The organism is Saccharothrix obliqua, from assembly GCF_019375475.1.
In the GTDB taxonomy this organism is placed as follows: Bacteria; Actinomycetota; Actinomycetes; order Mycobacteriales; family Pseudonocardiaceae; genus Actinosynnema; species Actinosynnema obliqua.
Genome location: NZ_JAHXGQ010000006.1, coordinates 285,193 through 340,943, shown reverse-complemented (window position 1 = coordinate 340,943; position 55,751 = coordinate 285,193). Strand labels below are relative to the sequence as shown.

Genomic DNA, 55,751 nt, shown 5'->3' with positions numbered 1-55,751 from the left:
CCTCATCGGCGGCGCACAGCTTGTCCTCCACGACGGGCCACGTGACCGAGTACCGGTCGAGTTCCGCAGGCCCGTTCGCCGCGCCCCACCCCGGACCCGCAACCCCGGCAACGAGAACGGGGCCTACCGGCGTTTCCGCTGGTAGGCCCCGTCTGAGCGGTGGCGGTGGGATTTGAACCCACGGAGGCTTGCACCTCACACGCTTTCGAGGCGTGCTCCTTCGGCCGCTCGGACACGCCACCGCCGAGAACAATACAAGACCGCCGCACCCCCGTGACAGGGGGGTCATCGCCACACGCGCATGGCCTCCGCCAGGCGCACACGGGCACGAGCCAGACGACCGCGGACGGACTCCTCGCTGGCGCCCACCACCAGGGCTATCTCGGCGTAGGTGAGGCCGTCGACCACGGCCAGCAGCCACACCGCCCGCTGCGGCTCGGGCAGGCGGCGCAGGGCCTGGCTCAAGGCCGTCACGGCGGCCAGGGTTTCGGCTACCGCGGACGGGTCACGGGGGCCTTGGCCGACGCCCACGGGGGTCACGCCCCAGTCCGGCAGGTCGCCCACCGGGTGGGTGCGGCAGCTCCGCAGCACGGCCAGGCACTGCCGGTACGCGACCCGGAACAGCCACGTCCGCACGGCCGCCGGCTCGGTCAACGAGTCCAGCCGCCGCCACGCGGTGGCGAAGACCTCCTGCGTGACGTCCTCCGCCTCGGCCCGGTCGCCGAGCACCCGGCACGCCAAGCCGAACACCCGACCGGAATACCGCCGCACGAGTGCTTCGAACGCGGCCAAGTCACCCCTGGCGACGCCGCCTGCCAGGACGGCGTCCGCGATCATCTCGACGGACACCGACCAAGCGTGGCAGCGGGTATGCCCACCCGCAGATCAGCGAGTTCACCCAGGCGGGCTAATTTCGCCCGGTAACGCGGCCTCGCCCGACCGCGCGGAGCAGTCACCCGACACCTCATCCACCGGACGGGGAAGAGGCCAGGGCCGCGGAGGCACCACCCACCCGAACCCGCCCCGCACGAGGACCGGCCGAGCACACGCGCCGGGGCCGGGCCCCGGCCGGTCACGCGGCGGGACCCGGCCCCGGCCGGGGGTGGGCTCAGTTGCCCGAGAACTTGTCCTTGGTGTCCTGCACCGCGCCCGCGGCCTTGTCCCGCAGGTCGTGGCCGGTTTCCTTGACTTCCCCCACGGTCTGGTCCTTCTGACCGGACGCCTCGAGGTCTTCGTTGTCGGTCTTCTGGCCGACCTTCTCCTTGGCCTCACCGATCAGCTGCTGGGCCTTGTCCTTGGCCTGGTCGAAAACGCCCATCGTGAACTCCCCTCGGGGTCGGGCAGTTGGTCCTTCCACCCCTGGGATGCCTCGTCCGAACGGAGCATAACGCAATAGTGACGTGCGTCACACTCGACCGAAGAACGACGCCAGCAGCTCCGCGCACTCGGCCTCCAGCACACCGCCCACGACCTCGGGCCGGTGGTTGAGCCGCCGGTCGCGGACCACGTCCCACAGGGAACCGACCGCACCGGTCTTGGGCTCCCACGCCCCGAACACCACCCGGTCGACCCGCGCCAGCACCAGCGCGCCGGCGCACATCGTGCACGGCTCCACGGTCACCGCGAGCGTGCAACCACCCAACCGCCACCCGTCCCCGTGCACGGCCGCCGCCGCACGCAGCGCCAACACCTCCGCGTGGGCCGTCGGGTCGCCCGTGGCCTCACGGGCGTTGCAGGCCCGCGCCAGCTCCTCGCCACCGGGCCCGAACACGACGGCGCCGATCGGCACGTCACCGGTCCGGGGCGCACGACGGGCGACGTCGAGGGCCGCCCGCACGAGATCCTCGTCGCTCACGCCTGGATGGAGTCCAGCAGCTTGGTGAACTCGTCACCGAACCCGCACCGCTGCGCGACCATCTGCAACTGCTCGTCCGGGTACAGGTCGACCTCGTCCACGATCACCTGCAACTCGTGCTGCGGCATACCCAGGTCGGCCAGGACGGCGAGGTCGCCCTCGGGCCACAGCTCGTCGTCCTCCTCGTCGGGTGGGTCGACCCGCAGGAGGTCCAGCACGTCGGCGGCGATGTCGTAGTCCAGGGCCGCCGCCGCGTCGGACAGCAGCAACGCCACCCCGCCGGGCACGGGACGGAGGATGATGAAGAACTCGTCGTCCACCGCCAGCAGCCCGAAGACGGCACCCGTGGAGCGGAGTTGGCGGAGTTCGGTGATCGCCGCGTCGAGTTCGGACAACGCCGAGTTGTCCATCCTGCTGCACCGCCAGCGACCGTCCTCCCGGACCACCGCGACAGCGAAGCCGTTGACCGGCTCCTGGTGTGCCATGTGCACACCGTAGGGCCACGGGACCGCACCCGGTAGCACGGGGGCCTCGGCTCCGGGCGTCCGGGCTCCCGCGATGCCACTATCGAGGGATGAGCACAACTCTGCCGAACGCACACACGACCGCAGCCGAGCCCCGGTTCACCGGGTTGGCGGAGGCAGCCCGCGCACTCCAGCCCAGGACGGTGGCGTTGCGCCGGCAGGTGCACCGGCACCCGGAGCAGGGCCTCGACCTGCCGGCCACCCAGGCCGCCGTCCGGCACGCGCTGGAGGGCCTGCCGCTGGAGGTCACCACCGGGCGGTCCAGTTCGTCGGTCGTCGCGGTGCTGCGCGGGTCCCGGCCCGGACCGACCGTGCTGCTGCGCGGCGACATGGACGCGTTGCCGCTCCAGGAGGAGACCGGCCTGCCGTACGCGTCGGAGATCCCCGGCTCCATGCACGCGTGCGGCCACGACACGCACGTGGCGATGCTCGCGTCCGCCGCGCGGCTGCTGTCGTCACGCCGGGAAGCGCTGTGCGGGCAGGTCGTGTTCATGTTCCAGCCGGGCGAAGAGGGCGCGCACGGCGCGAAGCACATGCTCGACGAGGGCGTGCTGGACGCGGCCGGCACGCCCGTGGAGAAGGCGTTCGCCCTGCACATCACGTCGACCCTCCAGTCCGGGGTGGTCGTGTCCCGCCCCGGTCCGGCCATGGCGTCGGCGGACACCTTCCACATCACCGTCACCGGTCGCGGCGGGCACGGCGGGATGCCGCACGACGCCGTGGACCCGGTCCCGCCGGCCGCCGCGATGGTCGGCGCGCTCCAGACGATGGTGGCCCGCCGGGTGAGCGTCCACCAGCCCGCGGTGGTGTCGGTGACGCACGTCAAGGCCGGCACCACGACCAACATCATCCCGGAGAACGCCCTGGTGGAGGGGACGATCCGGACGTTGAGCGAGGAGGCCAGGGACCTCGTGCACCGCGAGCTGCGGCAGGTGTGCGAGCACGTCGCCGCCGCCCACGGCTGCACGGCGCGGGTGAAGATCGTCCCCGGTTACCCCGTGACGGTGAACGACGCCCGGGTCGGCCCGCACGTCCTCGACGTCACCGCCGCCGCGCTCGGCCACCGCTGGGCCGCGCCCATGGAGGACCCGCTGATGGGCGCGGAGGACTTCTCGTACGTGCTGCAACGGGTTCCGGGCGCGATCGCGTTCCTCGGCGCGTGCCCGCGTGGCGTCGACCTGGCGCAGGCCGAGCCGAACCACTCCGCGAAGGTGTTGTTCGACGAGGCCGCGATGGAGCACGGCGTCGTGGTCTACACGGCGTTCGCGTTGGACGCCCTGCGTTGAGCCGAGTCGCCACCGGTAGCCCGCGCGGCTACCGGTGGCGGCGGACGAACGCGGACTTGGCACGCGTGTAGTCGTCGTAGTCGGCGTCATGCGCGTGCGCCCGCGCCGCTTCCTCCTTCAGGTCCTGGTAGGCGCGCCGGACCGCCGGGTCGGCCCGCAGCAGGTCCCGGAACCGCACGGTTTCCGCCCACCACGGCGAGCCGAGCAGCCGGACGTGGAGGATCGCGGGCAGGCCGGGGTCGGGACGCACGTACAGGCGCTTGCGGTACGTGGAGTCCGGGGCGAGGCCGGGTCCGTCGTGGTGCACGCCCGGCGAGTCGGGACGCGCGCCCTCGGCGGGCCGGAACCCGGCGGCGGCGAGCACGTCGTCCGCGGCCGGGGTGGGCAGCGTGCCGACGCCGACCTGGAGGTCGACGAACGGCTTGGCGCGCAGGCCGGGCACGGCGGTCGAGCCGATGTGGTCGTAGGTCCAGGTGCCGTCGTCGTGGTCGCGCAGCCCGACGCGGAGCCGGTCCAGTAGTCGGGCGGCGGCGACCGGCAGCGCCGGGTCGTGGTCGTGCAGCACGGCCGGTCCGGGCGAGGTCGTCTCCAGGCCCGCGAACCGCCGCGCGAACGGCCCCAGCCGGTCTGCCCACAGCCGGGCGACCTGTCCCGGCAGGTCGGCGGGGTCGAGCACGACGTCCGCGTCGGGCGTCGGCGCGAACCCCACCACCAGGGCCGCCGGGCCGGGGCGTGCCGCGGTCACGACGTCGAGCAGGCCGGTGGGGTCGAGGCGGGTCAGGAGTCGGACGGTTTCCGGCGCGTGCGGGCCGGACAGCACTTCCACCCTCATGCCGAAGCGGACGTCCGGGCTCGCCGGCGGGTTGCGCGGGTGCGGGCGAGGCGCGCGGGACACGCCGGGCGGGTGCCGCACACCGAGCACCACCAAGGGCGCGGCCGGCCGAATTATCTTTCAGGGAGCCTGCCTGATAATTACCCAGCCAGACCACCCACCACGACGACAAGCCGCCCAGGACGCGCAGGCGCGCGAGAAACACCAGGTGGGAAGCGGGGGCAACCCCGCGCCGGTCCCGCACACCGACCACCACCAACGGCACGACAGCCGAAAATTATCTTTCAGGGAGCCTGCCTGAAAATTACCCAGCCGCACGCTGGAGCCGGGCAAGTGCCCGAGCGGCGGGTGAGAACGCAGGCGCGTGAGGGATGCGAAGGGCGCACCGGCGACTCGCGGTGGCGCTGGGGCTGCGCGCGGGCGAACTGCGCGGCAGATCCGCTACGCGGCGGGCGGACTGCCCGGCGGCGGACTGCGCGGCGCATGGGCTGCCGGCGGATGGGCTGCCCAGCAGGCGGACTGCGCGGCAGGCGACTGCGGCGGGCGAGCCGCCCAGCGGATGGCCCACACGGCAGGCGAGCCGCCCGGCAGGCGGACCGCGCGGCAGGCGGACCGCGGCGGGCGAGCCGCCCAGCGGATGGGTTGCCCGGCAGGCGGAACGCGCGGCAGGCGAGCCGCCCGGCAGGCGGACTGCCCGGCAAGCAGACCGCGGCGGGCGACCCGCCCAGCGGATGGCCCACACGGCAGGCGAGCCCCCGGCGGGGCGAGCCGCGCGGAGCGCTCGGTGCGCCGGACGGGTCGCATGGGGCCGAACCAGCCGCGCGCAAGCGCGCCAGGCGGGCCCGGCGGGTGTTCGCCGGCAGGATGTGATCCGTGCGGGACGTGTGCGTGATCGGGCTGGGGTTGATCGGCGGGTCGGTGTTGCGGGCCGCGGTGGCGGCTGGGCGGGTGGCCTGGGGGGCCACCGCCTCCGAGACCGACGCGGCGGCGGCGCGGGGGGACGGGTTCGAGGTGTCGGGCCTGCCGGCCGCGCTCGCCCGCGCCGCCGAGCGTGACGCGCTGGTGGTGATCGCCGTACCGCTACCCGCCGTGGAAGAAGTGCTGCGGTCCCTCCCCAGCGGTACGCGGTTGACCGACGTCGTCAGCGTCAAGGGTCCCGTGCGCGACCTGGTGGCGCGTGTCGCGCCCCACGCCCGCTACGTGGGCGGCCACCCGATGGCGGGCACGGCGGCGTCCGGGTGGGCGGCCGGCGGCCGAACCCTGTTCAACGGCGCGCCGTGGGTGGTGGCGACGGAAGACGGAATCGACCCGGACGTCCTGGTGGACGTGCTGGCACTCGCACTGGACACGGGCGCGCACGTCGTACCGACCACGGCCGACGAGCACGACGCCGCGGTGGCACGCATCTCGCACCTGCCGCACGTGCTGGCAGCCGTCCTGGCGAGCGTCGGCGCGGAAGGCGGCCCGCTGGCACTGGCCCTCGCGGCCGGTTCCTTCGGCGACGGCACGCGGGTCGCGGCCAGCAACCCCGACCTGGTCCGCGCGATGTGCGAGGGCAACCGGGCGGCACTCCTCACCGCCGTCGACGACGCGTTGGGCCGCCTCGGCGCGGCACGGGGATCGCTCGCCTCGACCGGCGGGCTGGCCAAGACGATCGACGCCGGGCGCGCGGCACGACGCGCGCTGGACGAGCGCGCCACGGACCGGGCGGAGATCACCGTCGACCTGACCTCCCCGGGAGCGCTCGCCGCGCTGCGTGCCGTTGGTGCACGCGGCGGGCAGGTGGTTGCCCTGAACGGCAGCACCGCGGTCGCGCGCACCTCGTAGTGTTCGACGGGTGGAGCGTCGGGGGCTCGTGGCGTGGCTCGGCGGCCTGGCGCTGGTCGCCGGCGCGGTGGTGGTGCTGCGCCAGGAGACCACGCCGCCCGAGCCGCCCCGGTTCCTGGACGGGCGGGTTCAGCTCGTCCCTGACGACGTGCCGCCCAAGCGGCCGTCGGAACTCCGGGTCGTGGCACCGGACCGGACCAGCCTGCGCGTCACCTGGACGGCGACCGACGGCGTCACCCACGACGGGTTCGAGGTCCGGTGGCCGGGCGGGGTGCGGCTGGTGCAGGCCGTCGAGGCGGAGCTGACCGACCTGGACCCGGACGCGGCGACCACCGTCGAGGTGCGGGCGGTGGACGCGCTCGGCCGGCGCTCGGAACCCGCCGCGGTGACGGCCGTGCCCAGCCTCGCGCTCGACACCGGGCCGGAGGTGCTGCGGCCGGTGGACGTGTTCGACGGCCCGGGATCGCTGGACCCGCGGCGCTGGCGGGTGTTCGGCGACGGCGGTTGCCTGGGCCTGCGCGGCAGGCGGCTGGAGGTGGGCTGCCACTCGCTCGACCTCCAGTCGAACGTGCCGCTGCGCCTGGGCCCGCCCGCCGCGGACGGCGCGCTGGGCCGCGTCGTGCTCACCACGGACGGCCCCGACTCGGGTGAGCTGTTCGTGGCGTTGCTGCCGGAACCGTGCCAGGACCTCGGCCGCCTGCTGCGCCCGTTCCCGCCGGACGTGCTGGCACTGCGCATCACGCCGCACGGCGCGAACTTCGAGACCGGACCGGGCGTGCCGACGACGTCCCGGGTGATCGACGTGGGTGGCACGGCCCCGCCGCCGACGCCGGGCGTGCGGCACCGCTGGGAGCTGCGGGTGCTGCCGGACGCGGTGGTGGCGTTGCGGGACGGCCAGGTGCTGGCCACGGCGTCGGTCGCGGTGCCGTGGCGGGTGGCCCGGCCACGCCTGGTGTTCCGGGGCGTGCGGCAGACGCGGCTCGACTCGTTCGCCGTGGGCGGCGCGCCGAGCGAGCCGGTGCCCGCGTCCGTGGTGCCGCTGGGTCCGGGCACGCGGGACGGCACGGTGACCGGGCTGGGCGGCGTGCCCCGGGAGCGCCTGGTCGGTGCCCGGACGGCCCGGGTCGTGGCGTCGGTGGTGGCGGTGAGCGGCAAGGCGCGGGACGTCCCGGTGGTGGTGGAGTTCGGCGACCGGACCGCGCCCGCCGCGTTCCTGCCGTCCGGCGACGACACCGAGAGCGTGCTGTACGCGGACTTCCCGCTGCCCGAGTCGTCGCCGTCGCCCGAGGTGCGGTTGCACGCCGAGCGGCAGCTCCTGGTCAACGCGGCCCACCTGGTGGTGGCCGACGGCGACGACGCGCCCCGCCGCCCGCTGCCCCGGTTGGCCGACCTGCGGCACCCGGAGGCGGAGCTGCCGAGACCGGACGTGGTGGTCGTGCACGAGTCCGCACCCGACGGCCCGTTCCCGCCCCGCGGGCGGGCGCGGCTGGTGGTCGCGTTACCCGCGGGCGCGGCACGCGAGGTGGCACCGGTGCGCGCCGTGGAGGTCGACCTGGACGGGCAGCGGCTGGTGGTGTTGCCGACCGGGGGCTCGGCGGGCGGTCGGCACGAGTTCCTGCTCGACGTCACCGGCCTGGCGGCGGGCGGGCACCGGGTGCAGGCCCGGGTGGTCCCGGTGGACCAGCGGGTCGGCGTCCAGTCGTCGGAGCGGGTGTTCGAGATCCGCCCCCGGTAGGTCTCGGGTGGGCAACGCCCGGTGACCCGCGTCACTTGGCGGCCTAGCTTGTCGCAATGGATCGTCGCCGGGTCATCGTCCTCGCCGCCGCGGTGGTGTTGTTCGGCGGAGTCGTGGCGGTGCTGCGCACGACCGGGGTCGACGACCCGTCGTCCCGGGCGACCACGACACCGCCGCCACCGACGTCCCTCGCGCCGTTCGCCGCGCCGGGCGTCCTGGCGCCGCCACCCGGGCAGCCGCCGCGCCCGCCGGCGGACCTGCGGGTGACGCCCGGCCCGCGCCGGCTCCAGGTCGCCTGGACCGACGACGCGCCGGGCCACGAGGTCCGCTGGGGCCGCGCGGGCGAACCGGACCGGACCCGGCTGGTCGTGGGCGCCGCGACCCAGTTGGACGGCTTGGCCGACGACGTGGCGCACCACGTGGAGGTCCGGGCCGTGGACGCGTTCGGGCAGCGCTCCGAGCCCGTGCGCGTCGAGGGCACGCCACGCGCCACGCGACTCGACGGCTACGCGCTGGTGGACGCGTTCGACCAGCCCGACGCGCCGGACCCGGCCCGGTGGCGACTCACGTCGAGGCCGAACTGCGCCCGCGCCCGCCCCGACGACGCGCGGCGGCTGGTGGTCGACGGTGGTTGTGCGGCACCCGTGACGTTGCGGTCGCGCACGCCGTTCGTGCCGCACGAGGGCGACGTGCTCGGCCGGTTCGCCGTGGACACCGACGCGCCCGGCCCGGACGGCGGGCTCGACCTGGACCTGGTGCCCGGCCCGGTGAGCGTGGTCGGCGACGTGCTGCCGCCGGGTGCGATCCGGTTGCGGGTGGCGACCGGCGGCGGGCACGCCACCGCCGAGGTGGTCACCGCCGACGGCGTGCCGACCGCGGCGGTGCGGCCCGTGCCGCCGCTGGAACCGGGCCTGACCCACCGCTGGGAACTGGTGCTGCGCCGGGACGGCACGCGCGTGCTGCTGGACGGCGAGCTGCTGGCGACGAGCCCGGCCGTGCCGCGCTGGGCGGAGGCGACCGCGCTGGTGTCGGTGTCCGGTCCGCCCGGTCGGCGGGTGGCGGTCAGCCTGGTGGCGTTCGACGCCACGCCCGCCACCCCGCCGCCGGTCACGGCCGCACCACCTGTGCGGGTGACAGTGGCTGCCGACGCGCCGCCGGCGACCGGCACACCGCTGCCGGGCGTGGCGGGCGCACGGCTGCGGTTGGCCCTCCTGCACGCCGACCCGTCACCCGCGCCGCCGGAGTTCACGCTCGCCGCGGGCGGGCAGCGGGTGCCGCTGCGCCCCGCCGCGGCGGACGCGCCGTGGCGGCCCGGCGTCGCGTACCCGCTGGTGGCCGACCTGCCGGCGGACGCGCTGGTCACTTCCGGCGACCACCTGGCGATGACCGTCCTGACCACCGTCCGGGCGCAGGTCACGCACGTCGACCTGGAGCCCGCGCCCGCGCCGGGCGCGCCGGTCGTGCGCCCACCCGCGCCCGCGCCGCCGCCCGCTCCCGTGCCGGTGCTGCCCCGCGTGGACGCGACGGTGCTGGACGCGGCCGGTCAACCGGTGCCCGCCGGCGCACCGGTCAAGCGCGGCCGGCTGGTGCTCGACCTGGTGCTGGACGGCCGGTCCGCGCAGCTCGGGCCGGGACCGGCCGGGCTCGCCGGGTTCACCGTGCGGCTGGACGAAGAACGGGTGGCGGCCGTGCCCACCGCCCTGGGCGGACCGGGCGTCGCGGGCTCCTACCGGCTGGCCCTGGACACCTCCGGGTTGTCCTTCGGACCGCACATGATCGAGGTCAAGCTGTTCGGCACGGCCGCGGACGTCCGCCCCACCACGGCGTTCGTGTCGTTCTTCGTCGGCTAACGGCAAACGTCAGGGCCGTGACAACCGCCCCGGCGGTGCGAAGATGGGTCCATGCGCCGTCCGCTGATCCTCGACGCCGCCCGCACCCCCTTCGGCCGCTACCGCGGCGGCCTGTCCGGGGTGCGCGTGGACGACCTGGCCGCGCTGCCGATCACGGAGCTGCTGCGCAGACACCGCTTCGACCCGGCCCGCGTGGACGACGTGGTGCTGGGCAACTCCAACGGCGCGGGCGAGGAGAACCGGGACGTCGGCCGGATGGCGGCGTTGCTCGCCGGGCTGCCGCCGACCGTGCCGGGCGTGGCGGTGAACCGGCTGTGCGCGTCCGGCGGCGAGGCCATCGTGCAGGCCGGCCGGACCGTGGCGATGGGTGACGGCGACCTGCTGGTGGCGGGTGGCGTGGAGGGCATGACGCGCGCGCCGTTCGTGGTGCCGCGGCCGGACCGGGCGTTCGCGGACCGGCTGGAACCGGTGTCCACGGCGTTGGGCTGGCGGCTGGTGAACCCCCGGATGCCCGCCGAGTGGACGGTGCCGCTGGGCCGCGCCGCCGAGGACGTGGCGGTCGGGCTCGGCATCACCCGCGAGCAGATGGACCTCTACGCGCTGCGCTCGCACCGCCGCGCGTCGGCCGCGTGGGACGCCGGTGTGCACGACGGGTTCGCGTTCCCGGTGCAGCTCCCGGACGGGTCGGCGGTGCGGCGGGACGAGTCGGTGCGCCCGGAGACGTCGCTGGAGAAGCTGGGCAGGCTCGCGTCGGCGTTCTCCGCGGCGGGTCCGGTCACGGCGGGCAACTCGTCACCGCTCAACGACGGCGCGGCGGCCGTCCTGGTGGGCACCGAGGCGGTGGCCGCCGAACTGGGCGTCGCGCCGCTGGCCGAGATCCTGGGCAGCGCGGTGACCGCCGCCGAGCCGCACCGGTTCACGCTCGCACCGGTGACGGCGATCCGGAAGCTGCTGACCCGCCTCCGGGTGACCCCCGAGGACGTCGACCTGTGGGAGGTCAACGAGGCGTTCGCGGCGATGGCGTTGTCCGTGCTGCACCACCTTCCGGAGGTCGACCGGGAGAAGGTCAACGTGCACGGCGGTGCGATCGCCTACGGTCACCCGCTGGGCGCGTCCATGCCGCGGGTCGTGGTGGACCTGTGCCGCCACCTGCGTGCTCGCGGCGGCGGGCTGGGCGTCGCCGCCGCGTGCGTCGGCGTCGGCCAGGGGCTGGCCATCGCGCTGCGCGTGTGACGGCCGTCAGATGCGGTGTGCGACGCCCGGGTAGTCGAGCACCAGGCCGTCGCGGTCGACGGTGATGTCCTGGCGGTAGTCGCCGCTCTCGTACGCCACCACGGACCGGTCCTCGCCCACCGACACCGTCCGGTACGCCTGGCGCAGCAGCCGGACCTCCAGGTCGGGCAACGACACGTACACCACCGGCAGCACGTGCTCACCCGGCTCGCGGTGCAGCCCGAGCCGCCGGATGGGGATGGCGTTGAACAACACGGCCGACTGCACGTCCACGTCCAGCGCGCCGTCGAAGTCGGCCCGCTCGGCGCCGGAGCCGGAGTCCACCAGCCACACGCCCTCCGACGAGCGGGACACCGAGATCTGCCGCTCCTCGGACACGGTGGCGGTGCGCAGCAGCAGGCGGGTGACCGCGCCGGTCTCGCCCACGGACACCTCGAACGACGCGCTGAACTGCTCGTCCGGGCCGGCGGCCACGATGCGGCCGGAGGCACGTGCCTTCCGCTCGGTCAGCAGGTACCTGACCTGCTCCAGCCGGGGCGCGTCGTAGCCGCGCCAGGTGACGATGCGCGCGGCCGGCGTGCGGGCCTCCCCGGTCGGGGTGGCCCGCTCGACCGCGTCCGAGGAGTTCACTCCCCACCCGGCAGGATGTCCTTGGCCTTCTCGGCCACGCCCTTCACCTGCTCCTCGTGCCCGAACCGGCCGGCGATGAAGTCGGCCGCCGCGTCGATGCCCTGGTCCACCTTCTCGTGGTTCTGCTCCAGCAGCTCGGACGCCTTGTTCTTGATCTCGTCGAAGTTCATCGCGCTCCTCCGCAGAATTTCCCGACGCAGGCTACCCGAACCGACCTCGCGTCCCCAGCGCTCAACGCTACCTCCGAAGCACGCCGCCGGCGTGCTGTCCACAACGGACAGCGAAAGGCCCCCTCGGGATTTCCCGAGGGGGCCTTCGCGTCAACGATCAGTTCACGCGGTGGTCTTCTTGCGGCGCACGATGATCAGGGCCGCCGCGCCCGCGCCGAGCAGGCCGAGGCCGATCAGCAGCGGCACGAAGATGGACGCACCGGTCGAGGCCAGCTCGTCCTCGTTGGCCACGGGCACCACGGCGGGGGTCGTCGTGGTGGTGGTCGGCGCGGCCGTCGTGGCCTCGGGCGAGGTCTCGGTGGTCGGCGCGGCGGAGGTGGTGGTCTCCACCTTGTCCGCGGTCCACTTGGCCTTCGCCTGGTCCTTCGCGTCCATCGGGTTGGAGGTCGCGATCACCAGGGACTGCGTCTTCTGGCGGCTGTCGCTGGCGATGAACAGGCGACCGCTGTTCAGCTGGGACGAGGCGTGGACGGTGAACTCGACCTCGCCGGGCGCGGCGTCGTCGGCGACCTTGACGAAGACCTCGCTGATGTTGAGGTCCGCCGACGCGGCCCGCGCCTCGGAGCCCTTGGCGACGGTCAGCTCCTTGCCGTCCTTGTCGGTGAACGTCACACCGGCCGGGACCTCGGCCTCGATCAGCACGCGACCCGAGGAGGTGGTGATGGTGAACGGCCCGATCAGCGAACCGGCCTTGCCCTCCTGGGACTTCGGCGTGACCTCCAGCGTCGGGGCGGGCGCCGCGTCCTCGCCGACGTTGTCCGGACCGGTCAGCTTCTTGTAGATGGCGAGGACGTCGGCGTCGACCTCGTCGCTCTTGTCACCGGTCGAGTCGTTCTCCCGCAGGGTCACGCCGTCGGTGTAGTGCCAGATGGCGGCCTGGGTCGCCGCGATCAGCGAGCTGCGGCCGGCGTTCGGCAGGCCGACGAACTCCTTGGCGTCCTTCTCGTCCAGCTTCGGGTAGCTGTGGTGGAGGATCCAGTTCACGTACTTCGCGTTCTGGGGGAACTGGGACTCCGGGTTGGGGTGCTCGCCCCACGGCGCTTCCTTGAGGGACGTGTTGTCCTCAAGGGGCGTGGGGAGTTCCACGCAGTAGGCGGTGGCCGTCTGGCTGTCGTTGCCGTCCTTGAACTTGACGCCGATCAGCTCGGTGTGGACCGGCTTGCCGTTCTTGACGGGCTTGCCGTCCTTGTCGAGCAGGTACACGCCCATGCCCGGCTGGTCGGCGCCGGGGAAGGGCTTGATCTCGACCGCGTCGGCGGCGGCGGGGAGCGCGGAAAGCAGCACGAGGGAGGCGCCGAGGACCGCAGCCCCCATGCGCTTCAGGGTCAACCGGGGTGCCATGTGTCTCCTTGAGGCTCGCGAGAAGCCCGTGGTCTGTTGCAAGGCGGCGGTCCTTGTCCGATCGGGCGGGCTGCGCCGGGTGGGCGCGCCGACACCTGATTCGGCAGGAATGCGCGGAACACTATCCGATCGGGTAAGCCCTGGACGTAGGAGGTGATCTCCCCCGGCGGCACCGCGTTGATCAGCTCATACCCGGCGGTACTGTCCACAGTGGATGATCAAAGGACCGTCCGGGGTGGCCCCCGGACGCCGCCGAACAGCCCTTCCAGGCAACGCCGAATAGTCGTAAACGGCCTTGAGACAAGCCAATAACCGCAGTTCAGAGCGGGTGCTTACCACGATAGGCGTAAAACTTCGACGTAAACCGTCGCCACACCGTTGCGGAACGGTGATCTAGGCGACCAGCTCGCCCACGCCGACCGGCCGGATGTCGCCGACGCGCAGGGAGGTGCCGGGCAGGCAGAGGTCCTTCGCGGTGGGCGGCTGACCGGCGAGGATCCACTTGCACAACGCCGCGAGCTGGTAGGAGACCAGCGGCGGCACCGCGTCGCCCAGGTGCCGGTACGCGTTGCCGATGATCGACACGTCGAACCGGAACTTGCGCGGGAACCCCTGGAGCAAAGCCATTTCCCGCACCGTGCACAGCCGGTGCTGCTCCGGGTGGGCGTACCGGCCGTTGCCGACGTGGCCGCACTCCCGCTTGATGGTGCGTGCCGGCTCGTCCCACCACATGCGGCCGTAGACGTCCGGGTGGGAACCCCACTTGCCGTCGGCGATGATCTTGCGCTGGGCGGGGTTGAGCAGTTGCTCGGCGGGCGAGCCGACGAGGTCGCCCCACGAGCCGCCGTCCACCGGGATCGCCCGCATCCGGTCCAGCGACCGGTCGTGCCGGAACGACGGCGACACGTGCATCGCGTCCTCCGGGTCGGCCTCGCCCGCGCGCACGAACGGCAGCTTGCCGATGGCCCGCCGCACCGTCACGGCCGCCGGGCGCACCTCCCAGCCCGCCCACAGGTCGTCCATGGTGCGCAACGGCACACCGCGGTCCACGGCGACCACCACGGCGCGCTCGCGCAGCTGCGGCAAGCCGAACCGGGACAGCATGTGCGACGACGCGTCCACCTCGTAGCCCAGCTCCAGCAACTGGTCCACCAGCCCGTCCAGGTGGTGCCGCTGCTTGCCCTTGATCAGCTCGCGGGCGTTCTCCAGCAGCAGGATCCGGGGCCGGAACTCGGCCACGTACGCCGCCACCCGGCCGACCAGGGAGTTGCGCGGGTCGTCACGCAGGTGGTTGGCGGGCGAGATGCGGGTGAAGCCGGAGCACGGCGGGCACGCCACCAGCACGTCCAGCTCGCCCCGCTGGAGGCCCCACACCTGGCGCAGCACCGCCGGGTCCAACCGGCCCAGGTCGACCTGGAGCGGGTCGACGCCGATGTTGTCCCGGTACGTGCCGTTGCAGCGCAGCGAGCCCAGTCGCGACGAGGGCTTGCCGATCTGCGCGTCGGCCGCGCCGACCACCCGGAAGTCGCGGTGCGCCTGGAAACCGAGGCTCATGCCACCCGCGCCGGAGAACAGGTCGACAACCTTGTAGGAGGGTCCGCGCACGCCGACGATCGTACGGCGCGCGCAAATCGCCCCGTGCCCGCCGTCGGACCGGCCCGCGAATCCCGTAGCTTGCCGCACATGGAGCTGCCACGCGCCTGGCGACGACCGGATCCGTTGCGCGGCTTGGCGATGACCCCGTGGGCCGAGCTGGACCGCGGCGCCGGCGTGGACCACCTCCTGCGTGGCGCCGCCGCGGGCGACCCGGCGGCGTGCGACGGGTTGGAGCGGCGGCTGCTGGACGACGACACGGTGTCCGAGGCGAGCGTGCACGCCGTGCCGTTCCTGGCGGAACTCGGGGCGAGCTACCGGGTGCCCGGCGCGGCCCGCGACCGGGTGGTCTTCCTGCTGGCCGGGCTGGCGCTCGCGGGCGCGGGCTTCACCACCGGCGGCAGGCGCACCCGCCGCCGGTGGAACGCGCTGCGCCGCGAGCTGCCCCGGGTGCCGCCGGACTGGATCACCCAGGCGCGGTACGCCGTCGCCAAGGACGCGCCGGGGGTGTTCGACGCGCTGGCGGGCGCGGAGGTGGCGTGCGTGCTGGCGCTGGCCATCGCCGTGCCCGAGGTGGCGCCCAAGCACGTGGCGGACGTCGCGGAGCGCATCGCGTTCGCGGGCACCCACCCGCAGCCGCTGGTGGACGCCGCGGGCGTGGCGCTGCACCTGCTGCTGGCCGGGGACACCGACGACGCGTGGGCGTACGCCGTGGCCCAGGGCGACCCGGACCTGTTGCACGCCTACGAGAACGGCGGTTTCCCGGCCAACCAGCCACCCGCGGTGACCGTGCAGCTGATGGGTTACCGGTACGCGCGGCTGGCCGCCTACCCGGTCACGCCGTGACCGCGGCCGGCTCCACCACGGGTGCCGCGGCCTCGTCCGCCACCGGCACGGCCGGTTCCAGCGGTCCGAGCGCGGTGCGCCACTCCTGGTCGGCCAGCGCGAACGCCGCCACGGTGAGCGCCACCACCGGCCTGCCCGGCGGCAGCTCGGCCGCCACGAGGTCCAGCTCCAGCCGCGCGCCCAGCGGCGACGGCCGCAGCCGCAGCACGCCGTGCGGCGCCTCCTCCGGGTGCGCGAACCGGCACGCCCAGTCGGTGAACACCACCGGGCGCTCCACGGTGTCGGTCGGCTGGACGGCACGCACGTTCGCGCCGACCGAACCGCACCGGTAGGCGTCGGCCGCGCCGACCAGCAGGTCCTCGAACTCGATGGACGACACGCCGAGGTCGTGCCCGGCGACCAGCGCCACCTGCGCCAGGGCCAGCGGCAGCTGCGGCAGGGCGTCCTCGAAGCACACCATCGCGCCGCCGTACCGGGTGTTGATCTCGGTCGGCAGGAAGCCGTCCGCCGTGGCGATGCCGTCCAGGGTGAACGTGCCGCGGTAGTCGACGGTCTCCCGCAGCCGCTCGCCGACCCGCCGGGCCAGGTTGCGCATCTCCTCGCGGATGCGGGCGGGCGGGTCGTAGTACGACGCGCAGCCGGCGTAGAGGAACCGGGCCTGGCCGGCGCGGCGCGGCACGACCATCTCGACGGGGCGCAGCACCGCCGTGCCGTCCGGGAACACGATCCCGTGCACGCTCACCGGGATGCCCTCCAGGAACGGCATCACCCGGACGAAATCGCACTTGCGGCGCAGCACCCGGAACGCCTCCAGCGCCTCCTCCCGGTCACGCACCCGGCGCACGAAGTTCGCGCCGCCGTTGATCGCCGGGCCGTCGCCGGACCACACCACGCCCGCGCCCCGGTCGAGCTGTCGCGTGGCCGCCCACAGGCCGTCGAAATCCAGGTCGAGGACGACGGCCGGCGCGCGTGGCGCGGACAGCTCGTCCCACAACGCGTCGATCGTGGTCTTGTTCTCCAGCTCCACCCACCCGGGGCGGCGGGCGTTGAGCACCGGTCGGCCCTCGAACTCGGGCGTGTGCGCGTAGTGGGTGCCGATCACCAGCGCCTCACCGGCCGGGTCGAACTCCGCCAGCACCTCGCGGACGCGGCGGTCGGGCTTGGTCAGCAGGCGGGTGAGGCGGTTCTGCTCGACGGCGACGAAGCCGCCCGCCATGCCCAGCGGCACCCAGCGGGCCACTTCGGAGTCGTGCAGCGGCGCGTGGTCGTCCGTCGACAGCACGAGCGTGTGGCGGGCGCCGAGCTGGTGCAGCTCGGCGGCACGCGCACTCAGCCGGCTGCCGCCCGCGAGCACGACCAGCCGGTCGCCGAACAAGGTGCCGAGGCGCTCTTGGAGCGCGGAAAGGGCGTGATCCATCGCCGAGAACTCGCTTTATGAGAAGCAGACGAGACAGCCGGCGAGCGCCGGGTGCCACGAACTGTAGAGGCAGGCGAGCGGGACGGCCCAGCACGGTCCGGCAACGACCGCATGAAACTTGCCGATGGCGGCGGGACCCGCCGCGCGAGATCATCGAGCGGCGTCGCGGAGGACCTGGTCGACGTGGTTGAGGAAGGCGCGCCGGGAGCGTGCCTCGGGGAACGGCAGGGTGAGGCCGAGCAGCGTGTCCTCCAGGGACGGCGGCGCGGCGGCGACGATGGCGGCCGCGGTCTCCAGGAAGCGCTGCCGCTGCGCCTCCTGGACGGCGTAGTCCGAAAGGACGCCCTCGATACTCGTGCGCACGGCTGGATGCGGGTAACTCACTTGGGTTGTATCGGTCGCGCACCACAACACCTTTAGGGGCAATTCGCCCGGCCCGCCGTCAGCCGTCCGAGTGGGTCCGTGCTGTGATGTCGCCCATGCGCGTCCTCGTCACCGGCAGCCGCGGCTACCTGGGCCGCCGGGTCGTCGCCCGGTTGACCGAGGCGGGTCACGAGGTCGTGCCGCTGGTGGGCGACGTCCGGACCGCCGACGTGCCGCCGTGTGACGGCGTGGTGCACCTCGCGGCTCTCACCCGCGTGCGCGAGTCGTTCGACCGGCCGTTGGACTACTACGACGTGAACGTCACGGGGACCCTGCGCCTGTTGCGCGCCCGGCCGTCCCGGTTCGTGCTGGCGTCGACGGCGGGCGTGTACGGCGTGCCGAGCACGCCCGTGGTCGCCGAGGACCACCCGCGCGTGCCCACGAACCCTTACGCCGCCTCGAAAGCCGCTGCGGAGGACGCCGTCTCGTGGGCTGCCCGCGGCGGTGCGCTCGCGGCGGTGACGTTGCGGTTGTTCAACATCGCGGGCGGCGGGGACCGGGACGACACGCGGGTGGTGACCCGGGCGTGCGGCGCGGCGTCCGGGCGGCTGCCCGACATCGAGGTCTACGGCGACGGTTCGGCGGTGCGTGATTTCGTGCACGTGGACGACGCGGCTCGGGCGTTCGTGCTGGCGTTGGAGGCGTGCGTGCCGGGGCACACCGCGTACAACGTGGGCGCGGTGCCGGCGTCCGTCGCGGACGTGCTGGCGGCGGTGGGCCGCGTCGCGGGCCGCCTGCCTGCCGTCGTGCGGCGGCCGGCGCACCCGGGCGAGGTGCGCGAGCTGCGTGCCGACGCGAGCCGCCTGCACACCCTCGGCTGGGTGCCGCGCGTGGTGGACCTCGACGCGGTGGTGCGCTCGCAGTGGGAGACGGAGCGCCCGGCCCAGGAGCTGCCCACAACCCCGAAGCCCGCCCCGGACCGCTCCCGCCGGCACGGGGAGGACACCGGTCGGCCAGGCCGCTGATTTTCAGGCAGGCTCCCTGAAAGTTAGCCACCCGGTATCTATCAGGCAGGCTCCCTGAAAGTTACGCGGCGGCCACAGCCCCCACGACCGCCCCGCGCGTCACGGGTCTCCGCCGCGCGGGTCTCGTCTTCCCCTACCGGCGCGGTGATTCCCACGGCACGCGCAGCACCCGCACGCCCGTCTGGAGCTGCACCCCCAGCTTCTCCGTCAGCAAGTAGCGCTCACCGGGCGTGGCAGGCACCTCCGGCACGTCCGACACGACCGGCAGCACCGCCGGCTGGAACGCCTCCTGGTGGCCCGCGGTGGTGGCGATGTCCACCGGCGCGGGCGGCTCAACGACCGGCTCGGCCGCCACCGCCACCGCGTCCAGCTCGGCCGCCCGCGCCAGCAGCTCCTCCGCCAACGCCGCGGTGGTGCGGTCGTGCAGCTCCGCCGTGTGCCGCCGAGCCGCCGGGTGATCGCGGTCCGCCTCCCACAGGTGCTGTAGCTCGTGGACGAACGTGCTGTACGTCCCGAGCCGCCGCAGGACGGCCTCGTGCGCGTCCAGCACCGAGCGCCAGTCACCGGTCAGCCGGTCACGGGCGTCGGTGAACCGCTCCCGCGCCACGCCCCGCCAGAACAGCGGGTCGATACCCGGCAACCGGGCCACGCCGTCCGCGAGCGGCTCGCGTTGGGCGGTCGCGGTGTCCAGCAGGGCGCGCGTCCAGCCCGGGTTGCCGGGCGCCTGGTCCGGCGGCTCGAACACGCGTGGCGGGCGAACCGCGGCGGGCTCGTCGTCCTCCCGGTCAACCGGTCGCCCCGCCATCGCGCTCACCCGCCTCCGCCAGGCGGGCGAAGTCCGCGGCCAGCGCGTCATCGGCGGCGCGGTACTCGGCCGCCACCTCCGCCAACCGCGCCGCGGCCCGCTCCGCACCACCGCACAACCGGTCCAGCGCGGCGTACAGGCTCCGCTGGTACGCGGCCACGGCCACGCGCAGCGGGTCGTCCTCGGCGAGCCGGGTGGTGTCGATGCCGAACCGCCACACCACGTGCCCGCGCCCGTCGTCCGCGACGGCCAGCAGCCGCCGCGCCACCGCCTCCAACTCGGCGAGGTCCACCGCGAACCCGCTCATGCCCACTCCTCGTCCGCCCAGCGCCGCGCCACTTCCTCGGCGGTCCAGTAGGTGCTGCCGGTGCCGCCGACGACCGGGTCGACGACGAGGCCGACGCCGGGCGAGCGGGTGAGCAGGCGCAGCACGTGCTCGCCGGTAGCGGCCACCGCCGCGCCACCGGAACCGGCCACCGAGCGCCGGTATTCGGCGAGCCGGTCGGCGCTGGTGAACACGCACAGGAACTCACCGGCGCCATCCGTGCGCACCGTCGCGACGTACCCGTCCTCCACCTCGAAGTGCAGCGTCCAGCGCTCCAGCCAGTGCTCGATCTCGTCCCGGCGGGACGTGTTCCACGCGTCGATCAGATTCGTCAGGTGATCGCCGTCCACCTCGATGCGCGGCCGGCCGACCCCGGTGCGGCCGTAGTCCCGCTCCGCCTCGACCAGCTCCGCGAGCCGCGTGGCCGGCGGTGGTGGCGGGTCGCCCGCCAGCAGCCTGCCGACCCGCGCGGTCAACCGGCCGACCACCTTGTTGGTGGTGAACGCGGCCCACCCCTTGCCACGCCGGGCGGCGAGCAGCTCCAGGCGGTCGCCGAGCCACTTCGCGTTCAACGCGCCGTCGCGCGGCGTGTTGTAGGCGTAGCGGAGGATCACCCGGTTCTTCTCGTCGTTGGTCACCCGCAGGACGGCCTGCTCCACCTGCCAGACCACCTTCGCGAGCACCACCCACTCGTCGTCCTCCGGCCGGACGTGCGGCCGCCGGCCGAAATCGGTCTCCCGGACGCGCGGCAGGTCGAGGCCGCGCACACCGGCGCCCTTGTGCAGGCGCTGCTCCAGCGGAACGGGCACGACGACTCCTCCCGCGATTCACTCGGGTGGGTTGGGGTCCGGCGTCTCGTACCCGATCTTGCGACAACCCAAACGCGCGCTCAACCACCATTTCCCGGGCGTGTTCCGAGGCATTCCGCAAAATGGCGGTGAGCCTTCCGGACGAGCTGGGGAAATGCCGCCGAGTTGCCGGTGAGGCCGCCTGTTCTTGCCGCTGACCTGCCGATCTCGCGACCGGATCGACACACCGGACCACGCGTCGGCAGGGGTGTCCGCAATTTTCCGGCATCTTGCCGAACGGGTCGTTGCGCGTCACCCACCCGCTCAATTCACTGGAGATCCACAACGTGAACGGAGGCCTCGATGCCCGCACGCCACGACCCGGCGAACTGGCCCGCCCTGCTGCACCGGCTGAGCCGCAACCACCACGCGCTGCTGCGCCTGCTGGGCGCGCTGGCCCTGGCCGTCGGCATCCTCCTCGGCGGCGTCTGGCTGCTGCCCGAGGTGTCCGTCCACATCGGCCCGGTCAGCGTGGAGCGCCCTCAGGCGGTCCGCCGCCTCGGCACCGGCACGCGGTCCAGGTCCGCCGCCACCACGACCTCGCCGGAGAAGACCGCCGCGGCCTCCTCGTGGAACCGCGTCGGGTCGTTGTAGCGCTGCGAGAAGTGCGTGAGCACGAGCGTGCGCACCCCGCACTCGGCCGCCACCCGCGCCGCCTGCGTCGCCGTGAGGTGGCCGTACTCCGTCGCCAGCCGTTCGTCCGCGTCCAGGTACGTCGACTCGATGACGAGCAGGTCCGCCCCGTCCGCCAGCTCGAAAACCCCGTCGCACAGCCGCGTGTCCATCACGAACGCGAACCGCTGGCCGGGGCGGGCCACGCTCACCTCGTCCAGCAGCGGCGGGCGCAGGTCCCGGATGGCCGGGCCGTGGATGCCGCGCGCGGCCAGCAGCTCCGGCACCATGCGCCGGCCGTCCGGCTCGACCAGCCGGTACCCGTAGGTCTCCAGCGGGTGGTCCAGGCGGCGGGCCTCCAGCACCCCGAACGGTCCGGTCGCGACGGTCCCCGGTCCCGTCACCGGGACCTCCCGCAGGTCCAGCACGTCGTGGAACGAGCTGGCGTGGCGCAGGCGGTCGAAGAAGTGCGCGCCGGACGCCGGGTAGTGCGCGTGCACGGGGTGTGGCACGCGGTCCAGTGACATGCGCTGCACGATGCCCGGCACGCCCAGGCAGTGGTCGCCGTGGAAGTGGGTCAGGCAGATGCGGGTGACGGCGCTCGCGGGCACGCCCGCCAGCAGCAGCTGCCGCTGCGCGCCGTCGCCCGGGTCGAACAGGAAACCCTCGTCGTCCCAGCGGAGCAGGTAGCCGTTGTGGTGGCGGGTGCGGGTGGGCACCTGGCTCGCGGTGCCGAGCACGACCAGTTCGCGTGGGGACACGTGGCAGAGTTTGCGCCATGGAGAGTCTGCGCGTGGTGTCCGAGTGGCCGGTGGGTGCGGCGGCCACGGCCGTGGTGGACGCGCGGGGGCGGGTGCTCGGCTCGTTCGGGCCGGTCGACGACCGCTTCCCGCTGGCGTCCGTCACCAAGCTGCTCACGTCGTACGCGGTGCTGGTGGCCGTCGAGGAGGGCGCGGTCGAGTGGGACCAGCCCGCGGGCCCGGAGGGCTCGACGCTGCGGCACCTGATCGCGCACGCGTCCGGGCTGGCGTTCGACTCGAACGACGTGCAGGCCGCGCCCGGCGCGAAGCGCATCTACTCCAACACCGGTTTCGAGGTGCTGGCCGACGCGGTGGCCGCGGCGACCGACATCCCGTTCGCGGAGTACCTGGCGGAAGCCGTCTTCACGCCGCTCGGCATGACCTCGTCCGCACTGGGCGGCTCGCCCGCGGCGGGCGCCACGTCGACGGTCGCCGACCTGACCCGGTTCGCGGCCGAGGTGCTGAACCCGCGGCTGGTGTCGGCGGAGCTGGTGGCGGAGGCGACCGGCGTGGTGTTCCCCGGTCTGCGCGGCGTGCTGCCCGGCTACGGCCTGCAACGCGAGAACGACTGGGGCCTGGGCTTCGAGATCAGGGCGGCCAAGTCGCCGCACTGGACGGCGCCCTCCGCGTCACCGCGCACCTTCGGCCACTTCGGCCAGAGCGGCACGTTCCTGTGGTTCGACCCGGAGGCGGGCGTGGCCTGCGCGACCCTCACCGACCGCCGCTTCGGCGACTGGGCGGTGGCCGCGTGGCCCCCGTTCTCCGAGGGCGTGCTGGCCGAACTGCGGGCCTCCTGACGGGCAGCCGAAAGCCGCTCGCTTATTTCCCGCGACAACGAATATTTCCACCGGGACGCGCTCCGGCGGCACGATGTGAGACACGCCGCCGGACCGGAGCGCGGCCTGAACACGCGCCGTCGACCTGCGTAAACGCGCCCACATCGGACAGGGGCGCAATTCCTCGTCTTATTGAATGAAACTACGATCTTCACCTGGCCGGCCCAGCGGCACCACTCCGTGGTGGCAGCGAAACGAGAACGCGGTAACCTTCCGCACACCACGCGCAATAGCAGCACACCGCCGCCACCGAATCGCATAACGCAGGTCCACCGGTCATTCACCGCCGGTCACCCGCGGCGATCGGCCGTGCGGTGAAAACCCCCCGCACAACGACGACGGGAGACCGGCGTTGTCCCAGGCATCGCGGCCGAACGAGTGGCTGCCCGGCACGTACCTCGCACGTCTCACGCCCGAGGCGCGGACAGCGCTGCTCGGCCTCGGCGGTCGGCGCGTGGTGCGCGCCGGCGAGCCGCTCACCCGCCAGGGCGACCGGTGCGCGGACGTCTTCCTGCTCAAGTCCAACACCTCCGGCACGGCGGTGTGCGCGAAGGTCACGCGCCTGGTGCGCAACGGCGCCGAGGCCCTGCTCGCCATCCGCGTCGTCGGCGACGTCATCGGCGAGGGCGCGGCGCTGCGCGCGGACACGACCCGCTCCGCCACCGTCACCGCCTGTTCCGACGTCGTCGTGCAGGTCGTGGAGCAGCGGCGGTTCCTGCGGTACCTGGACGAGACGCCGCAGGCGTGGCACGCGTTGTGCGCGCTGATCTCCGACCGCCTGGAGTGGGCCAACCGCCGCCGCCTCGACTTCGCCGCCTACGACGTGCGCGTCCGGCTCGCGCGGGTGCTGCTCGAACTGGTCGAGTCGCACGGCGTCGCCGGGCCGCACGGGATCGAGCTGGGCGTCGACGTCTCGCAGGAGGAGCTGGGCAGGCTCATCGGCGCCAAGCCCGACGCCGTCGGCGGCGCGCTGCGGACGTTCCGGAACGCGGGCCTGGTCACGTCGCGCTACCGGGGCGTGCGGGTGTGCGACCTCACCGCGCTGCACGCCGTCGCCGACCGCGACTGATCGCGGCGGTCACCCGAACTGCCGATTTTTCGGGGGTCCGCGGCGCACGCGGTCCGCAGACTCCCCGGCACACCACCAAGCGGAGGAATCCACCGTGGACGACTTCACCCGCCGCGTCCTGATCAACGTGGACGTGGAGGACTACAGCTCGCGCAACGACGTCGACCAGCACGAGGTGCAGCACGCCCTGGTGGCGGTGCTGGCGGACGCCGCCGCCCGTGCCGGGCTCGACCGCGCCACGTGGGACGTGCAGGGCGTCGGTGACGGCGAACTCGCCGTCCTGCCCGCCGGCGCTCCGGAGCGGCAGGTCGTGGACGAGCTGCCCGGCGCGCTGGCCGCCGCGCTGGCGGAGCACAACGACGACGCCCGGCCGCGCACCCGGCTGCGGCTCCGGGTCGCCGTCCACCAGGGACTCGTGCGGCCCGCGGCGGGTGGTTTCGCGGGTGCCGGCGTGGTCGTCTCGGCCCGCATGGTCAACAGCGCGGCCGGTCGCCGGGCGCTCGTCGCGCTACCCGCCGCCGACCTGGTCCTGCTGCTGTCACCGCTGCTGTACCACGACCTGGTGGCGCAGGGGCACACCCGGCTGTCCACAAAGGACTTCCGCGAGGTGCCGGTGCGCATCAAGAAGTTCGACGGCACGGCGTGGCTGCACGTGCCGGGCCAGGACGTGCACGCGCTCGACCTGACCGAACCGGGAACCGACGCCGCGGCCCCGCCCGAGGCGAGCGCGGCGCACCACACCACCGTGCACGGCGGGGTGCGCGCCCGCGACGTGGTCTTCGGCATCCAGAACAGGTTCGTGCGATGACGGCGGCACCCGTGGAACCACCGGAGGACCCACCGCTCGACGGGCCGGCCGAGGCGTACGACCGCGACATGGTCAACGCGGTCCAGGTCCGCATCCACCAGGCGCGGTTCGAGAACGCCGTGCTGGGCGCGGTGGACGCGCACCACCCGCCCCGGTCCCGGCTCACCCGCGCCACCGGCCGGGTGGACGACTACGACGTGACCCGCGCGCTCGGCCGGTTCGTGCAACCCGACGGGTTCGGCCCGGCCGCCGAGCGGCTGGCCCGCGAGCACCTGCTGGTGCTGCGCGGCCCCGCCGGCACGGGCAAGCGGTCCTCGGCGCTGGCCCTGCTGCGCCAGGTCACCACCGACGCGCTGTACCTGATGTCGCCGCACGTGTCGCCCGCGGAGCTGGCGGACTACGACTTCAGCCCCGGCTGCGGCTACCTCGTGGTGGACCGCACGGTGGACCGGGACGCCGCGGACACCGACTTCGGGTGGCGCGTGGTGCGCGACCACGTCGAGGACCTGGGGTGCTACCTGGTCGTCACCGAACCCGCGGCGGCCGGTGACGACGCCGAGCGGTTCGGCTGCCTCGACTGGCCCGCGCCCGCGCCGGTCCGCGTGCTGCGCGCCCACTGGGACGGCGTGGTGCCGGACGACCAGCGGCGGGCGCTGGACGAGGCGCTGACGTCGGTCCACCGGGTGCGCGACGTGGTCGACCTGGCCGCGCGGCTGGCCGGCGGCTGGTCGTGGGACGCGGCGCTGGAGCACCTGGACGCCCGGGTCGGCGCGGAGGTGGAGCGGTGGTTCGACGCCGCGCCCGACCGCGGCGTGCTGGAGGTGACGGCGCTGGCGTTCGCGCTCGGCGCGGACGAGCGGATGTTCGAGGCCGCGCTGCGGTCGCTGGAGCGGCGCGTGACCGTCGCGGCGGAGGACACCGTCGAGGAGGGGCTGCGTCAGCACCGCTCGGGGTGGCGGGCCAACGCGTTGATCGCCACCACGACGCGGCACACCGAGCTGGGCAGGCGCGGCGCGGTCCGGTTCGCCAAGCCCGAGCACCACCGGCACGTGCTGGCGCAGTTGTTCCAGCGGATGGACGTCACGTTCTGGGACGCGGTGGGCGACTGGCTGGACGAGGTCGTGGCCGACGCGCGGTACGAGGTTCCGGTGGCGCTGGGCGTCGCCGAACTCGCGCCGATCGCGCCCGCCGAGGTGGTGTCCCTGCTGGACCGCTGGGCGGCCGGCGCGCGTGGTCGGGCCGGGCAACGCGCGGCCGTCTACGCGTTGCACCTCATCGCGTACGACGAGTCCCTGGCGCCCGTGGCGCTGAAGATCGCCGTGTGGTGGGTGGACCGCGGCAAAGCCCAACAGCGGTGGGTGGCGGCGATGGCGTTCGTCGGCGGCCTCGGCATCCGCTACCCGCACGACGCGCGTCGCCGCCTCTGGCAGATGTCCGTGCAGTCGCACGCCAAGAACCACATGCTGGAGCGGTTGTTCGGCGACCTGTTCGCGACGTTGGACGCCGAGACCGACAACGCGCACCTGGTGCTGGACTTCCTGGCGGGCAAGCTCGCCCGCTTCACCCGGCCCGGCGCGAGCACGGCCGGGCGCGCGGTGGCCATGCGCACCGCCCTCGCCGTGCTGGACTCGCGCATACCGGGCGCGAACCGCCCCGCCGTGCCCGCGCACCTCGTCCGCTTCCCGCGTCACGCGGACCTGGTCGCCCGCCTGCTGGCGAACGTCGTGTCGTTCCGGCCGACGCGGCTGCGGGCCCTGGACGCCCTGCTCTCGCTGCTCGACGAGCCCGACGCGCGTGGTGGTGTGCGCGGCCTCGGCGCGGCCCTGCGGCGCGTGCTGCCGGAGGACGAGCACGACCTGCTGGAGGAAGACCTCCGCGTGGTCGCCGGCTACGGCCGGCGCACCCCCGGGCACCTCGTTGACGACTTCATCGACGCGTTCCGAGGACGCGTCCCCCGACCATGGAGCGGTTGATGGCAGAACAGCAGTACCCGGTGATCGAGGAGCGCGCGCTGAAGCCGGTGCCGCCCAGGCGGTTCTTCGGCCGGCCGCGTGGCCGGGATTCGGACGAGCTGCCGGTGGCGCTGGCCGGGCGGCGACGCGTGTACCGCACCCGCGACCAGTACGTGCTGGACACGGACATGCCGCTGGACGCGCCGACTGTCGTGGAGGCGTCGCACGTGTCGCTGGTGGACGTCACCGCGGACACGGAAGTCGTTGTGCGGCTCGACATCCCGTCCCGCGACGCCGCCCACTTCACGCTCCAGGTGGCGTTCCTGTGCACGGTCCACGACCCGGTGGCGGTCGTGGCGGCGGGCGGCGTGGACGCGCGTGCCGCGTTGTCCGCCTACCTCAAGGGCCACCAGCGGATCCTCCAACTGGGTTTGGACTTCGACCTGGCCGACATCAATCACGTGCGGCGCAAGCTCGACGCGCAGATCCGCGCGTACGCCACGGTCGAGCCGCCCGGGTTCGCGGGCACGGCGGTCGCCCTCGCCGGCGTGGAGGTGCTGACGCCGGGGCAGGTCGCCGAGCTGGGCGAAGCGACCCGCAGCCACGTCGTGGCGACGACCCGGCTCACCCACGAGCACGACCTGGTCGACCTCCGCGAGCTGCACCGCCGCGTCCGCGAAGCGGAGGACACGCGGCACACCGGCTTGCTCGACGCGATGCGCCGCGACCACGCCCGCGTGGAGCTGCGGCGCACGACCGAGGCCGTCGCGGGCGACCCGGCGGCGGCGCTGACCCTCGCCCACACCTCGGGTGAGATCGGGGCCAAGGACCTCGCCGACGGGGTGCGGCGGCTGCACGAGAGCAAGGCGGAACAGGAGCACGCCGAGCAGGCGGTGCGGTGGCAGGCCGAGCGCGAGGACCGGCAGCGCGCGGCCGAGTGGGCGCGGGAGGACCGGCACCGCGAGCAGGACATCGACGCCAGGGCGTTCGAGACCAGGATGGCGGTCGTCGGCGAGCTGGCCAAGCAGGGCCACCTCAACATGCTGAACCTGCGGCTGGACAAGCTCATCGAGGACGTGCTCGGCAAGGCCGCGCCGGACCGGGTCGCCGCCGGGGAGCGCCGGGAGATCGAGCCGACCGCGCCCGAGGGTACCGGCGCGGACGACGTGGTCGAGGCGCAGCTCATGGAGGACGAGCGCAACACCAGGGTGGAGGAGTGACCGCGCTCGACGACCGGCTCGCCGCGCCCGACCGGCCGGTCGGGCGGCCGGCCCGCCAGTCGCTGCCCAACGACGTGGCGGTCGGCGCGTTGCGGCCCGTGCTGCCCCAGCGCGGCGTGCCCCGGCTGCTGCGCCGGCTGATCGGCGTCAACGAGGACGTGCTGGACTGGGTGCCGGAGGAGCGGCCCCGGTACACGCGGCTGGGCCTGATCGTGCTCAACACCGGTGTCCTGGCCGCCGTGTCCATGCACCTGGCCCTGGTGAGCGTCGTCGGCGGGCAGTGGTGGCTGCCCCTGGCCGACCTGGGGTGGGCGGCGATCATCGTCACCGTCGACAGCTGGCTCATCTCCAGCACGCACGGCGCGGTGCGCACGTCGTTGCTCGGCACCTACCTGCCCCGCCTGCTGCTGGCGGTCCTGCTGGGCGCGGTGATCGCCGAACCCCTGGTGCTGGCGGTGTTCCACCAGTCGATCGACAACGAGATCGCGGACCACCGCAAGCAGCAGGTCGAGGGTTACGAGGCCGCGTTGCGGCGGTGCAACCCGCCGTCCGGCGAGCCGTCGGCGGACCCGTCGTGCGCCGGGCTGCTGGTCGTCGTCGGCGAGAGCCCCCGCGCGGCGCGGGACGAGCTGGACCACGCGACCGCCGACCGGGCCGCGTTGAAGACCAGGGCGGACGAGGTGGACGCCCGGCTGGCCGAACTCAACGCGCAGGCCATGGACGAGTGCGCCGGCCGAGCGGGACCGGGGCTCACCGCCGTGCCCGGCGAGGGGCCGGAGTGCCTGCGCAACCGCGCGCGGGCGGACGAGTACCGGCGGGACCACCAGGTCGACCGGCTGCACGCGGACCTGGCCGCCGCCGACGGCCGGGTGGCCGACCTGACCGCGAAGGTCGCCGACGCGAGCGGGCGCACCGAGCGGCTGGTCGGCGACGCCATCACGGCGAAGGTCGACCAGAAGCGCGCCAACCTCGCCGACAGCGGGTTGCTGGACCGGTTCGAGGCGCTGGGCAGGCTGTCCTCGGCGCACTTCACGGTGCTGGTGGCGCACGTGCTGCTGGCGTTGTTGCTGATCGCCCTGGACTGCATGCCCGTGCTCAGCAAGATGTTGAGCGCCCGCACCGAGTACGACAGCCGGGTGCGCCGGCAGCTCGACGTGTCCGGCCGCCTGCACGACCTCCAGCTCAAGGCCAGCGAGAAGCGTGACGCGGTGGACTTCGAACTCCAGGAACTCCGCTTCACGCAACGGCTCCGCGCGGGCGTGGACGAGATCGGCGGCGAGGACCGCATGGCCAAGGCGAAGCGGCGGATGGAGGTCGACGCCCAGATCGACCGGTTGGCCGCGGCGCTGGAGCAGCGCGGCTGACCCCGGTGCGGTGGTCCGCACCGGGGTCGCCGGGCGTCAGCCCCGGCCCGGACCACCGCACAGCGCGGCGGCGGCGAGCTTCGTGGTGGCCGCCGCGATCCGCGTGGCGGCGGCGGTGTCCTCGCGGTCGAGCGCGCCGTGGTTCACCGAGAACTCGACGCGTCGGCTGCCGTCGGCCGTGCTGTACATGTAGGAGGTCTGGCTCTGCGTGCCGCCGGTGTGGCCGTACGCCTTGCAGCCCGGCGCGAACTCGTTCTCGAACAGGCCGAGGCCGATGTTGGCGCCCGGCGCCCCCGTCGGCAGCCACCGGCGCATCTCGTCCATCAGGTCCGCGCGCAGCAGCCGGCCGCCGACCAGCGCGGAGATGAACCGGTCCAGGTCCTCGGTGGTGGAGATGATCTCCCCCGCCGCACCCGCCCACGACGGGTTCATCCGGGTGATGTCGACCACCTTCAGCCGGCCGTCCTGCCGGAACGCCGTGTAGCCGTGCGCGTGCGGGCCGGGGATGGTGGTCTTGTTGCCGGGCAGGCTGGTCCCGTGCATCCGGAGCGGCTTGAAGATCCGGCGTTCCACCTGCGTGGCGTAGGACGTGCCGGTCTGCTTCTCGATCAGCAGGCCGAGCAGGGTGTAGTTGGTGTTGGAGTACGAGTGCCGCGTGCCCGGCTCGAAGCGCGCGGGCTTGCCCAGCGCGAGCCCGACCAGGTCGTCGGCCCGGTAGTCGCGGAACAGGTTGTCCACGTACTCCTGGCCCCACATCGGGATGCCGGCTTCGATCGAGCCGTCCGGCCGGACCTCGCCGGTGTAGTTGAAGAGACCGCTGGTGTGCTGCAACAACATCCGGACCGTGATGCGGCGGTCGACGCCGTAGCGCGGCAGGTAGTCGTCGACGGGTCGGTCCAGCGAGACCCGGCCCTCGCCGACCAGTTGCAGCACCACCGTGGCGACGAACGTCTTGGTGATGCTGCCCGCCCGGAAACGGCCCTGGGGCGCGGGTTCGGCACGCCGCCCGAGCACCGCGGACCCCGCGCTGGTGACCCACTCGCCCTGCTTGTCGTTGACGCGGAACACCAGGCCGCCCCCCGCGGTGGCCGCCGCCAACTCGTCCACGGCGCGCCGCAACTCCCGACGCTTCTCGTTGTCCGCCACCGCGTCCGTTGGCGGCCGTTCCGCACCGGCGGTGGCGATACCCTGCCCGACCACCCCGCCCAGCACCGCGGCCAACAGGACCACACCGCCGGCCCGCCGCATCGTCTTCTTCATCCCGCCCCGAATCACTCCGCCCCCGGCACGGCCGGGGGCACACGTCCGCGTCGGTTCTCCGCCGAGCGCTCGTGGCAACCGTAGAAACCGTTGCAGGGGACCGAAATCCCGTTGGCTGCCCACCCGCGGTACCGCCAGCGCTACCTCGCGGGTGCGAAGTCGTAGCCGGCGAAGTCGATCACCGGGACGTACCCGAGGCGGTGGTAGAGGGCGTTGCTGGTGCGGTTGTGCGGGTCGGTGAACAACACGACTTCGTCGGCACCCGCGGCGAGCGCGGCCCGGCTCACCTCGGCCGTCACGGCGGCCGCGTAGCCACGTCCCCGGAACCGCGCCGGGGTGTAGACGGGGTCGACGCGGACCATCCCCCCGATCACGGGCGTCCAGCCGGCCATGGCGACGGGGGTGTCGTTTTCCCAGAACGTGTAACGCTTCTCGGCGTACCGCGTCTCGGCCCACGAGTCGAACGGCGGCTCGTCGACGTCGGCCATGAACTCGCGGCACCAGCGGATGACGTGCTCCAGGTCCCCGTCACCCGCCACCCGCGCCCGCCCCTCCGGTGCCGGCCGCGGTGGGGTCAGCGTGCCGAGCCGGTGGAGGCGTACCCACAGGCCATGCGTGAACTCCGCGCCCGTGCGTCGTTTCCACGCCTCGGCGAAGGCGAGCGCCGTGTCCCGGTCGGCCGTGACGCCCGCGAGGGCTTGGTCGCCGAGGTGGTCGGCGAGAGCCCCCGCCTGGTCCGCCGAGACGCGGCTGAGGTTGAGGCGCCGCGTTGAGCGGCGGTGCAGGACGGCGTGGACCTCGCCACCGGTTTCCAGCCACCCGAAGACGGTGCCCGGCGCGCCGTGGACGCGTGCTTTCTCCACCACCGTCAGGGTCATCGTGTGCGGGACGGGCCGTGAACGCAGGAAGTCTCCCGCGCGGGCCAGGAACTCGTGGACGTCATCGGTGCTGTGCCAGCGCATGCGCCATGTTCCCGTACCGACCACCGGAGCCGCTGGGCTTTCAACCACCACCGCACCCGCCAGCGAGGGTTGCCGGCGAACGGGGCTCGCCTCCTCGGCTCTCGAGCTTCTCCGTCTGGTGTGGACAACGTGGGCACGGCGACGGCAGCCAATGGTCCACTTCGCTGAGTCATCAAGAGCGCCGGCCCGCGCCCCCTTGATCACAGAGCGACACAACGCGCGGTCGTCAATCGTGATCTATGTCATACGATTTCGGGAACTTTTCCGACAGGCACCCCACATTGGCACCACGAGCACCATATTCAGCACGGTTCAGTACCGAAAAACTCTCCCCAAACCGCGGTGACCCCGCCGGATTCACCGGCCACTCGCGCCACGAACCGGATGAACCCAATAGATTCCGCGCCCAACGGAATAATATCAGGACGACCGTTACGGTAAAGCCTTCCATCCACGCCCGGACCGGCCATGCAGGCCGGATGCCCGTTCGAACTCGAGGAGGTAGGGTCTCACCTCGTCGGGTGATGTTGGACATCGGCATCCCCGCTCCGGTTCAGCGTTCGACGCCGCGGTGCGAACGACACCAGGAGTGGAGAAACCGAATAGATGTCCGATGAGAACTCCGACCGCCCCTCTTCGGTGGGGCGTGAGCGGAACGCCTGGGTACTCCCGGCGATCCAAGGGGCCAAGGCCGCCGCCACCGCGGTGGAGCTGTTCGCGAGGCTGAACGGCAACGAGGCCCTCGCCTGGATCGCAAGGGCCTCGTGCGTACTGCTCAACGGAGCGGCTGCATACCTGGCCCGGAAGCGCCGCCCGTAACCGAGTGCGAGAGCCGTCGACCACGCAGCCAGCGCGGGAGACGGCTTTCGTGCATCCACAAACGATCACGTCGGACACCGGCCACCAACCGGCACCCACGCAAGAACCAAGCTAGCCCAGTTCGCCGTGGCTCGCAGGGGCAATTCCCGCACACATCCACTAAACATGTCATGTGACCTAGACCACAGGGTGACGCCAACAGGCCGCCGAACCAGTCCGGCATCAGCTTTCGCACACACAACGAAGCACGCACACATCCCGCACCGCATATTCCGCACTAAAATCGCACGTCAACACAGTGTTGACGCCTCCCGTCAACACTGTGTTGACTTCGATCTCGGGACAAAGCGAAGATGTCGACCGTGACGGGCCCGACGCGCAACAGCGAGCGCCGCCAGAGGTGGCTGCAGGTCCAGGTGGATCGACTGGCTCGCAAGCTCGGTGTGCCCAGGTCGAGACGACGAGCGTTGCACCTGCTGGAAACCATTGCGGACAGCCCCCGGACCGACTTCGAGGACATCACGCAGGCACTCGGCCTGGTCGAACTCGCCCGACTTGAAGTCGACCTGGTGGAGGTCGCGCTGATCGAGCGCGCGCGCGACGCAGGTGCGTCCTGGTCGAGAATCGCCGCCGGGCTCGGCTTGAGGTCTCGTCAGGCCGCTGAACAGCGGTACCTCCGCCTCACCGCACTGCGTCGCAGCGGACCCGCGGAACGTGATCCACAGGTGGCGCGGGAGCTGCAACGCTCGCGCCGGATTCGCGATCGGCTGATAGACGAGTACGCGCCACTCCTGGAAGGATTGACTTCGGCCATATTAGCGGACTCGGAGAACAACCCGGAACGGTGGGACGCCGCGCCGGATCCACAGCGAATTCCAGTCATGACGCGACTGTCGATTTTGCGCCGCCAGGCCTCGTCCGCCCCTCCGGCCATAATCTACGCACTGCTGACCGATATCGCACGCACGCTTTCCCAGATGCGCAACAGGTACCCGTCAACGCTACCGCCATCCATTCTGGAAGGCTTCGAACGCTTGTCCCTGCTACAGCAGCTCATCTCGATATCGGAAGAACACCCGCCGGCCGAGTTCGACGCACGCGCCAGGAACCTGAAATCCTCCTTGGACGCACCCGACCACTGAGCACCTGCCGCCTGCCCGCCGTCGTCATCGAGATGAGCTGTTCGCGAGGCTGAACGGCAACGAGGCCCTCGCCTGGATCGCAAGGGCCTCGTGCGTACTGCTCAACGGAGCGGCTGCATACCTGGCCCGGAAGCGCCGCCCGTAACCGAGTGCGAGAGCCGTCGACCACGCAGCCAGCGCGGGAGACGGCTTTCGTGCATCCACAAACGATCACGTCGGACACCGGCCACCAACCGGCACCCACGCAAGAACCAAGCTAGCCCAGTTCGCCGTGGCTCGCAGGGGCAATTCCCGCACACATCCACTAAACATGTCATGTGACCTAGACCACAGGGTGACGCCAGCAGGCCGCCGGACCAGCTCCACTACTGGTCACATGCACGTAGTCAAGCACGCACGGGCTCCATAGCTCGCCCGTCGGCAGTGCCCACGCGGCCACGCCGACGTCAACCCGGTGTTGACATTAAATGTCAACGAGGTGTTGACTTCTCAGCATTCAAGTGTGCAATAGTGCGGCCTGGTGGCATGCAGGCTGCGGCCGGCACGTCAGTGCACATCCGTTGCACGGTCCGCGCTTTGCGGCGTACCGCTGTGATCCCCCAAAGCAAGTGACGCCTTCCTCGAATCGCCCGGACACGGTGCCGGGCCACTTGGCGGATCGACCGCCGCTCTGAAGATGAGCGCGAGGCCCGTTACCGGCGATGCTCGATCAAACCTCGCCGAACGCAGATGCGCGTTGCCGACGTCGACGAAACAGCAGGCGGACGGCTGCGTGCCGTAGCGGTACTGGAAAGAGGCCCGTTCCGAACACTGAATCGCCGTCCGCCGCTACCGTCTTCGTTGCGGCTGTCTACCGGTCGCCCGCCGCGTCACGCGACCGCGGTCGCCTCCAGCTCGATCAGCAGTTCCGGGATCGCCAGCCGCGCCACCTGGAGCAGCGTGGAGGCCGGTGCCACACCGGCCGCCTTCAGGCGAGAGAGCAGCACGTCGTGGTGCGGGAACAGCATGTCGATGTCGGTGGTGTAGATGTTGAGCCGGACCACGTTCGCGAGGGACATGCCGGCCTCGCCGAGCACGGTTTCCAGGTTGTCGAGGCTCAGCGCGAGTTGAGCCGCCATGTCACCGGCGTGCAGGGCGTTGCCGTCGCCGCCCGTCGCGGTCTGCCCCGCGCAGTACAGGGTCCGGGCGTGCCCGGAGACGATCTCGCCCTGGTTGAACCCCATCGCCGCCGACCACGGCCACGGGTTGACCGCCGTTCGTTCCACTGCCACAACTGCTCCATTCGTCGACCGCACGCCCATCGGCTGCGGAGCCTTGAGGAAGCCTCGCAACGAATCACGACACCCTGTGTCGGGTATTGGGTAGGTTCTTCCGGGTGCGGGCCGATCGGTTGATCTCGTTGGTGCTCCTGCTGCGCCGGCACGGCCGCCTCTCCGCGACCGCGCTGGCCAGGGAGCTGGAGGTGTCCACGCGGACCGTGCTGCGCGACGTGGAGGCGTTGTCCGCGGCCGGGGTGCCGGTTTACGCCGAACGGGGCAGGCACGGTGGTTTCGCGCTGCTGCCCGGTTTCCAGACGCGGCTGACGGGCCTGAACCACGACGAGACCCTCGCCCTCGTGGTCGCCGGATCACGGCGCGGCGCCCAGGCGTTCGGCCTGGGTCCGGCCCTGGCCTCGGCCATGCTCAAGGTGGTCGACGCGTTGCCCGAGAGCCAGCGGGACACCGCGGTGGACGTGGCCGAGCGCTTGCTGATCGACCCGGAAACCGACCTGCTGTCCCGTCGCGTGGTGCCCGACGAGGTGCCCCACTCCACCGTGGCCGAGATCCGGCGGGCGGTGTGCGCGGGGCACAAGCTGCGCATCCACTACGCGGCCACGGGCCAGGTGCCGCGGTGGCGCACGGTCGACCCGATCGGCCTGGTCACCGTGCGCGAGCAGGGATACCTGCTGGCCACGAAGTCCGGTGAGGACCGCACCTACCGGCTGTCCCGCGTGCTGGCCGCCGAACAGCTGCCCGAACCCGCCCAGCGACCGGACCGCGTCGACCTCGACCGGGCGTGGCGGGAACGCAGCACGCGCTTCCGGGCCGGCGGCGACCAGGTGGCCGTGCGGGTGCGCGTGCACCCGTCCAGGAGGGAGGACCTGGTGACCACCGCGCTGGCCGTGCACGCGGAGGAACCAACCCCGGACGGCCACCTCCTGCTGACCCTGACCTTCCAAGACCCCCGCCACGCCGAGTGGGCCCTGTGGCAAGTGGGGACATCAGCGGAAGCCCTTGAGCCACAATGGCTGCGCGCCGCCCTGCACAACAGGGCCATAACCCTCGCCAACCGCTACAGCACGTGCGGTGAGGACACCGGCGCCTAACCACACAACTCCCTGCGACCGGCAGACCGCTTCCCTATAGTCACCGAGGGGGCACGGTGCGTAATAGGCGAGCGTTGTGCAGGGGGAACTCGTGGTCAACATGGTGCAGTTGCGCGATGCCGACTGGGCGGCGTGGGAGCGCGCGGCCAAGGGGTGGCGGAACTTCGCGGACCAGGCGGTGTACGCGGGCAAGGACATCCGCCGCCAGGGCAAGGACAAGCTCGACGAGCATTGGCAGGACAGGGTCGGCGAAGCGGCCGGGAAGGTGCTCGGCGACCTGTCCACGCAGTACGACTGCGCATCCGACCTCATGCGTGGTATCGCGATGGTCCTCGAAGGGCTGGCGCAGGCTGTCGAGGTCGCCCAGCGCCAGTTGGGTGGTGCGGTCGACATGGCGAGAACGCACCACCTCCGCGTCAACGACGACGGCACCGCAGCGCCGTATGACGGCTATGCGGAGGCCGTGGAGCACAGGCCCGTGGTGGAGCGGATGGTCCGCGACGCGGTCGAGGCCGCGACGCAAGCCGACGACCTGGCCGCGAAGCAACTGGCCCGGCTCAGGGATTCGACCTCGATCACCGATTCCGGGAAGGCACTGGACGAGTTCCAGGCGGTGGCCTCCCAGGCCGAGATCACGATGCTCCACTTCGCGCTGCCCCACGGCCAGGATCCGACGATCGTCGCCGCCTGGTGGAACTCGCTGTCGGACGCGCAGCGCCGCGAACTCGAACTCGCCGTCCCCGTCGAACTCGCCGACCTCAACGGTGTGCCGGATGACGTGAAGCAGCGATTACGCGGCCCCGGCCCGCTCGATCGCGTGGAGATGGTCCGGTTCAGCTTGGCGCACTGGAACGACACCTCGATCGACAAGTACGACAACAACTGCACGCAGTTCGCCTCGGTCGCCATGAAGCACGCCGGTGCGGAGGAGAACAGCGACTGGACCGACGACTCCCTCTGGAAGCTGGGGCGGCCCACGCACAGCTGGGCCGGTGCGAACCAGCTCCACGAGTACCTGACCACCAAGACCATGAGCCACGAGGTACCGCTCAACGAAGCGCGTCCGGGCGACCTGATCTTCCTCAAGCAGGAGGGGTCGAACGACGACCCGAAGACCGGCGACATCCACCACACCGCCGTCGTCACCTCTGTGACGCCGGACGGCGTCGTCCACTACACCCAGCACTCCGACAACAAGGTGAACCTCAGCCTGCAAGGTCGAGAACGGCACATCGAGCAGAGCCTGGGTGCGCAGCAGTTCATCGTCGTGCGCGTCGACCCGGCGGAGAGGTGATCGCGGTGGGCATCAACGTCAGCCTGGCGGCGTTGCGTCAAGCAGCGGACGACGTGGACGCCGCCGGGTCGAGCGCTCACGAGAACATCGCGAATTCCCTGACACCCAGCGCCGACGCGGCACAGGCCAATCCCGGCTGGCTCTCGTCCGATGCCCTGATGGGATGTCGCCAGTCATGGCTTGAGCACCTGACTGATGTCATCGACCGAACAGCGCAGGCGGCCGAAAACCTCCGCGCTTCGGCGAAGGACTACGAGGACGTCGAACGCCGGATCACCGAAGCGCTGACGGACATGCATTGGGAAGCGGAATGACCAGGGCCACGTGGTGGTGGCTCGCCGTGGTCGCCGCCGCGGCGGCAGCCGGGGTCTGGCTCAGCGCGGAGGCACTTGCCGTTCTCACTGCGTTCCACCAGAGCACGGCACGCCTGTGCAACGGCACGCTCGCGATACCTTCGAGTTCGTTCGTCTACGCGTGGGGAGGTGCCGCCGCGTCGGCACTGGCCGCCGTGGCCCTGGTCCCGGTGGTGCGGACGATGCTCAGGCATTGGCCCCGACCCGTCGCGATCACGCTCACCGCGGTCTTGGCACTAGGAGCCTGCGTACTTCTCCTCTCAGCGGGATGGACGGTTTTGGACGTGCACCACGACGCCCAACCGGTCACCCGAGTCTGCGGGGGCTGACCGGGTGAACCACAATTGCGGTCACCCGACGGTCCACCCGGACCAATCCCGTCCGCCGACGGGCGGAATCGCACCCGCGAAGTTGCAGAATTCCAGCCCAACGGAAATCGCGAACCGCGATAACCGTCTGATCGAGTGATCGGCCGGCAAAAACCGGTATCACGATCACCCACCGCCTTACTCTCGCCTCACGCACCCGTGGGGAGGACCATGAGCGGCTACGAGGTCGACATCGAGGGGCTGCGCAAGGCTGCGAACGCCGCCGCCTCGGCCGGCGAGCAGGCCGGTCGCATCACGCTGGGGGAGGCGGTGGCCGCGGTTGCCGAGGCCATGCCCGACTCGGCTTCGGCGGAACGTACCCGCGCCCTGACCACCGCGTGGGGTGAACGGCTGCGTGCGTGGTCGGCCGACATCACCGCGTTCGGCGGCAACCTGGCCTCCTCCGCCGACAGGTACGCGAAGGACGAGGACGCCGCACGCCGGGACTTCGACCTGTTCGGCGGGTCAATCGGATGACCGGGTACGCCGAGGTCCGCGCGTGGAACCCCGACGCGCTGGAGGAGGTCGCACGGTCCGTGCGCGGGCAGAAGGACCAGGTGCTGGGCCTCCAGGACGAACTCGACCTGTCGTTCGGACCGCTGTTCTGGCACGGCAGCAGCGCCGACGGCGCGCGCGGCGCCCTGGCCGGGTTGCGCGACCGCGCCGAGCACGTCGTCGCCGAGGCCGCCCACGTGCAGAAGGCACTCCAAGACGCCGCCGACGCCGTGGCCGACCTCCGCCGACGCGTCGAGGAACTGGAGGCCGTCGCACAGGCCAACTGGTTCACCATCAACCCGGACGGTTCCGTGCGCGACAACGACCCGGGCACCGCCGACCCGAGCCGCGCGGCCACCGCCCGAACTCTCGCGGACCAGGTCGGCCACCTGGTCGCCGACGCGCAGGAGGTCGACGCCCGCCTCGCCGAAGCCCTGTCCTCCGCCGCGGCGGGCGAGGTCGGTGACCACGGTGCCACGAACCTCGCCGACGCCGACATCACGTCCACCGCGGACGGCAAGTACCACACCGGTCCGCCGGAGAAGCCCCACGTCGAGTTCGACGAGGACTTCGCCTACGACTCCAAGGATCCCGAACTCGCCGACCAGGCCGCGAAGCTGAAGTGGCTGACGCAGTTGCGCGGCGCGCAGGCGCTCGGGCTCATGCCTGACGCGACGGCGATGTACGAGCACTACTGGGACAACACCGGCGCACCGAAGGAGTGGGACTACGAGAAGGCGTACGGGGAGGACTCCGGCATCCGCAAGGGCGTCGACGCGGAGGTCACCCGTGCCGCCCGAGCCGCGGAGGAGATCATCCGCTCCGGCCGCACCGACTTCGCGATGACCGGCGCCGCGAGCGGTGCGTCGCCCTACCCGCAGACCGAGAACTGGCAGAAAGCCGTGGGTGGGTACCAGATCTGGAGCCACGGCAACGTCAAGGTCGAGGGCAACAAGGTCACCATGGACATCACCGTGGAGGGCGAGGACCGCTACAACTTCAACCGCGACGACGCCGACATCGCCACCGGCGCGCCGGACAACGACAACGGCCGCTTCACCGAAATCGGCTGGGCCAGGCCGTTCGACACGCACGGCAGCATGACCAGGACCGTCACCTGGGAACTGGGCCACCCTCCCGCGGGTCTCACCAACGACGCCACGCCCGACGACGGCACCGTCCGCGGCACCGACCGCGACCGCGGCCCGACGCCGGACAACCCGAGGGAACCCGAGAGGAACCGCGCCCGGTGATCCGCACCGCGCTCGCCGTCGCGCTCCTGCTGCTGACCATGGCCGCCTGCGGCACCGCCCCAACGGAGACAGGACGACCCACCATGCCTACCAAGTCGGGCACCGGCGAACTCCGCACGGACCTCGAACCGCTCACCAAGCGCTTCCCGCTCCTCAGCGCCGCGGAGAAGGCGGAGTGGATGTCCGGCACACTCGGCGACGGCCGCGTCCCCGGCCCCTCGACGTTCTGGATCGACGCCGTCGTCACCCTCCCCGAGTCGACACTCGCCCGCCTGGACAAGGACACCCGGGAGACCACCACCCCACCCGAGGTCGTCAGCGGCCTCCGCGACCACCTCCCCCGCGGCCCCTACCTCACCGGCGGCTCGCTGGACGAGGCGTTCACAACCCCCACCTGGTCCGCCACCGCGTACCTGGCGAAGAACACCAACACCGTCATCCTGGTGGCGTTGGGCGAATAACGCGATGCCGCGGTCCGGATGCCGGGCGTGCTGCCGGATCCCTCGCACCTCGCGGTGGGCCGCGCACAACAGCGCCTGAACCTGCCGCAGTTCACCGTGGAACTCGGGCCGGACCGGCTGAGCGGGTGGTCTCAGGGCGTCACGGGTGGGTGCGCGGGTGTCGCTCCCATCCGGTCCAGCAGGCCGAGGACGGCGTCGACCGCGTTCAGGACGTGGTCGGGGTTGATCCGGCCCGACATCGTGCCGAAGACCAACCCCGACTCGAAGTGCAGGGTGAAGGGCAGGAAGTCCACCCGGGCGAGCAGGTGTTCGACGGCCCGGGGGTTGAGCGCCTGCGCGGCGGCGGCCGGATCGCTTGCGAACACGGCGAACCGGGCGTCGAAGGGGCCTGGCGGGAACCCCACCCGGTGCCACTGGCCGCCCTCCGCGGCCACGGTCACCGGGACCTCGCGTACCAGGGCGGGGTCCAGCGGGCGGCCCGAGTGGACGCGACGGCTGATCTTCATCGTCGGCAGACCTGAGGCGGCCACCTCGATCCGGTGCTCGTAGGACGTCGCCGCGCTGGTCGAGGTGGCCTTCTTCACCGACGCCTCGCTCACGCGGACCGACCAGTCGCCCCGCCGGACGTCCAGCGCGAGCACGAAACGCGGCCGGGACAACGGCAAACCCTTCGGCGACAGGAGTCCGGCCGACCACGCGCGTGCCCCCGCGCGGCCGACCACCCTCCCGCCGGCACTGCCCGCGAGTGCGGCCAGCGCCTCGGCGTGCTCGTGCTCCGCCTTCCGGTCGCGGCGCCGTCGCCACCAGAGCAGCAGGCCGAACAGAGCGAGGACGACGGCGATGAGCGGTGCGAGATCCAGCAGGTACGCCATGATCAGATGTCCAGGTACCCTTCGGTCTCCTGCTTCGACCGGTCGGTGCCGGTGCCGTCGTAGTCGGCCGCCTTCTGGCCCGAACCGATGTTCCGCAAGGGCTTGTCGATACCGGCGTTCGCACCTGTGCCGACGCCCAGCTGCGATCGCCCCGCGTCGACGGCCGCCTTGCCCAGCATCGAGCCGAACCCGTTTTGCAGCCGCTCGCCGAGCATGCCTTCTTTGCTCCACAGCTTGACCAGTGGCGACTTGTCGCCCGTCTCCTTGAGGACGTCCGCGACAACGCTGCCGGCGTGCTTGTTGGCCATGGAGCGCTGGAAGGCGGTCTTCACGTTGCCGACGCGCTTGGCCAGGTTGCGCAGGAAGTCGAGGATCCTGGTCAGGAACTGCTTCAGCTTGGCCACGATCCGGGCCACCCGGCTGCCGGTGGCGGCGACGCGCACGCCGGTCGCGGCACCCGCCGCGGCGGTCGAGGCACCGAAGCTGGGCACGGCCGCGGCCAGCGCCGGGATCCAGATCATGATCAGCCAGGTGATCAGCTCGGTGAGGATCGCCTTGATGAAGTCCTCGACGATCGTCATGATCATGCTGGAGATCTGGAGCATCTGCGCCAGCTCACCCGCCTGGCCGGCGACACCGTCGATGCCGTTGGCGAACTCGCCCAACTTCGTGCTCGCGGCCTCCGACGCGGGGCCGCCCCAACTCGTCACCGACTTCTGCAAGTCGTCGTCGAACTTCTTGCGCAGGTCGGCCACGCCCTTGCCGATGGCGTTGAAGTTCTCGGCCGCCTGGGCCAGTGCCGGACCGTCGCCGCTGACGAAGTGGATCGCGTCCTCCAGCGGCTGCACGACGCTGATCAGGAAGTTCAGCCCCTGCCCGACCAGCCAGCCGATCGGGTCGGTCGCGATACCCAGCGCCGAGGTGCCGAGCGCCCCGATGAACGCGGTGCCCTCGGAGGCCAGGCCGGTGATCTCGGCACCGCCCTTCTCCGATGCCTTGCCCCACGCCTCTTTGGTCTTGAGGTAGTTGCCGTAGAAGGGGGCGGCTTCCGCCATCTTCTGGCTGGTGTCCTTCTCGCCGACGGTGATCTCGACGCCGCCGGCCGTGGTCTTCTCCTCAGCCATTGTGGACGCCCCCGTCCAGCTCGACTCGCAGACCGTTCAGGAGCTGCTTGACCGCTTCCTCCTGGTCGTCGTAGTCCTGCGCCGCGCCCTTGAACTTGTCCGAACCGGACTGCAAGCCGTCCTGCATGGCCTGGAACAGTTCCTTGAGGTCGCCGAGCATCCGCGTGTAGTCGTCCTTGACGAACAAACCGACCACGCCCCACGACTTGTCCGTCACGTCCGCCTTGGCCACCAGGCCCGCGATCTCGGCGGCGGTGCCGCGGTGGCCGTCCAGTTGGCCGGCGAAGGTCCGCAGTTCGTCGGGGTTGACGTCGAAGCCGCCGCTCACCGCGCGCTCCTCAGCTGGTCGTGCACGACGATCACCGGTCCTCGTCGTCGTAGAGGTTGAGGAAACGGCCGTCTCGGCCCTGCGCAGGGCCGGAACCGGGGGGTGCCGGCCGGCCGTCGTCGCGAAGGAACCGACGCTGTGAAAAGTCGTCCTGGTCCTCGGCGGGCGCGGGTCGGCGGGGTCGGGTGGGCGGCGGACCGCTGTGGGGTGGCGGCGGGTTCTGCTCGGTCATGGCGCGCAGTTCCCGCGGTGTGACGCCGAACAGCTGGGCCTGGGTCTCCAGCACCTGGTCGGTGAGTCGCATGTCGTCGCCGAGCGCGTTCTCCACGATCGCCGCCTGGCGGCGAGCGGCCTCGGCCACGGCCTGCCGCAGCGTCGCCATCAGCGCGGCGGCCAGCGCCTGCGGCGGTCGGCGCATGGCCTGGTCGGTCAACCGAATGTCCTTGACCGCGCCGGACGGACCGGCCACAACCGTCACCGCGCGGTCCGGCGAAGTGGCCACCACCTCCATCGCGGCCAGCTCCCGCTGCATCTCGCCGACGCCCGCGACCTGCTGGTCGACCCGGTGCAGCTTGGCTTGGAACTGTTCGAACCGGGCGACGAGCTGGTCTAACTCGGCCGACACGGCAAGACCTCCTGGGGTCGCGACTTGGCGGCACGCACGGCGCCGGAGAGCGGGGACCATAGTGGCAAGCGACCCGCCCGCTGTGTGCCCGAACGGGCGAAAAGGGACTGGCGACTGACCCAAGACTGCAAGACGCGCATGGCCTTGCCCATGTCGTGAACCCCCGGCCCGGTGGCGGGGAGGTGGCTATCGAGCCGGACGGGCCACTAGACGGACGTCGCTTCCCGAGCGGGACACGTCGAGGAGTTCCAGGCGGAGGATTCCGGACATGCTGTGGATGCCCGCGTTCTCCAAGCCGCTCTTGCCGGAGCCGAGCAGGGCGGGGGCCACGTAGTTCACCACGCGGTCCACCAAGCCCCGGGCGATGAAGCTGCCGGCGAGCGTCGGGCCGCCTTCGAGGAAGATCGCCCGCACGCCGCGGTCGTGGAGGCCCGCGAGGACGGACGGTAGGTCGAGACCCTTGTCTGCGCGCTTGACCTTCAGCACGTCGACCACGCCGTCGAGGTGCGACGCGTCGGCGTCCTCGGCCACGACGATGAGCGTGGGCGCGGCGTCGTTGCAGACGTTCGCGTCGGCTGGGGTCTTGGCGTTGCTGTCGAGCACGACGCGGAGCGGTTGGCGCTTCGGGTCGTTCACCATGGACAGGTCCAGGCGCGGGTCGTCGTTGCCGCGCACGGCCAGGTTGGGGTTGTCGGCCTGCTGCGTGCCCGAGCCGACCACGGTGGCGTCGCAGCCCGCGCGGAGGAGGTGGACCTCCGCCCGGCTCTCCGGGCTGGTGATCCACTGGCTGGTACCGTCCTCGGCGGCGATGCGGCCGTCGAGGGTGGCGGCGAACTTGTAGACCACGAACGGGCGCCGGTGCGTCCGGGTCACCGAGTCCCATTCGGCTCGGCCGACCAGTTCGTCAACGCTCAGCGTGCCCATTCAGGTCCCCTTCATTCCTCACCGCTCGGATGAACTCGTCGACACTCGGGTGCGCCTTCCACGACTGCATGATCTTGGTGCTCGTCGCCAGCTCTCGGACCGTGCGGTGCGACTGGGTGTCCTGGGCGATCCTGAGCGCCTCCACGCCGCTCTCCAGCGCTGCTTCGGGGAAACCCGCCCGTGCTGCTACAGCTGTCCTGCGGGCGAGGTGCAGGCCGCGTTCGCGGTGAAAGGACTTGGGCCACTGGCTCATGACGTGGTCGTACTCGGTGAGGGCGCGCTCGTGGTTGCCGAGGGTGCCGTAGACGGCCGCACGCTGCACTGACACGTAACTGGGTGTGCAGTAGCTCGCCAACGAGTACGGGTCGAGCGCTGGTGCGGTGACCCCGGATAGGGCTTCAGCACGGTCGATGTAGGTCATGGCTGCGTGCTCGTTGCCGTCCAACGCGCTTGCGTGCGCGGCCTGCTGGTGGATGGCCGCACGTACCTGCGGGCTGGACACCTGGGCTTCGCAGCGGATGGACGCCTGGGCGAGCGTGATGGCTCGGGCGCGTTCTCCGAGGAATTGGGCCTGCTGGCTCATCCGCATGAGGACGTAGGCCGCGATGTTGGCATTGCCGGACGAGTGAGCCCACTCAAGCGCCCGGCTTGACCAGCCTTTGCCCGCGGCGAAGTCGCCCAGGTCGTCGGCGAGCCAGCCGCAGAACTCGGCGAACAAGGCACCGATCTCGAACAGGCGTCCGCGCGCCCCCGACTCGATCCGCTCGTACAACTTGGCGATGTTGCCGACCTGCTCCCCCGCCGACCGCACCAGATCACCAGGTCCGAGGAGGCTGTCCGCCGACACCAGGGCGTCCCGGAACGAGACGAAGTGGTCGATGACCTCGGGATCTACCGCGGCACGGCCGGCAGATCGCGAGGACAGTAAGCCGGGGAGGGAGGAGGCCGCCAATCCGGCCAGGGCTCCCATGAATTCACGCCGCTCCACGCTGTCCCCTCCGGACGAGTCCTCGGCGCGCCTGGCCAGGCGACGCTGCGCTTTGGTAACTGCGACCGCCCGCGCGATGACTTCCGCCGGAACTCCGAAGCTGTTCGCGTAGTGCTGCTGCCAGTAGGGCGTCACCAGGCGCTTCTCGGATTCCCAGCGGGACACCTCGTTGCGAGTGACCGCACGGCCCGCACGCTCGGACAGGTCATCGGCCTGCTCGCTCTGCGAACGGCCGGTCTCCTCGCGGAGGCGGCGCAGGAGCACACCGATGCTCGTCGGCCCGTGCATGTCGCCATCCTGACTGGTGCGAAGGGGAACGTCACCATTCTGGCCACCTCTGCCGGCCCCCTACGACCACATGGCCCCCTCCAGCGGCTACTCCGCCCGATCGGTCTAACCGCGACGCTGATTCCGGCGTCAGCGCCAAGTGATCAGCCAGAGGCCGCCCATCACCTGCGGCATCTCTGGCCGGCAACTGCTCATCGAAGCCGGACGACGAGGAAGGCGGACGACTGTGACAGCCGCGCTGAGGACGTACACCGTCCGGCTTCGCACCAAGTCCTTCACTAAGGCGGTGCGGCTCGCCGGCTTCACCTCCGACTACCGCCTGGCCGGCGCGATGGGGCTCAACCGCTCAACCGTGAAGCGGGTCAAGAGCGGTGAACTCCAGCCCGGTCCCGCGTTCATCGGCGGCGCGCTGATCGCCTTGGCACCAATGCAGTTCGAGGACCTGTTCGAGGTCGCACCCGAGTCCCCACGGAGTGGCCTCGACGTTCCCCATCAGGAAGAGAGGGCCGACAGTGCCGAAAGCCACCCACGAGACCACCGATCCGCTGACCGCGGCACTCGCGTACGCCGAGATGGGTTGGCCGGTCGTACCAGGAGCGGTGTGGCGGGAAGGCGGGTTCATCGACCCGGCGTCGGGTGAGCCCGCCGACGAGGTCGTGTTGCGCCCGATCGAGACCGCGGATCTCGACGTGGTTCGCGAGTGGTGGTCGGCCCCCGGTCTTCACGCGCCGACCGTGCTCGCCGTGACCGGGCCGACCTTGGGCGCGGTCACGGTCCACGAGTCGTTGGCCGACCGGGCGATGTGGCTGGTGACGCCTGAAGAAGCAGGCAACGCCCTGCTCCTCGCGGATGAGTTCGACGACCACCTGCGGAGCGTTGGGACGGCTGCGGCATGACCGAGTTGGATGAACGCCTGGTGGTCGAGCCGCAGTGGAATCGAGAGGAATTCGCCGACGTCGTGCGCCAACTGGCGGAGGAGGCGGCCCCGCGGCTGTTCGCTCTTGTCGAGGAGTACGGAGATCGAGCCGAGGCCAGGGTCGCGGGCTACGGCATGGCGTTTCCCGACCGCGCCGACGTCAACTCCGTGGAGGGCGACTTCCCGCTGAGGTCCCAGAACCCGGAGAGCGCGCGCCAGGTCTTCGAAGTCAGCTCGCGCTCCAGGGGTGTGCGAGTGCACGTCGTGTGGTTGAACGACTCGGCCCGAGGTCCCCGGTAGTTCAGCCCGCCCGCGGCCGGAGGTGGTTCCGTCGATCGGGACCACCTCCGGCCGCCGTTCAAGCAGCCTCGTCGGGCCGGCAGTACGAGCGTTCGGGTGAAGAGGCGGAGCAGCAGCCCCCGCACAGCAGATCAGGGCCCCGTTCCGTTACCCGAAACGAGGCCCTGACCTGGACTTGCTCTTGCGCGCTCGGCAGGATTCGAACCTGCAACCTTCTGATCCGTAGTCAGATGCTCTATCCGTTGAGCTACGAGCGCATCGTTCTTCAGTTGTCACCCGGCCGAAGCCAGGTGTTGCGGAGGCTCCGGGATTTGAACCCGGGATGGGCGGTAAACCCAAACCGCATTAGCAGTGCGGCGCCATAGACCAGACTAGGCGAAGCCTCCCGGAGCCCTCGGCTACGACGCATAGGTTACACACGTCTGCCGGTCATAGGCAAAACGCCCCCCTCTTCACCCCGTCCTTGCTGGTCAGGGGTGGTGAAGGGGGCGTTCATCGGGGGTTCAGGAGCGGTACTTGTGGTGTACGTCTCAGGGGGTGTTGTGGGCCAGGCCGAGGAACGGGGTCAGGGCGTCCGGGTTGCGCAGGGCGTCCCGGCTGACGGCCTTCTCCGGGGGCGTTCCGGCCAGGATCTTCTTGACCGGCACCTCGCACTTCTTCCCGTTCAACGTCCGGGGCACCTCGGCCACGGCCACGAAGCGGTCCGGGACGTGGCGGGGGGAGAGGCTCGCCCGCAACTCCGCCTTGAGGGCCGGGGTCAGGTCCGCCAGGTCGACGCCCTCGGCCAGCACGAGGAAGCACAGCAGCTCGCCGTCGGTCCGGCCGGCGCCGGACGTGTCGATCACGAGCGAGTCCACGACGCCCGGCACGCCCTCGACGACCCGGTAGAACTCGCTGGTGCCCATGCGCACCCCACCGCGGTTGAGCGTCGAATCGCTCCGCCCGTAGATGACGGCCGAACCACGGGCCGTGATGCGGATCCAGTCCCCGTGCCGCCACACGCCCGGGTACACGTCGAAGTACGCCTCACGGAGTCTGCTGCCGTCCTCGTCGCCCCAGAAGCGCACCGGCATGGACGGCATGGGCTCGGTGATCACCAACTCCCCCACCTGCTCCACGACCGCCTCACCGGCCTCGTCGTACGCCCGCACAGCGGCACCCAGCGCACGGCACGACAACTCACCCAGCCACACGGGCAGGTCCGGCGACGCCGCCACGAAGGCCGTGCACAGGTCGGTCCCACCGGACACCGAAGCGATCTGCACGTCCCCGACTGCGTCCGTGATCCACCGGAAACCCTCCGGCGTGAGCGGTGCGCCGGTGGAACCCACGACGCGCAACGCGGTCAGGTCGTACCGCTCCGCCGGCCGCACGCCTTCCTTCAGGCACGACTGGATGTACGGCGCGGACGTCCCGAAGTACGTCACGCGGTGCTGCTCGGCCAACCGCCACAGCACCGACAGGTCCGGGTGCGCCGGACTGCCGTCGTACAGCACGACGGTGGTGCCGACCAGCAGGCCGGACACCAGGAAGTTCCACATCATCCAGCCGGTGGTGGTGAACCAGAAGAACCGGTCGCCCGGCCCCAGGTCGCTGTGCAGCGCCAGCATCTTCAGGTGCTCCAGCACGATCCCGCCGTGCCCCTGCACGATGCCCTTGGGCAGCCCGGTCGTGCCGGACGAGTACAGCACCCACAACGGGTGGTCGAACGGGACGGGCTCGAAGACCAGTTCGGCCTCCTCCGCCAGCAACGACTCCCACGGGACGACGTCGGGCAGCGTGCCGCCGAGGTAGTCGACCAGCACCGTGGCACGCAGGGACGGGATCGCCGCCCGCAGCCGCTCCACGGTGGGCCGCACGTCGAACCCGCGGCCGTTGTACCGGTAGCCGTCCACGGCGACCAGCACGGTCGGCTCGATCTGGGCGAACCGGTCGGCGACGGCCCGCGCGCCGAAGTCCGGCGAGCAGGACGACCACACGGCGCCCAGCGACGCCGTCGCCAGGAACGCGACCAGGGCCTCCGGCGAGTTCGGCACCAGCGCCACGACCCGGTCGCCACGCCGCACCCCGAGCCGCTCCAGCCCGGCCCGCACGGACGCCACGCGGCGGCGCAGCTCGCGGTACGTGATCTGCTCGGCCCGCCCGTCCTCGCGGTGGAACACCACGGCCAGGTCGTCGGTGTCGTGCCGCAGGGCGTGCTCGGCGTAGTTCAGCGTGGCGCCGGGGAACCAGCGCGCGCCGGGCATCACGCGCTCGGCGAGCACCGCCGTCGGCTCGTCGTGGAACAACACCCCGAAGTGCTCGGCGAGCGCGCCCCAGAACGCCTCCAGCTCCGTCACCGACCACTCCCACAACGCGGGGTAGTCGGCGAACTCCAGGCCCTTCTCGGTGGCGAGCCAGGAGCGGAACGCGGCCATGTGGCTGTCGGCGACCCGATCGGGGTCCGGACGCCACAGCAGCTCTGCCTCGCCGGCGGCGGTGCCGGCACGCGTGTCGGTCATACCTGAGTTCCTAGCTCATCGGAGCCCCTGGAACCACAGTGGTGTCCGACGGTCGGACACTCAGCGCCGAAGCGCGATGAACACGTTCTCGCGGCCGGGCCGGTCGGGCGCGTCCCGCACGTCGACGACCCGGTAGCCGGTGGCGGTCAGGCTCTCGGCGACCTCGTCGCGGTCGCGGAAGCGGAGCGTCGAGTCGGACGTGATCACCTCGCCGTCGACGGCGAACCGGCACGTGTGGCGGAACGACACGTACGGCAGGTCCACGGACGTCACTTCGAGCCGCTGCACCACGCGTCCCACGCCGGGCACGTCGCGCTCCTCTTCACCGTGCCAGTCCTCCCACGCGCGACGCTCCGGTCGCCTGGTCTCGAACACCAGGTGGCCGCCGGGGCGCACCGCGGCGTGAACGGCGCGCAGGGCCGCGGTCCACTCGTCGTCGCCGAGGAACACCTGCGCCACGTTCCCCGTCATCACGGCCAGGTCGGCGGCGACGGCGGGCACGGCGGTGGCGTCGCCGTCCACCCACGTGACGCGGCCCTGGACGTCCTTGCCCCGCGCGACGTCCAACGACGGCCGGGACGGGTCGACGCCGACCACGGTCAGGCCGCGCTCGGCGAGCAGGACGGCCAGGCTCCCGGTGCCGCAGCCGATGTCGACGACGCTGCGCGCGCCCAGCTCGGCGGCGATGGCCGCGTACGCGGTGAGGTCGTCGCGCTCGTCCTCGAACGCGTCGTAGATGAGAGCCAGCCTCGGGTGGGCGAAGATCGCATCAGGCACACCACGACCGTAGCCGCGCGCGGTGGTCCGGCCGAGCGGATCAGTTGCGGCTCGCGCCCGCGAGCAGGTGCTCGACGGCCGACGTGAGCCGCGCGGCGTCGGTGGGCGCGACCACGAGCCACAACCCGTCACGCCGCACCAGGTAACGCCCGTCCGCGGTGTCGAGCCACGAGATGGCCGCGCCGGTCGGGTGCAGGAAACCGTTGCGGTTGCGGGCGATCACGGCGATCTGGCCGCCGCCCGTGCGGGTCGTGACGGCACGCATGAGGGAGTTGCCCTCGGGTTCGCGCACGCCCGCGTTCCGCAGCACGTCGAGGAAGCCCTCGGTGCCCTCGGCGACGCCGGCGCGTCCCGCGGCGAGGTAGTCGTCCCACCGCACGTTCACCGCGCGGCCGGAGCCGGGCGGCGCGGGCGGCAGGGTCGAGATGGTGCGGGACGCGAGCGCGGTGGCCCGGAAACCGGTCAGCTGCACCTGGTCGCCGACGCGGCCCGCGAACGCCCCGTGCCACGCCGCGGTGGCCAGGCCGCGGGCCTGCTCGCCGTTGCGGGTGAACACGACCTCCAGGCCGAACTCGTACTCGGCCAGGCCGCGCAGCACCGCGACCAGCTCCTCGTCGGGCCGCTGCACGGTGCCGAGCCCGCGGGCGAACAGGTCGCGGGACGCGGTCTCCACCAACCGCGCCCGCTCCCGCCCGGTGTGCCCGTAGTGCCGGGTGCCCAGCGGCACCGGGTGCGCCTCCCGGTGGACCGCCTGCCACAGCAGGAAGAACTCCAGCGCGCTGAGCCGGAAGACGCGTTCGGTCACAGGCCGATCACCGGCGGCGCGGCCTTGCGGTCGACCCCGAACACGTTGTCGTCGTCCTCCAGGTAACCGGGGCGGTTGCGCTCGTTCGCGCCGCCGCCCTGCGGTGCGACCGGCGGCGGCATCGGCGCGCCGATCATGCCGCCGTGCGGCGCCACCGCCTTGGGGCCCTGGAACTGGCTCGTCACGCTGCCCTGGTTGGCGGCCGACCGCGCACCGGGTTCGGCGGCCCCGCCCAGCGAGCCGCTGACCGAGCCGGGCACGCCGAGCGGTGCGGGCGCGCCACCGCCACCGCCGCCGCCACCCGCGCTGATCGGCGTGGGCAGCCGACCGCGGCCACCGCCACCGAAACCACCGCCACCGGGACCACGTCCGCCGCGGCTCGACTGCTGCGCGGGCTGGTGGGCGCGCTGGTCGGAGGCCGGCTGGTTCGGGTTGGTCACGACGACGGGGCCGTTCGGGCCGTCGACCGGGGCCGGACCGGGCCGGGGCACGACGACCACGGGCGGCGGGGTCGGCGCGACCGGGTTGGGCGGCGGGACGAACGACGGCACGGTGCGGTCCACCGCGTACGAGTTCTGCTGGAACATCGCCATCACCTCGGCCGCCTGCCGGTGCGTGGCGTCGGCGTTCACGGCCGAGTCGACCACCGGCGCGGCCACCCGCTCCGCGCCGACGAACGGGTTGGCCGGCACGGGGTGCGGACCGACCTCGGGCGTCACGACGGGCTCGAACAGGCCGTCGCCCACCACGCGTCGCGGACCGGGGTGCACCTCCGCCAGCGGCGCGCGCACGTCGGGCGGCGGCGTGCCGACCGGTTCCACGACGGGTGGCGCGGGCACCGGCGCGGGCATCATCTCGCGTGCCGTCTGCACGTGCTGGATCTCGTCGCCGATGCACTTGGCGACGTTCTCCGCGTGGTCGCTGGTGTTCAGCGCCCACTTCTCCACGGTCTCCAGCGCTTCCCGCGCGCGGTCGGCGGACGCGCCCGACCACGCCTGCTGCGACTGGGAGATCGCCTTCGCCAGCAGGTCCCGGACCTCGCCCAGCGCCTTGCCGACCGACGCCCACTCCGCCTGCGCGGAACCGGCGGCGTTCAGGTCGACGCCGGTGTGCACCATGTCGTACAACGCCTGGTGCGAGAAGGCCATCCAGTCGACCTTCTCGCCGAGGCTGCTCGGCGGCGCCTCCTGGCGACCCCGGTCGTCACCGCGGTTGCCGTACCTGTCGTCGCTCACGGGCCCTTGGCCTCCCCCGCCGAGTTGAAGGCGTCCGCCGCGTCGTCGTCGGCGTACTCCAGGTTGCGCGCCGCGTCGCGGATGGTCTGCTCGACCTCGAACAGCACCTGCATGAAGTCGCCGATCACGCTCACGGCGGATGTCTTGTCGCCGACCGCGACCTCGCGCAGCCGGCGGCTGATCGCCTCGCCGACCCAGTTCTTGCCGAACTGGAGTTCCACGTCCAGGCTCGTGACGGCCTTGGTGTGGACGGTGTCCACCAGGCCGCGCGCCTGCGTGATGATCTTGAGCAGGCCCAGCACGGCCTGCTTGTCCAGGTCCAGCTTCGCCTGCCGCTCGGCCAGCTCCGCCTCCGTGGGCTTGCCGTGCGACGTGCCCGGTGACGCGCCACCGCGGCCCGGTGCGTCGTCCGGTGTCGTGCCCGGCTTGGCCGGCGCGGTGCCGTCGGGCGTCGTGCCGGGCGCGGTGCCATCGGGCGTGCTGCCGTCGGGCTTCGCGTCCGGCGAGGTGTCGTCCGGCTTCGTGCCGGGCGCGGTCGCATCGGGCGGTGTCGTGCCGGGAGGTGTCGCGCCGGGTGTGGTCACGGGCGGGACGACGCCGGGCGCGGGCTCCTCCGTCGCTCCGGACGGGACGCCCGGGGCGGTGGTGTCCGGCGTCTCCGGTGGCGTGGTCGGGTCCGCCGGCAGCGCACCCGGGGTGCTCTCGGCCGGCGGTGTGATGACCTGCGTGACGTCGGTGGGCGGCGGCTGGACCGCCGGGACGGGCTCGGGCGTCGCGCTCGGCGGCAGGGTCACCGTCGGCTGGGGGTCCACCGGCAGGGTGGTCGTCGCGTCGGTGCCCGGCACGGTGCCGGGTGGCGCGGTGAGCGTCCGGGTGACGTCCGGGGCCGCGGTCGGCACGAGGCCCGCGAGCACGTCCGGCGTGATCACCTGGGTGGTCGAGGTGTCCACAACGGGTCCCGGCACCGGGGTGGGTGCGGGGACCGGTGCGGGTTGTGCCAGTGGAACGGTGTACCCGTCGCTCATCAGTTAACCCCCTGCACTGCGGTCTTCGCCGCAGCCGCGCCGCGCGTTACCCAGCTGCGCCCGCGTCCGGCGTTCCGGGCGCGCCCCTTAGATGTACCGGGTGGGCCGTCCGGTTCCAAGCGACCGGAAAGACTCTCTACCGAGAGTGCTAGCGCAGGTGCGAGTCGAACCAGTTGAGGGCGCGCTGCCACGCTTCCGCGCTGGCCTCGGGGGTGGTGTCGAACCGGTGGCCGGTGTCGCGGAACCGCACCACGTCGGTCGCCACCGGCGCGGCCGCGGCGGCGTCGCGGAGCTTCTCCACGTCGCTGTTCGGGATCGCCTCGTCGTCATCTCCGTACAGCCCGAGCCACGGGCACGTCAGCTCCTCCACGACCTCCACCAGCGACGGCAGGCCATCGGACAGCGGCGCCAGGATGCCGCCACCACCGACGGTGACCGCCGCACCGATGCTTCGGCTTCCCGCAACCACCATCGCGACCGATCCGCCCAGGTCGAAGCCCATGACACCGAGCCGGTCGGCGCTCACGCCGCGTTGTCCCAGCCACACGAACGCGACATCCGTGTCGGCCAGCACGGTCTCGCCGGACAGCTCACTCGCCCGCTCCGCCGCGTCCGCGGGCTCGTCGTCCGCGTCGTGGTACAGGTGCGGCGCGACGGCGAGCCACCCCTCGGCGGCGAGACCGCTCACGAGTCCGCGGACGGTGTCCGTCACGCCACGCGCCTCGTGCAGCACGACCAGTCCGCCGCGGACGGCGTTCTCCGGCTCCGCGACGGTCAGCCGCAACGTGCGGCCGTCGGTGAGCGAGAGCGTCTCGGTGCGGGTAGCTGTCATGCGGTAACCCTTCCACGTGGGGGTGAACAGCAGTCAACGTGAGCAACCGAACGGCGGGTATGCCCCATCCGGGTCTTGAGCGGCTAACGTCCAGTTCAGAACCGGAAGGAGTCTCGGATGACCGTGCGAACCCGCGCAGACCTCTCCGCGCTACCCAGTTACGTGCCGGGCAAAACCATCCCCGGCGCGATCAAGCTGGCGAGCAACGAGGTGTCCGCCGGACCGCTGCCCAGCGTGGTGCGGGCGATCGCGGACGCGGCCACCGCCGTGAACCGCTACCCCGACACCGCCGCCACCGACCTCGTGGCGCGCCTGGGCGACAAGCTCGGCGTGCCGGCGGGGCAGGTGGCCGTCGGCTGCGGTTCGGTGACGCTGTGCCAGCAGCTCGTGCAAGCCACCTGCACGGAGGCCGACGAGGTGGTGTTCCCGTGGCGCTCCTTCGAGGCGTACCCGATCATCGCGCAGGTCGTCGGCACCGGGCAGACGCGGGTGCCGCTCACCGCGGGCCACGGCCTGGACCTGGACGCGATGGCCGACGCGATCACCCCGAAGACCCGGCTGGTCTTCGTGTGCAACCCCAACAACCCGACCGGCACGGCGTTGCGCCGGGACGAGATCGAGCGGTTCATCGAGCGGGTGCCGGCGGAGACGCTGGTCGTGCTGGACGAGGCGTACAAGGAGTTCGTGGACGACCCGGACGTGCCGGACGGCGTCGAGGTGGCCAAGGCGCACTGGGCGGCGGGTCGGGACAACGTGGCGGTGCTGCGCACGTTCTCCAAGGCGTACGGGCTGGCCGGGCTGCGCGTCGGGTACGCGGTGGGCTCGCCCGAGCTGGCCGAGACGCTGCGCAAGGTCTACGTGCCGTTCAGCGTGAACGCGCTGGCGCAGGTGGCGGCGCTGGCGTCGCTGGACGCCGAGGACGAGCTGATGACGCGGTGCCGGGCGATCGTCGCCGAGCGCGGCCGGGTGCGGGACGAGCTGCTGGCCGCCGGGTACGACGTGCCGGTGACGCAGGCGAACTTCGTGTGGTTGCCGCTGGGCGAGCGCACGGCCGAGTTCAACGAGCACTGCCTGGAGCACAAGGTCGTGGTGCGTGCGTTCGCCGATGACGGCGCGCGGATCACCATCGGCGAGCCGGAGGAGAACGACACCTTCCTCGCGGCGGCGAAGTCGTTCGCCCGCTGACCGTCAGCGGGTCAGGATCTGGATGATGGCCACCGCTCCCACCAGCACGATCACCGCGCGCAGCGCGACCGGTGGGAGCCGGCGGCCGACCTTCGCGCCGATCTGGCCACCGATGACGGAACCGAGGGCGAGCAGCAGCACGGCGTCCCACGCGACGTCGGCGATGAAGATGAACAGCACGCCGGCGATGAGGTTCACGAACGCGGTGAGCACGTTCTTCAGGGCGTTCATCCGCTGGATGTGCTCGTTCATGAGCACGCCCATCATGCCCATCACCAGCACGCCCTGCGCCGCGCCGAAGTAGCCGCCGTAGATGCCGGCGAGGAACACGCCGATCCACAGCGTGACACCGCCGTGCTCGTGCCGTTCCCGTTCGGCGAGCTTCCGGTTCAACCACGGCTGGAGCACGACCAGGACCAGCGCGACGGCGATCAGCACCGGCACGATCGCGGCGAACGCGTCCTCCGGCAGCTTGATCAGCAGCACCGCGCCGATCAGGCCGCCGAGCAGCGAGGCGGGCAGCAGCCGCTTGACCCGCGGTCCCTGGCCGACCAGCTCGCGCCGGTAGCCGACGGCGCCGCTGAGCGAGCCGGGCACCAGGCCGAGGCTGTTCGAGACGTTGGCCGTGACCGGCGGGAAGCCGACGGCCAGCAGCACGGGGAACGTCACCAGCGTCCCGGAGCCCACCACGGTGTTGATACCGCCCGCGAAGACCCCGGCGACGACGACGAGGATCGCCTCCAACGTCGTCACGGCCACCTCTTCCGCTCGTTGCCGGCACAGTTGGTTAGCGACGCTAACACTCTGCGCCGGGGGGCGCGGTGTGGTTCCCGCGACACCGCGCCCCGTGCGGTGGGTCAGCGCAGCTTGCGGAGGGTGAAGGTGTCGGACGTGCCCGTGCCGGAGAGGAGCTTGCCCAGGTCGCCGTCGAGGACGTAGCTGCCGCGCGGCGTGCGTGCGATGGTGGTGGGCTCGTTGTCGGCCCACGGCGCGACGTGGTCGGTGACGCGCGCGGACCGCCAGTTGTC

Annotated in this window: 56 protein-coding genes and 3 tRNA genes (1 of these 59 running past the window's edge); 24 read left to right on the top strand and 35 right to left on the bottom strand. The window is 72.2% G+C overall.

Translation table 11 applies throughout. From position 1 onward, the window contains the following. Positions 1-157: 157 nt before the first annotated feature. The 5 genes from KZQ38_RS21165 to KZQ38_RS21145 all read right to left on the bottom strand — a co-directional run bounded on the left by KZQ38_RS21165 (position 158) and on the right by KZQ38_RS21145 (position 2,340). Positions 158-242: transfer RNA gene (locus KZQ38_RS21165), tRNA-Ser, on the bottom strand. A 43-nt stretch (positions 243-285) separates the two neighbouring features. Continuing rightward, on the bottom strand, positions 286-849 hold the full coding sequence (locus tag KZQ38_RS21160) for an RNA polymerase sigma factor (protein WP_308258509.1): 564 nt from the start codon (positions 847-849) through the stop codon (positions 286-288). A 259-nt stretch (positions 850-1,108) separates the two neighbouring features. Then, on the bottom strand, positions 1,109-1,318 hold the full coding sequence (locus KZQ38_RS21155) for a CsbD family protein (RefSeq protein ID WP_219443858.1): 210 nt from the start codon (positions 1,316-1,318) through the stop codon (positions 1,109-1,111). An 87-nt stretch (positions 1,319-1,405) separates the two neighbouring features. Next, positions 1,406-1,855, bottom strand: a complete 450-nt coding sequence (locus KZQ38_RS21150; RefSeq protein ID WP_219443857.1) for a nucleoside deaminase — start codon at positions 1,853-1,855, stop codon at positions 1,406-1,408. Next, positions 1,852-2,340 carry a tRNA adenosine deaminase-associated protein gene (locus tag KZQ38_RS21145; protein WP_219443856.1) on the bottom strand — a complete coding sequence of 163 codons (489 nt, stop codon included), beginning with the start codon at positions 2,338-2,340 and terminating at the stop codon, positions 1,852-1,854. The genes KZQ38_RS21150 and KZQ38_RS21145 overlap by 4 nt, the downstream gene beginning before the upstream one ends. Before the next feature lie 89 nt (positions 2,341-2,429). Here KZQ38_RS21145 and KZQ38_RS21140 point away from each other — a divergent pair, with 89 nt between their 5' ends. Continuing rightward, positions 2,430-3,665: a M20 metallopeptidase family protein gene (locus KZQ38_RS21140; protein WP_219443855.1), complete on the top strand. Its 1,236-nt coding sequence runs from the start codon at positions 2,430-2,432 to the stop codon at positions 3,663-3,665. Between the two features lie 28 nt (positions 3,666-3,693). Here the strand turns inward: KZQ38_RS21140 and KZQ38_RS21135 are convergent, their stop codons facing one another. After that, the gene (locus tag KZQ38_RS21135; RefSeq protein WP_308258508.1) at positions 3,694-4,578 is read right to left on the bottom strand and encodes a GrpB family protein; all 885 of its coding nucleotides are present in this window, start codon (positions 4,576-4,578) and stop codon (positions 3,694-3,696) included. 792 nt (positions 4,579-5,370) lie between these two features. Between KZQ38_RS21135 and KZQ38_RS21130 the strand changes: the two genes are divergently transcribed. From KZQ38_RS21130 to KZQ38_RS21115, 4 genes are read left to right on the top strand one after another with little or no spacing between them, the layout of a single operon-like run. Then, entirely contained in the window at positions 5,371-6,324 is a 954-nt protein-coding gene (locus tag KZQ38_RS21130; protein WP_219443854.1) for a prephenate dehydrogenase, read from the top strand. Between the two features lie 10 nt (positions 6,325-6,334). Continuing rightward, positions 6,335-8,059: a fibronectin type III domain-containing protein gene (locus KZQ38_RS21125; RefSeq protein ID WP_219443853.1), complete on the top strand. Its 1,725-nt coding sequence runs from the start codon at positions 6,335-6,337 to the stop codon at positions 8,057-8,059. A 56-nt stretch (positions 8,060-8,115) separates the two neighbouring features. Further along, positions 8,116-9,909, top strand: a complete 1,794-nt coding sequence (locus KZQ38_RS21120; RefSeq protein WP_219443852.1) for a hypothetical protein — start codon at positions 8,116-8,118, stop codon at positions 9,907-9,909. A gap of 51 nt (positions 9,910-9,960) precedes the next feature. Continuing rightward, on the top strand, positions 9,961-11,142 hold the full coding sequence (locus KZQ38_RS21115; protein WP_219443851.1) for a thiolase family protein: 1,182 nt from the start codon (positions 9,961-9,963) through the stop codon (positions 11,140-11,142). A 6-nt stretch (positions 11,143-11,148) separates the two neighbouring features. Here the strand turns inward: KZQ38_RS21115 and KZQ38_RS21110 are convergent, their stop codons facing one another. From KZQ38_RS21110 to KZQ38_RS21095, 4 genes are all read right to left on the bottom strand, one after another. Then, positions 11,149-11,772: a putative glycolipid-binding domain-containing protein gene (locus KZQ38_RS21110; protein WP_219443850.1), complete on the bottom strand. Its 624-nt coding sequence runs from the start codon at positions 11,770-11,772 to the stop codon at positions 11,149-11,151. Next, positions 11,769-11,942 (bottom strand): antitoxin, encoded by a 174-nt coding sequence (locus tag KZQ38_RS21105; RefSeq protein ID WP_219443849.1) that lies wholly within the window; start codon positions 11,940-11,942, stop codon positions 11,769-11,771. The genes KZQ38_RS21110 and KZQ38_RS21105 overlap by 4 nt, the downstream gene beginning before the upstream one ends. Positions 11,943-12,104: 162 nt before the next feature. Continuing rightward, a complete protein-coding gene (locus KZQ38_RS21100) occupies positions 12,105-13,316 on the bottom strand; it encodes a thioester domain-containing protein (RefSeq protein ID WP_219443848.1) in 1,212 nt (403 codons plus the stop codon). Positions 13,317-13,736: 420 nt separating this feature from the next. Continuing rightward, positions 13,737-14,948 carry a DNA cytosine methyltransferase gene (locus tag KZQ38_RS21095; protein ID WP_219443847.1) on the bottom strand — a complete coding sequence of 404 codons (1,212 nt, stop codon included), beginning with the start codon at positions 14,946-14,948 and terminating at the stop codon, positions 13,737-13,739. A gap of 78 nt (positions 14,949-15,026) precedes the next feature. Between KZQ38_RS21095 and KZQ38_RS21090 the strand changes: the two genes are divergently transcribed. Beyond that, positions 15,027-15,782: a hypothetical protein gene (locus tag KZQ38_RS21090; RefSeq protein WP_219443846.1), complete on the top strand. Its 756-nt coding sequence runs from the start codon at positions 15,027-15,029 to the stop codon at positions 15,780-15,782. On the opposite strand, the gene KZQ38_RS21085 is transcribed toward KZQ38_RS21090, so the two are convergent. Further along, positions 15,772-17,199 (bottom strand): ATP-grasp domain-containing protein, encoded by a 1,428-nt coding sequence (locus KZQ38_RS21085; protein ID WP_219443845.1) that lies wholly within the window; start codon positions 17,197-17,199, stop codon positions 15,772-15,774. The two genes, KZQ38_RS21090 and KZQ38_RS21085, sit on opposite strands and share 11 nt — an antisense overlap. 150 nt (positions 17,200-17,349) lie before the next feature. Continuing rightward, positions 17,350-17,562, bottom strand: coding sequence for a hypothetical protein (locus KZQ38_RS21080; protein ID WP_219443844.1), 213 nt, complete (start codon positions 17,560-17,562; stop codon positions 17,350-17,352). Positions 17,563-17,678: 116 nt separating this feature from the next. On the opposite strand from KZQ38_RS21080, the gene KZQ38_RS21075 reads away from it, so the two are divergent. After that, complete coding sequence (locus tag KZQ38_RS21075) at positions 17,679-18,587, top strand: NAD-dependent epimerase/dehydratase family protein (protein WP_219443843.1); 909 nt, start codon at positions 17,679-17,681, stop codon at positions 18,585-18,587. A gap of 133 nt (positions 18,588-18,720) precedes the next feature. On the opposite strand, the gene KZQ38_RS21070 is transcribed toward KZQ38_RS21075, so the two are convergent. The 3 genes from KZQ38_RS21070 to KZQ38_RS21060 are packed head-to-tail and all read right to left on the bottom strand — an operon-like array spanning position 18,721 to position 20,526. After that, positions 18,721-19,392 (bottom strand): hypothetical protein, encoded by a 672-nt coding sequence (locus KZQ38_RS21070; RefSeq protein WP_219443842.1) that lies wholly within the window; start codon positions 19,390-19,392, stop codon positions 18,721-18,723. Further along, the gene (locus tag KZQ38_RS21065; protein WP_219443841.1) at positions 19,373-19,699 is read right to left on the bottom strand and encodes a hypothetical protein; all 327 of its coding nucleotides are present in this window, start codon (positions 19,697-19,699) and stop codon (positions 19,373-19,375) included. The genes KZQ38_RS21070 and KZQ38_RS21065 overlap by 20 nt, the downstream gene beginning before the upstream one ends. Then, positions 19,696-20,526 carry a hypothetical protein gene (locus KZQ38_RS21060; RefSeq protein ID WP_219443840.1) on the bottom strand — a complete coding sequence of 277 codons (831 nt, stop codon included), beginning with the start codon at positions 20,524-20,526 and terminating at the stop codon, positions 19,696-19,698. The genes KZQ38_RS21065 and KZQ38_RS21060 overlap by 4 nt, the downstream gene beginning before the upstream one ends. A 342-nt stretch (positions 20,527-20,868) precedes the next feature. On the opposite strand from KZQ38_RS21060, the gene KZQ38_RS21055 reads away from it, so the two are divergent. Further along, a complete protein-coding gene (locus KZQ38_RS21055) occupies positions 20,869-21,159 on the top strand; it encodes a hypothetical protein (protein ID WP_219443839.1) in 291 nt (96 codons plus the stop codon). Here the strand turns inward: KZQ38_RS21055 and KZQ38_RS21050 are convergent. Continuing rightward, a complete protein-coding gene (locus tag KZQ38_RS21050) occupies positions 21,048-21,938 on the bottom strand; it encodes a ribonuclease Z (RefSeq protein ID WP_219443838.1) in 891 nt (296 codons plus the stop codon). The two genes, KZQ38_RS21055 and KZQ38_RS21050, sit on opposite strands and share 112 nt — an antisense overlap. A 17-nt stretch (positions 21,939-21,955) precedes the next feature. Here KZQ38_RS21050 and KZQ38_RS21045 point away from each other — a divergent pair, with 17 nt between their 5' ends. The 6 genes from KZQ38_RS21045 to KZQ38_RS21020 all read left to right on the top strand — a co-directional run bounded on the left by KZQ38_RS21045 (position 21,956) and on the right by KZQ38_RS21020 (position 29,226). Then, positions 21,956-22,774, top strand: a complete 819-nt coding sequence (locus tag KZQ38_RS21045; protein WP_219443837.1) for a serine hydrolase domain-containing protein — start codon at positions 21,956-21,958, stop codon at positions 22,772-22,774. 391 nt (positions 22,775-23,165) lie between these two features. Beyond that, the gene (locus KZQ38_RS21040; protein WP_219443836.1) at positions 23,166-23,882 is read left to right on the top strand and encodes a Crp/Fnr family transcriptional regulator; all 717 of its coding nucleotides are present in this window, start codon (positions 23,166-23,168) and stop codon (positions 23,880-23,882) included. A gap of 94 nt (positions 23,883-23,976) precedes the next feature. Beyond that, positions 23,977-24,690: a hypothetical protein gene (locus tag KZQ38_RS21035; RefSeq protein ID WP_219443835.1), complete on the top strand. Its 714-nt coding sequence runs from the start codon at positions 23,977-23,979 to the stop codon at positions 24,688-24,690. Then, positions 24,687-26,663 carry a hypothetical protein gene (locus KZQ38_RS21030; protein ID WP_219443834.1) on the top strand — a complete coding sequence of 659 codons (1,977 nt, stop codon included), beginning with the start codon at positions 24,687-24,689 and terminating at the stop codon, positions 26,661-26,663. Before KZQ38_RS21035 ends, KZQ38_RS21030 begins: the two co-directional genes overlap by 4 nt. Then, positions 26,663-27,862 carry a hypothetical protein gene (locus tag KZQ38_RS21025; RefSeq protein ID WP_219443833.1) on the top strand — a complete coding sequence of 400 codons (1,200 nt, stop codon included), beginning with the start codon at positions 26,663-26,665 and terminating at the stop codon, positions 27,860-27,862. Before KZQ38_RS21030 ends, KZQ38_RS21025 begins: the two co-directional genes overlap by 1 nt. Next, entirely contained in the window at positions 27,859-29,226 is a 1,368-nt protein-coding gene (locus tag KZQ38_RS21020) for a DUF4407 domain-containing protein (RefSeq protein ID WP_219443832.1), read from the top strand. Before KZQ38_RS21025 ends, KZQ38_RS21020 begins: the two co-directional genes overlap by 4 nt. Positions 29,227-29,262: 36 nt before the next feature. Here KZQ38_RS21020 and KZQ38_RS21015 read toward each other — a convergent pair whose 3' ends face one another. Together KZQ38_RS21015 and KZQ38_RS21010 are read right to left on the bottom strand one after the other, a co-directional pair. Continuing rightward, positions 29,263-30,486 carry a serine hydrolase domain-containing protein gene (locus KZQ38_RS21015; RefSeq protein ID WP_219443831.1) on the bottom strand — a complete coding sequence of 408 codons (1,224 nt, stop codon included), beginning with the start codon at positions 30,484-30,486 and terminating at the stop codon, positions 29,263-29,265. A 140-nt stretch (positions 30,487-30,626) separates the two neighbouring features. Next, entirely contained in the window at positions 30,627-31,448 is an 822-nt protein-coding gene (locus KZQ38_RS21010) for a GNAT family N-acetyltransferase (RefSeq protein ID WP_219443830.1), read from the bottom strand. Between the two features lie 1,172 nt (positions 31,449-32,620). On the opposite strand from KZQ38_RS21010, the gene KZQ38_RS21005 reads away from it, so the two are divergent. Then, a complete protein-coding gene (locus KZQ38_RS21005) occupies positions 32,621-33,409 on the top strand; it encodes a hypothetical protein (RefSeq protein ID WP_219443829.1) in 789 nt (262 codons plus the stop codon). An 869-nt stretch (positions 33,410-34,278) separates the two neighbouring features. Here the strand turns inward: KZQ38_RS21005 and KZQ38_RS21000 are convergent. Next, the gene (locus KZQ38_RS21000) at positions 34,279-34,674 is read right to left on the bottom strand and encodes a RidA family protein (protein WP_219444017.1); all 396 of its coding nucleotides are present in this window, start codon (positions 34,672-34,674) and stop codon (positions 34,279-34,281) included. Between the two features lie 110 nt (positions 34,675-34,784). On the opposite strand from KZQ38_RS21000, the gene KZQ38_RS20995 reads away from it, so the two are divergent. From KZQ38_RS20995 to KZQ38_RS20970, 6 genes are all read left to right on the top strand, one after another. Then, entirely contained in the window at positions 34,785-35,774 is a 990-nt protein-coding gene (locus KZQ38_RS20995; protein ID WP_219443828.1) for a helix-turn-helix transcriptional regulator, read from the top strand. A 76-nt stretch (positions 35,775-35,850) separates the two neighbouring features. Continuing rightward, positions 35,851-37,068, top strand: coding sequence for an amidase domain-containing protein (locus tag KZQ38_RS37185; protein WP_219443827.1), 1,218 nt, complete (start codon positions 35,851-35,853; stop codon positions 37,066-37,068). Positions 37,069-37,073: 5 nt separating this feature from the next. Next, positions 37,074-37,382, top strand: a complete 309-nt coding sequence (locus KZQ38_RS20985) for a hypothetical protein (RefSeq protein WP_219443826.1) — start codon at positions 37,074-37,076, stop codon at positions 37,380-37,382. Positions 37,383-37,960: 578 nt separating this feature from the next. After that, the gene (locus KZQ38_RS20980; protein ID WP_219443825.1) at positions 37,961-38,266 is read left to right on the top strand and encodes a hypothetical protein; all 306 of its coding nucleotides are present in this window, start codon (positions 37,961-37,963) and stop codon (positions 38,264-38,266) included. Then, a complete protein-coding gene (locus KZQ38_RS20975; protein WP_219443824.1) occupies positions 38,263-39,537 on the top strand; it encodes a WXG100 family type VII secretion target in 1,275 nt (424 codons plus the stop codon). The genes KZQ38_RS20980 and KZQ38_RS20975 overlap by 4 nt, the downstream gene beginning before the upstream one ends. After that, positions 39,534-39,998, top strand: coding sequence for a hypothetical protein (locus KZQ38_RS20970; protein WP_219443823.1), 465 nt, complete (start codon positions 39,534-39,536; stop codon positions 39,996-39,998). Before KZQ38_RS20975 ends, KZQ38_RS20970 begins: the two co-directional genes overlap by 4 nt. A 131-nt stretch (positions 39,999-40,129) precedes the next feature. On the opposite strand, the gene KZQ38_RS20965 is transcribed toward KZQ38_RS20970, so the two are convergent. The 6 genes from KZQ38_RS20965 to KZQ38_RS20940 form a co-directional block, all read right to left on the bottom strand. Beyond that, a complete protein-coding gene (locus KZQ38_RS20965) occupies positions 40,130-40,870 on the bottom strand; it encodes a hypothetical protein (protein WP_219443822.1) in 741 nt (246 codons plus the stop codon). Positions 40,871-40,872: 2 nt separating this feature from the next. After that, the gene (locus tag KZQ38_RS20960; protein ID WP_219443821.1) at positions 40,873-41,994 is read right to left on the bottom strand and encodes a hypothetical protein; all 1,122 of its coding nucleotides are present in this window, start codon (positions 41,992-41,994) and stop codon (positions 40,873-40,875) included. Further along, positions 41,987-42,322: a WXG100 family type VII secretion target gene (locus tag KZQ38_RS20955; protein ID WP_219443820.1), complete on the bottom strand. Its 336-nt coding sequence runs from the start codon at positions 42,320-42,322 to the stop codon at positions 41,987-41,989. Before KZQ38_RS20955 ends, KZQ38_RS20960 begins: the two co-directional genes overlap by 8 nt. A 31-nt stretch (positions 42,323-42,353) precedes the next feature. Further along, complete coding sequence (locus KZQ38_RS20950; protein ID WP_219443819.1) at positions 42,354-42,947, bottom strand: YbaB/EbfC family nucleoid-associated protein; 594 nt, start codon at positions 42,945-42,947, stop codon at positions 42,354-42,356. A gap of 186 nt (positions 42,948-43,133) precedes the next feature. After that, positions 43,134-43,871, bottom strand: a complete 738-nt coding sequence (gene ribD, locus KZQ38_RS20945; protein WP_219443818.1) for a bifunctional diaminohydroxyphosphoribosylaminopyrimidine deaminase/5-amino-6-(5-phosphoribosylamino)uracil reductase RibD — start codon at positions 43,869-43,871, stop codon at positions 43,134-43,136. Continuing rightward, a complete protein-coding gene (locus tag KZQ38_RS20940; RefSeq protein ID WP_219443817.1) occupies positions 43,852-45,147 on the bottom strand; it encodes a helix-turn-helix transcriptional regulator in 1,296 nt (431 codons plus the stop codon). Before KZQ38_RS20940 ends, ribD begins: the two co-directional genes overlap by 20 nt. A 512-nt stretch (positions 45,148-45,659) precedes the next feature. Here KZQ38_RS20940 and KZQ38_RS20935 point away from each other — a divergent pair. Then, a complete protein-coding gene (locus KZQ38_RS20935; RefSeq protein ID WP_219443816.1) occupies positions 45,660-46,043 on the top strand; it encodes a hypothetical protein in 384 nt (127 codons plus the stop codon). Then, entirely contained in the window at positions 46,040-46,363 is a 324-nt protein-coding gene (locus KZQ38_RS20930; protein WP_219443815.1) for a hypothetical protein, read from the top strand. Before KZQ38_RS20935 ends, KZQ38_RS20930 begins: the two co-directional genes overlap by 4 nt. 184 nt (positions 46,364-46,547) lie before the next feature. On the opposite strand, the gene KZQ38_RS20925 is transcribed toward KZQ38_RS20930, so the two are convergent. The 8 genes from KZQ38_RS20925 to KZQ38_RS20890 all read right to left on the bottom strand — a co-directional run bounded on the left by KZQ38_RS20925 (position 46,548) and on the right by KZQ38_RS20890 (position 53,538). Then, positions 46,548-46,620, bottom strand: a tRNA-Arg gene (locus KZQ38_RS20925). 39 nt (positions 46,621-46,659) lie between these two features. Further along, positions 46,660-46,749: transfer RNA gene (locus tag KZQ38_RS20920), tRNA-Ser, on the bottom strand. 144 nt (positions 46,750-46,893) lie between these two features. Beyond that, a complete protein-coding gene (locus KZQ38_RS20915) occupies positions 46,894-48,864 on the bottom strand; it encodes an acetoacetate--CoA ligase (protein WP_219443814.1) in 1,971 nt (656 codons plus the stop codon). Between the two features lie 60 nt (positions 48,865-48,924). Continuing rightward, positions 48,925-49,641, bottom strand: a complete 717-nt coding sequence (locus KZQ38_RS20910) for a class I SAM-dependent methyltransferase (RefSeq protein ID WP_219443813.1) — start codon at positions 49,639-49,641, stop codon at positions 48,925-48,927. A 40-nt stretch (positions 49,642-49,681) separates the two neighbouring features. After that, positions 49,682-50,446: an ESX secretion-associated protein EspG gene (locus tag KZQ38_RS20905; RefSeq protein WP_219443812.1), complete on the bottom strand. Its 765-nt coding sequence runs from the start codon at positions 50,444-50,446 to the stop codon at positions 49,682-49,684. After that, entirely contained in the window at positions 50,443-51,681 is a 1,239-nt protein-coding gene (locus KZQ38_RS20900; protein WP_219443811.1) for a hypothetical protein, read from the bottom strand. Before KZQ38_RS20900 ends, KZQ38_RS20905 begins: the two co-directional genes overlap by 4 nt. Beyond that, entirely contained in the window at positions 51,678-52,706 is a 1,029-nt protein-coding gene (locus KZQ38_RS20895; RefSeq protein ID WP_219443810.1) for a hypothetical protein, read from the bottom strand. The genes KZQ38_RS20900 and KZQ38_RS20895 overlap by 4 nt, the downstream gene beginning before the upstream one ends. A 148-nt stretch (positions 52,707-52,854) precedes the next feature. After that, positions 52,855-53,538: a dienelactone hydrolase family protein gene (locus KZQ38_RS20890; RefSeq protein ID WP_219443809.1), complete on the bottom strand. Its 684-nt coding sequence runs from the start codon at positions 53,536-53,538 to the stop codon at positions 52,855-52,857. Between the two features lie 117 nt (positions 53,539-53,655). Between KZQ38_RS20890 and hisC the strand changes: the two genes are divergently transcribed. Beyond that, the gene (hisC, locus tag KZQ38_RS20885) at positions 53,656-54,723 is read left to right on the top strand and encodes a histidinol-phosphate transaminase (protein WP_219443808.1); all 1,068 of its coding nucleotides are present in this window, start codon (positions 53,656-53,658) and stop codon (positions 54,721-54,723) included. A 3-nt stretch (positions 54,724-54,726) separates the two neighbouring features. Here the strand turns inward: hisC and KZQ38_RS20880 are convergent, their stop codons facing one another. Beyond that, positions 54,727-55,476 (bottom strand): sulfite exporter TauE/SafE family protein, encoded by a 750-nt coding sequence (locus tag KZQ38_RS20880; RefSeq protein WP_219443807.1) that lies wholly within the window; start codon positions 55,474-55,476, stop codon positions 54,727-54,729. Between the two features lie 104 nt (positions 55,477-55,580). Continuing rightward, positions 55,581-55,751, bottom strand: partial view of an SMP-30/gluconolactonase/LRE family protein gene (locus KZQ38_RS20875; protein ID WP_219443806.1) — the final stretch only. The gene runs 786 nt beyond the window's last position; the window shows 171 of its 957 coding nt (coding positions 787-957); the start codon falls outside the window, past its right edge — the gene reads right to left on this strand; its stop codon occupies positions 55,581-55,583.

What these genes read in the sequence shown, in the direction of transcription:
- KZQ38_RS21155 (WP_219443858.1), bottom strand. Translation starts at nt 1,318, where the DNA reads ATGGGCGTTTTCGACCAGGCCAAGGACAAGGCCCAGCAGCTGATCGGT.
- KZQ38_RS21145 (WP_219443856.1), bottom strand. Translation starts at nt 2,340, where the DNA reads ATGGCACACCAGGAGCCGGTCAACGGCTTCGCTGTCGCGGTGGTCCGG.
- KZQ38_RS21140 (WP_219443855.1), top strand. Translation starts at nt 2,430, where the DNA reads ATGAGCACAACTCTGCCGAACGCACACACGACCGCAGCCGAGCCCCGG.
- KZQ38_RS21120 (WP_219443852.1), top strand. Translation starts at nt 8,116, where the DNA reads ATGGATCGTCGCCGGGTCATCGTCCTCGCCGCCGCGGTGGTGTTGTTC.
- KZQ38_RS21115 (WP_219443851.1), top strand. Translation starts at nt 9,961, where the DNA reads ATGCGCCGTCCGCTGATCCTCGACGCCGCCCGCACCCCCTTCGGCCGC.
- KZQ38_RS21105 (WP_219443849.1), bottom strand. Translation starts at nt 11,942, where the DNA reads ATGAACTTCGACGAGATCAAGAACAAGGCGTCCGAGCTGCTGGAGCAG.
- KZQ38_RS21100 (WP_219443848.1), bottom strand. Translation starts at nt 13,316, where the DNA reads ATGGGGGCTGCGGTCCTCGGCGCCTCCCTCGTGCTGCTTTCCGCGCTC.
- KZQ38_RS21090 (WP_219443846.1), top strand. Translation starts at nt 15,027, where the DNA reads ATGGAGCTGCCACGCGCCTGGCGACGACCGGATCCGTTGCGCGGCTTG.
- KZQ38_RS21085 (WP_219443845.1), bottom strand. Translation starts at nt 17,199, where the DNA reads ATGGATCACGCCCTTTCCGCGCTCCAAGAGCGCCTCGGCACCTTGTTC.
- KZQ38_RS21075 (WP_219443843.1), top strand. Translation starts at nt 17,679, where the DNA reads ATGCGCGTCCTCGTCACCGGCAGCCGCGGCTACCTGGGCCGCCGGGTC.
- KZQ38_RS21070 (WP_219443842.1), bottom strand. Translation starts at nt 19,392, where the DNA reads ATGGCGGGGCGACCGGTTGACCGGGAGGACGACGAGCCCGCCGCGGTT.
- KZQ38_RS21065 (WP_219443841.1), bottom strand. Translation starts at nt 19,699, where the DNA reads ATGAGCGGGTTCGCGGTGGACCTCGCCGAGTTGGAGGCGGTGGCGCGG.
- KZQ38_RS21055 (WP_219443839.1), top strand. Translation starts at nt 20,869, where the DNA reads ATGCCCGCACGCCACGACCCGGCGAACTGGCCCGCCCTGCTGCACCGG.
- KZQ38_RS21045 (WP_219443837.1), top strand. Translation starts at nt 21,956, where the DNA reads ATGGAGAGTCTGCGCGTGGTGTCCGAGTGGCCGGTGGGTGCGGCGGCC.
- KZQ38_RS21030 (WP_219443834.1), top strand. Translation starts at nt 24,687, where the DNA reads ATGACGGCGGCACCCGTGGAACCACCGGAGGACCCACCGCTCGACGGG.
- KZQ38_RS21025 (WP_219443833.1), top strand. Translation starts at nt 26,663, where the DNA reads ATGGCAGAACAGCAGTACCCGGTGATCGAGGAGCGCGCGCTGAAGCCG.
- KZQ38_RS21015 (WP_219443831.1), bottom strand. Translation starts at nt 30,486, where the DNA reads ATGAAGAAGACGATGCGGCGGGCCGGCGGTGTGGTCCTGTTGGCCGCG.
- KZQ38_RS21010 (WP_219443830.1), bottom strand. Translation starts at nt 31,448, where the DNA reads ATGCGCTGGCACAGCACCGATGACGTCCACGAGTTCCTGGCCCGCGCG.
- KZQ38_RS21005 (WP_219443829.1), top strand. Translation starts at nt 32,621, where the DNA reads ATGTCGACCGTGACGGGCCCGACGCGCAACAGCGAGCGCCGCCAGAGG.
- KZQ38_RS20980 (WP_219443825.1), top strand. Translation starts at nt 37,961, where the DNA reads ATGAGCGGCTACGAGGTCGACATCGAGGGGCTGCGCAAGGCTGCGAAC.
- KZQ38_RS20975 (WP_219443824.1), top strand. Translation starts at nt 38,263, where the DNA reads ATGACCGGGTACGCCGAGGTCCGCGCGTGGAACCCCGACGCGCTGGAG.
- KZQ38_RS20965 (WP_219443822.1), bottom strand. Translation starts at nt 40,870, where the DNA reads ATGGCGTACCTGCTGGATCTCGCACCGCTCATCGCCGTCGTCCTCGCT.
- KZQ38_RS20960 (WP_219443821.1), bottom strand. Translation starts at nt 41,994, where the DNA reads ATGGCTGAGGAGAAGACCACGGCCGGCGGCGTCGAGATCACCGTCGGC.
- ribD (WP_219443818.1), bottom strand. Translation starts at nt 43,871, where the DNA reads ATGGGCACGCTGAGCGTTGACGAACTGGTCGGCCGAGCCGAATGGGAC.
- KZQ38_RS20940 (WP_219443817.1), bottom strand. Translation starts at nt 45,147, where the DNA reads ATGCACGGGCCGACGAGCATCGGTGTGCTCCTGCGCCGCCTCCGCGAG.
- KZQ38_RS20930 (WP_219443815.1), top strand. Translation starts at nt 46,040, where the DNA reads ATGACCGAGTTGGATGAACGCCTGGTGGTCGAGCCGCAGTGGAATCGA.
- KZQ38_RS20915 (WP_219443814.1), bottom strand. Translation starts at nt 48,864, where the DNA reads ATGACCGACACGCGTGCCGGCACCGCCGCCGGCGAGGCAGAGCTGCTG.
- KZQ38_RS20895 (WP_219443810.1), bottom strand. Translation starts at nt 52,706, where the DNA reads ATGAGCGACGGGTACACCGTTCCACTGGCACAACCCGCACCGGTCCCC.
- KZQ38_RS20890 (WP_219443809.1), bottom strand. Translation starts at nt 53,538, where the DNA reads ATGACAGCTACCCGCACCGAGACGCTCTCGCTCACCGACGGCCGCACG.
- hisC (WP_219443808.1), top strand. Translation starts at nt 53,656, where the DNA reads ATGACCGTGCGAACCCGCGCAGACCTCTCCGCGCTACCCAGTTACGTG.